This is a genomic window from Acidovorax sp. GW821-FHT09B03, assembly GCF_059418305.1.
The window spans coordinates 55330-113000 of sequence record NZ_JBWKPP010000011.1; the positions used below are offsets into that span (position 1 = coordinate 55330).

Here is a 57671-nt window from a genome sequence, read left to right on the forward strand (position 1 = left end):
AAAACCCCGGCAAGGTAGCCAGGGCTTGTGGAGCGCTGCACTGGGTGCAAGGTGCGCTTGTTTGCCGTGGCTGGACTCGTGAATGCACAGTCCAGCCGGGGCGGTGGACTGTGGTCAGGCAGGAGCGAACAAGGGAACAAACATAGCGGTGACCTCCAGGGCTCTCAGCGGTGGCCGACATGGCCATGCGTTGCTGAAAGAAGGCGCCATTGTGGCGAGCCGCGCAGCGCGTGGCAAGCGGGTGCCGTGGCGAAAGCGGCTGACTGTCGCGTGAAAGGAACAGTGGCCGCGCGTGCCAGGTCAATCGCCCTGGCGGTAGACCCAGCCCGCCGCGTGCAGCCATTCCTGCTGGTCCTGCGTGCGCACGACCAGCTCGACCAGGTCGCGGCCTTCGTGCAGGGGCACCCGCACCGCCATGCCGGCACGGTCCGCCGACAGGGGGAGCAGGAACTGGCGGTCGTCCCAGAACAGGTAGCCGCGCAGCTCGGGCAGCTCCCGCAGGGTGGCGGTGGCCATGGCGCCGGCGGCCAGCAGGATCGATTCCGGCGCTTCGTTGGCCTGGATCCAGGTGCTGTCCAGGCGGTCGGCCCAGGCGGCGGGCAGCGGGGCGGCCGCGCGCGGCATCTGCTGTGCCATGGGCGTGGTGACCCAGTAGTGGCCGGCACGGGCCGGCTCGCGCGACAGCAGGTAGCGCCGGCCATCGGCCTCTTCCCAGCGGTAGTGCGTGCCGGGCCTGGCATCGGACCACCACCAGCCATCGCTGCGCAGGCGCAGGCCCTCGCACAGCGGTTCCCAGTCCTTGAGCGCGGCGGACCACACAAAGAGGTCGATCTGCTGGCTGTCGGGCGAGGCCACCTTCAGCGGCTTGGACGCACGCCCGTAGATGCCGAGCACGGCATCGACATCGGTGGTGGATGAGGTGGCCAGCGAAGGGGCGACGGCATTCACCTTGGAGGGCAGGGCCTGCAGCTGGCCGGTTTCCTGCAAGGCCCGCAGCAGGATGCCTTCGGCGATGGGGCCGGGGCGAAAGCCCGGCGCGTTGCCCGTGAGCAGCAGCGCCATGCCGGCCTGGGGCAGCACATAGAAGTCGCTCGCGCAGAACACCGTGCTGCCGCTCTTTTGCCAGGCCCGCACGCCGGCGGCGTCCAGGCCCGGCTGCTGCGTGCTGTCCCAGCCCAGGCCCCAGTGCCAGTCGGGGGCGAGGTCGATGCGCATGCCCCGGTTCTGGTCGCGGCCCATCTCCAGCACGCCGGCTTTGGAGACCACGCGCTGGCCATCCTGCTCCCCACCCTGGATCAGCAGGGCGGCCAGCCGCATCATGTCGCCGGGCGTGGTGCACAGCCCGCTTGTGGCATAGCCCATCACGAACTCCTGGCCTTGCCGGGCCTGGCCGATGTACCCCGGCGCGAAGCTGCCTTCGGGCAGGGGCTGCAGCGTGAAGCCCGAGCGGCCCATGCTGAGCGGGGTGAGGATGGCGGCCTGCACGAATGCGGGGTAGCTCTGGCCCGTGACGGCCTGCACGATGCGCTCGATGAGGGTGAAGCCATCGTTGCAGTAGACCGCCATGGCCCCGGGGGCGTGCTTGAGGTGCATGTCGGCCAGCGCGGCTTCGAGCCCGGCCGCATAGCCTGGCAGCGGGGCAAAGGCGAACATGTTGCGCAGGTAGGTGCCGGGCAGCCCCGAGGCGTGGCTCAGCAAATGCCGCACCGTGATGTCGCGGTAGCCGGGCGAGAGCATGCTGAACTGCGGCAGGTAGCGCACCACCGGCGCATCGAGCTGCACCAGCTGGCGGTCGACGAGGATCATGACGGCCAGCGCCGCGAGCACCTTGCTGACCGAGCCGACGTTGAACCGCGTTTCCGGCGTGGCGGGGGCGGCCGGGGTGGCAGGGTTGGCAGAGGTATCGCGCAGCACCCCGAAGGCCTCCTGCCAGACGATGCGGTCGCCGTACATCATGGCGATCGAGGCGGCCCGTGCCTCGCTGGCCTGCATGGCCTGGCGGATCTGGCGGCGCCCCCAGGCCATGGTGGCCTCCAGGTTGGGCGCGGGGGCGCTGCTGCCGCCGCAACCGGGCAACCAGGGGGCAAGTGCCGCGGTGCCGGTCCATGCCAGCCATTCGCGGCGCGATGGCGTGGGCAGGCGTTCGTCCAGGGAGGGCGGGGAGGCAGATGTCTGCGGAGGCATTCTGGATAGGGAAGGGGGCGCGCGGCGGGACGACAGGGCCGGTGGGTGATGGGGTGATTACATCCTGAAAATCGCCCGGTCCGGCGGTCGTTTCACACAGAAATAGCGACCCGACGGGGTGGCCGCGTACCCCCTGGCCGCTTGCGCATGGCCGGTGTTGCACAAGGCCAACGCCCAGCCTCGGATAATGCGGGCTTCATGACCGACTCCACGCCTCCCCTTTCCCAGCCCGTCCCTCCCGCCAGGCTCCCTGCCAAGCTGCACATCGAGTTCCCCGAATCCCTGCCCGTCTCGGGCAAGCGCGACGAGATCATGGAGGCCATCCGCAAACACCAGGTCGTCATCGTCTGCGGCGAAACCGGCTCGGGCAAGACCACGCAGCTGCCCAAGATCGCGCTGGCCCTGGGCCGGGGCAAGTGCAATGCGCCCGCAGGCCAGAAGGGCCAGCTGATCGGCCACACCCAGCCGCGCCGCATCGCGGCCAGCAGCGTGGCCAAGCGCATCGCCGAGGAGCTCAAGACGCCGCTGGGCGACGTGGTCGGCTTCAAGGTGCGTTTCCAGGACCGGCTGTCGCGCGATGCGTCCGTCAAGCTCATGACCGACGGCATCCTGCTGGCTGAGACGCAGACCGACCCGCTGCTCAAGGCCTACGACACCATCATCATCGACGAGGCGCACGAGCGCAGCCTGAACATCGACTTCCTGCTGGGCTACATCCGCCAGATCCTGCCGCGCCGGCCGGACCTCAAGGTGGTGGTGACCTCGGCGACCATCGATGCGGACCGCTTTGCCAAGCACTTCGAGTCGGCCAAGGGGCCGGCGCCGATCATCTATGTCTCCGGCCGTACCTTTCCGGTGGAGCAGCGCTGGCGGCCGTTCGAGGACACGCGCGACTACGGCCTCAACGAAGCCATTGCCGATGGTGTGGACGAACTCTGGCAGGGCAATGCGGCGGGCGACATCCTGATCTTTCTGCCCGGCGAGCGCGAGATCCGCGAGGCCGCGGATCACCTGCGCAAGCACCTGGCGCACCAGCCCGTGATGCGCAATGCCGAGGTGCTGCCCCTGTTCGCGCGCCTGTCGCAGGCCGAGCAGGACCGCATCTTCGACGGCCACACCGGCCGCCGCCTGGTGCTGGCCACCAACGTGGCCGAGACCTCGCTCACAGTGCCGGGCATCCGCTACGTGATCGACGCGGGCACGGCCCGCGTCAAGCGCTACAGCTTTCGCAGCAAGGTGGAGCAGCTGCTGGTGGAGCCCATCAGCCAGGCCGCCGCCAACCAGCGCGCGGGCCGCTGCGGCCGGGTGGCCAATGGCATCTGCATTCGCCTGTACGACGAGGCCGACTTCAACGGCCGCCCGCGCTTCACCGACCCGGAAATCCTGCGCAGCTCGCTGGCCGGCGTCATCCTGCGCATGAAGTCGCTGCACCTCGGTGACGTGGTGCAGTTCCCCTTCATCGAGGCGCCCTCGGGCCGCGCGATTGCCGACGGCTACCAGCTGCTGGGCGAGCTGGGCGCGGTGGACGAGGCCAACGAGCTCACGCCCATGGGCGTGGAGCTGTCGCGCCTGCCGCTCGACCCGCGCGTGGGCCGCATGATCCTGGAGGCGCGCGACCGCAAGGCACTGGACGAGGTGCTCATCATCGCCAGTGCGCTCAGCGTGCAGGACGTGCGCGACCGCCCGCTGGAAGCCCAGCAACAGGCCGACCAGGCGCACGCCAAGTTCGACGACGAGAAAAGCGAGTTCAGCGGCTACCTCAAGCTGTGGAAGTGGATCAACGAGGCCCGAGGCGGTGCGCCCTCGCTGCCATCGGCCCGCGCGCAGAAGGCCATGGCGAACCAGCGCGCACCCTCGCAGGCCTTCCTGCCCGTGGCACAGCGCTCGGTGGCGGCGGTCGCCCCCGCGCCCGCCGTGGTGGATGCGCAGGCACATGCGCCCACGCACAAGCTGAGCAATCGCCAGTACGAGCAACTGCTGCGCCAGAACTTCATCAGCATCCGCCGGCTGCGCGAGTGGCGCGACATCCATACCCAGCTGCTCACCGTGGTGACCGAGCACAAGTGGGCCATCAACAGCCAGCCCGCGAGCTATGAGCAGCTGCACCTGTCCATGCTGGCAGGCCTGCTGGGCAACATCGGCGCCAAGGGCGAAGAGGAGGACTGGTACCTGGGCGCACGCGGCATCAAGTTCTACAAGCACCCCGGTGCCCACCTGTCCAAGAAGCCGGGCCGCTGGATCGTGGCGGCCGAGCTGGTGGAGACCACGCGCCTGTTCGGCCGCGGCATCGCCGCCATCGAGCCGCAGTGGCTCGAGCAGGTGGGCGGCCACCTGCTGCGCAAGCAACTGCTTGACCCGCACTGGGAGAAGAAGTCGGCCGAGGTCACGGCGCTGGAGCGTGCCACGCTCTATGGCATCGTGATTTACAGCGGCCGGCGCATCAACTTCGGCAAGATCGACCCGCATGCCGCGCGCGAGATCTTCATCCGCGAGGCGCTGGTGGGCGGCAACTGGGAGAGCAAGCTGCCCTTCCTGGCCGCCAACCAGAAGCTGATCGCCAAGGTCGAAGAGCTGGAACACAAGTCGCGCCGCCAGGACGTGCTGGTGGACGACGAACTGATCTATGCCTTCTACGACCAGCAGCTGCCGCCCGACGTGTGCAGCGGCCATGGCTTCGAGGCCTGGTACCGCGAGGCATCGCGCCAGCAGCCCGAGCTGCTCAAGCTCACGCGCGAAGAGCTCATGCGCCACGAGGCGGCGGGCATCACCAGCAACGCCTTTCCCAAGACGGTGCGCCTGGGCGGGGTGGATTGCGCCGCTACCTACCTGCACGAGCCCGGCGATGCGCGCGACGGCATCACCGTGACCATTCCGCTGTTCGTGCTCAACCAGGTGAACGACGAGCGCTGTGAGTGGCTGGTGCCCGGCATGCTCAAGGACAAGATCCAGGCCCTGCTCAAGAGCCTGCACCAGCGCCCGCGCAGCCGCTTCGTGCCGCTGCCCGAGAACGCCACCCGCCTGGCGGGCCTGCTGGGCACACCCGAGCGCTTCGGCCTGGGCAGCCTGACCGAGGTGCTGCTCAAGCAGGTGCGCGACGAGACCTCGCTGGACGTGAAGCGCGCCGACTTCAAGCTCGACATGCTCAGCCCGCACCTGTTCATGAACTTCCGCGTGGTGGACGAGCATGGCCGCCAGCTCGGCCATGGCCGCAACCTTGGGGCGCTGAAGGCCGAGTGGGGCGCCAAGGCGCGCGGCGCCTTCCAGGCGCTGGCCGGGCTCAAGCTGGCGGCCGGCAGTGGCGCTGCACCGCCAGCCGAGGCGCCCGCGCCCGCTGCTGCCCCCGCCGCTGGCAAACCCGGTGCCGCCAAGGGGACGGTGCCCGCACCATCGAACCAGCCCGCCGCCAAGCCTGCCGCTCCGGCCGGCCAGCGCTATACCGCCTGGACCTTTGGCGAGCTGCCCGAGCTGATGGAGATCAGGAAGGCCGGGCAGACGCTGATCGGTTTTCCGGCGCTGATCGACGGTGGCGACGCCGTCAGCATCGAGGTCTTCGACGAGCCCGAGGTGGCGGCCGCCAAGCACCGTGCCGGCCTGCGCCGCCTGTTTGCGCTGCAGATCAAGGACGCGCTCAAGTACCTCGAAAAGAACATCCCCGACCTGCAGAAGATGGCCGTGGCCTATATGCAGGTGGGGCGCAACGCCGACGGCACGGGCGGCGGCACGCAGGAGGAACTGCGCAACCAGGTCATCGACGTGGCGCTGGACCGCGCCTTTCTGCTCGACCCGCTGCCCACCGACGAGTTCGCCTTCAAGCGCCGGCTGGAGGAGGGCAGGGGCCGCCTGACCCTGATCGCCAACGAGGTCGCGCGGCTGGCGGGCACCATTCTCATCGAGTTCGCGGCCGCCGCGCGCAAGATCAAGGACACCAAGAACGCCCCCGAGGCCACGCAGGACGCCCAGCAGCAACTGGCCCGGCTGATGCCCAAGAACTTCATCGCCATCGCCCCCTGGACGCAGCTGGCCCACTACGCGCGCTACCTCAAGGCCATTACCCTGCGCCTGGACAAGTACCGGGCCGACCCCGCGCGCGACGCCGCCAAGCTGGCCGAGCTGCGCCCGCAGGAGCAGCGCTACTGGCGCCTGGTGGCCGAGCGCAAGGGCCAGGTCGACAGCCGCATGCAGGAGCTGCGCTGGCTGCTGGAGGAGCTGCGCGTGAGCTTCTTTGCGCAGGAGCTGCGCACGCCGCAGCCGGTGAGCGTCAAGCGCCTGGAGAAGCTGTGGGCGCAGGTCAATAGCTGAAGCGGGAGGACATGCCGGCCCGGTCTGTCGGGCCGGCAAGCTTCCAGTGCATGGCGATGCGCTATACTAAACATTCCATCCAGATGGTTTGTTTTGCCATGACCGAAGCCCACCGCCGCCAGAAGCACCCCGAACTGGTTCGCGGCCAGTTGCTGGCGGTCGTGCGCGGGCTGCTCGTCAGCGAGGGGACCCATGCCGTCACGCTTGACGCCGTGTCGGCCCGGGCCGGCGTGACCAAGGGCGGGCTGCAGCACCACTTTCGCAGCAAGCAGGCGCTGCTCGATGCCTTGAGCGACCAGTTGTTCGAGGAGTTCCAGCAGGGCTATGCCCAGACATTGGCGCAGGAAGAGGAGGGCAGGCCGGGCCGGCATGCCCGCGCCTACATCCGCACGGCGTTCGACGAGGGCACCGATTGCAACCGGGTGGAGGCCCAGCGCGCCATCGGCCTGCTGGCGCTGACCATGCCCCATTGCCGTGCGCAGTGGAGCGCCACGATGCAGGCCGCCCTGGCGCATGATGGCGACGACCCTCGAACAGCCGACCGCCTGCTGGCCTGCCGCATGGCGGCCGACGGCTACTGGTTCAGCCAGATGCTCGATGTGTACCCAATGGACGAGGCGCGCAAGGCCCGCATCCTCAAGACCCTGCTGGACCTGTGCCACTGACTCCCGTGTTCAAAAGCGAGTACCCATGAATCTCACCACCGCCTACCTGTTGCTCGGCATTGCCATCGTCTCCGAAGTCATCGGCACCTCGGCGCTCAAGGCTTCCGAGGGTTTCACGCGCCTCGGGCCCTGCGCCATCACGGTCGTCACCTACAGCCTGTCGTTCTACCTGCTGTCGCTCACGCTCAAGACCCTGCCGGTCGGCATTGCCTATGCCATCTGGTCGGGCGTGGGCATCGTGCTGATCTCGGCCGTGGGCTGGGTGGTCTATGGGCAAAAGCTCGACCTGCCGGCCGTGATCGGCCTGGGCCTGATCATTGCGGGCGTGCTGGTCGTGAACCTGTTTTCCAAGAGCGTTGGCCACTGAGCCCGCTCCCTCTCTCCCTCGCTGATTTTCTGGTGCCGCCATGACCGCTTCCTACGCCTGCTCTTCGTCCGCTGCCGCCGCGCCTGCGGTGGTGCCCATCACCGGCCAAACCCTGTCACGGGCCGATGTGCTGGCGCTGCTGGAGCGGGGCACTGGCCCGCTGCACTTCGAGCAATGCGATTTCGAGGGGGTGGACCTGTCGCGGCTGGAGCTGCGCGGGGCGCAGTTCACCGAGTGCACGCTGGCCGAGGCCTCGTTCGAGAAATCCAACCTTGCCGACAGCCGCTGGCTGGGTTGCCGGGCGGGGCTGGCCAACTTCCAGCTGGCAGACCTGACCGACGCGCGCTGGTACCGCTGCGACCTGAACAACACCAGCTGGGTGCGCAGCAAGCTGGGCTCCACGGTGTTCGCCGAGGTCAAGCTCACCGGCGCGAGCTTTCGCGAGGCCCACACGCTGGGCCTGAGTTTTCACGACTCGCTGCTGGTGGGCGCGGACCTGCGCGGCATGTCGTTCAGGAAGCAGACCATCGGCCAGCTGGACATGGGTGATGCCGACCTGGGCGGCTGCGATTTTCGCGATGCCGTCTTCGAGGGCGGCAGCCTGCGCGATGCCAACCTCAAGAACGCCCGTTTCGACGGCGCCGACCTGCGCGCGGTGGACCTGGCGGGGCTGCGCATCGCCAATGTGGCGCAGTTCTTCAAGGGTGCCGTGATCTCGCAGGACCAGGCGGCGGCGCTGGTGAGCGAGCTGGGGGTGCGGGTGATGTGAACCTGGTGGGCCCCGCCCAGCGGTCCGGCACGGGCTTCAGGGGATGGAGCCTACTGCGTATTTGAGGCAAAGCATTGGATTTTTCGCCAATGTTTTGAGCGAGCCGCAACTGCTCTGGATCAGGGCCGATGCGGCCATGAAGTTGTCTTCCGGGCTCAGCTCGAGGAATGTGGCGAGCTGCTCCTTCATGAACTCGGAGAGGCTTTTCGCCCCTGCGCGCCTGGTGACGATGGCATCGAGCTCCCGCAATTGCGCCGACTCTTCCTTGGACCCGTTGGACAGCACCCGTCCATCGACTGTCAGCGGATAGATCTCGCCGGTCAGGCTGCGCTTCACTGCCAGGGTGGTGACGCCTTCCTTGCAGGGGCGCTGCAACCAGACTTCGACCGAGCCGCCATCTGAATACAGTGCACCTCCCTGGTAGGTCGTGTGGCCTTTGCAGGTGGGAGCTTGCGCAAATGCAAGGCCGCCAGCAAACCATGCGCCTGCGATCAGGAAAATTGCGTTGCGAGCGGCTGCCAACGAGTGCTCCCGGATGAGGTGCAGGCTTCGATCAGCTCGGATCGTGGTGAATCTGAGCCGGCTCGGGCGAGAACAGATCCCAGGTCGCCATGAACAGTGCCGCGATCACCGGCCCGATGACGAAACCGGTCAGGCCGAACAGCCCCAACCCGCCCAGGGTGGAGATCAGCACCACGTAGTCGGGCATCTTCGTGTCCTTGCCGACCAGGATGGGGCGCAGGATGTTGTCCACCAGGCCGATGACGCCGATGCCGTAGGCGATCAGCACGACACCCTGCCACACGGCGCCCGTGGCCAGGAAGTAGATGGCCACGGGCAGCCAGATGAGGCCAGCGCCCACGGCGGGCAGCAGCGACAGAAAAGCCATGAGCACGCCCCAGAGCACGGGGCCCTGGATGCCCAGGATCCAGAAGATCAACCCGCCCAGGGCGCCCTGCGAGGCGGCGACCACGATGTTGCCCTTGACGGTGGCGCGGATCACGGTGGTGAACTTGGTGACCAGCTGGCGCTTGTGCTCGGTCTCGAGCGGAATGGCGCGGCCGATGCGTGCGCCCAGCGCGGCGCCGTCGCGCAGCAAGAAGAACAGCAGGTACAGCATGATGCCGAAGCCCACGAGGAACTCGAGCGTGTTCTGGCCGATGTTGACCGCCTGGGTGGCGATGAACTGGCTGGCCTGTACGGCCACGGACGACAGCCGCTCCTGGAGCTGCGCCACCGAGGTCAGGTTGAAGCGGTCGAGCAGGTTCACGGCCCACTGGGGCAGGGCGGCGATGACCTGCTGGAAGTACAGGCCGAAATTGAGCTGCCCCGAGCGCGTGCGCTCGTAGATGGCCGTGGCCTCCTGGACCAGCGAGACGGTGAGGAAGGCTACCGGCAGGATCACGATCACCAGGCACAGCCCCAGCGTGATCAGGGCTGCCAGGTTGGTGCGCGGGCGCAGGCGCCGCAGCACCTTGCGGTGCAGCGGGGCGAACAGGATGGCCAGCACCATGCCCCAGAACACCGCACCGTGGAACTGCCAGAGGATGGCGCCAAAAGCCACGGTGACCAGCACCAGTAGCAGCAGGAAAGTCTTGTCTTGGAGTGTGTTGGGGCTCATTGGAACCTGTTGAGAACGTATACCCGCCCTATCGCGTGTACCCGCAATGTACGCGAGGTGCTGCGGCGCCCTGCATTTCCATGGGGCCCGGATACATATGGCTCGTGCTTTTGGGCCTTGATGCAGATCAGTGGCACAATGCAGCCCGTACCAAGGCCCTTCCCCAGCCACAGTCGCATCCGCCAACCGGTTCAGCCGTGTCGCGGAAGGTTTCTCAACCAGCTAATGCTTCCCTCAGGGAAGCGGAGGTCAGCGGAATATGAGCGATACGACGTCCGTCTATCAAGCCTACCAAGGCAACACCTACCTCTTCGGCGGCAATGCGCCCTATGTCGAAGAGATGTACGAGAACTACCTCGCCAACCCCGGCAGCGTGCCTGACACTTGGCGCGAGTACTTCGACGCACTGCAGCACGTGCCTGCCGTCGATGGCTCCAATGCCAAGGACGTACCCCACCTTCCCGTCGTCAATGCCTTCGCCGAGCGCGCAAAGCAGGGCGGCACCAAGGTCGTCGTCGCCACCGGTGCCGATTCGGAACTGGGCCGCAAGCGCACCGCCGTACAGCAGCTAATCGCTGCCTACCGCAACGTGGGCCAGCGCTGGGCCGACCTCGATCCCCTCAAGCGCACCGAGCGCCCTGCGATCCCCGAACTCGAAGCCTCGTTCTACGGCTTCAGCGACGCGGACCAGGAAACCGTCTTCAACATCAGCAACACGTTCTTCGGCAAGGAATCCCTGCCGCTGCGCGAGCTGATCAATGCCCTGCGCGAAACCTACTGCGGCTCCATCGGTGCCGAGTACATGTACGCCACCGACCAGAACCAGAAGCGCTGGTGGCAGGAAAAGCTGGAAACCATCCGCAGCAAGCCCAGCTTCGGTGCCGAGAAGAAAAAGCAGATCCTCGACCGCCTGACGGCCGCCGAAGGCCTGGAGCGCTTCCTGCACACCAAGTACGTCGGCCAGAAGCGTTTCTCCCTGGAAGGGGGCGAAAGCTTCATCGCCGCCATGGACGAGCTGATCCAGTCCGCCGGCGCCAAGGGCGTGCAGGAAATCGTGATCGGCATGGCCCACCGCGGCCGCCTGAACGTGCTCGTCAACTCCCTGGGCAAGATGCCTGCGGACCTGTTTGCCGAGTTCGATCACACCGCACCCGAAGACCTTCCCTCGGGTGACGTGAAGTACCACCAGGGCTTCAGCTCCGATGTGACCACCCCCGGCGGCCCGGTCCACCTGTCGCTGGCGTTCAACCCCTCGCACCTGGAAATCGTGAACCCCGTGGTCGAAGGCTCGGTGCGCGCCCGCATGGACCGCCGCGCGGATCCCCTGGGCAAGCAGGTGCTGCCCGTGCTGGTGCATGGCGACGCGGCCTTTGCCGGCCAGGGCGTGAACCAGGAAACCCTGGCGCTGGCCCAGACCCGTGGCTACTCCACGGGCGGCACGGTACACATCATCATCAACAACCAGATCGGTTTCACCACCTCCGATCCGCGCGACGCACGCTCGACGCTGTACTGCACCGACATCGTGAAGATGATCGAGTCGCCCGTGCTGCACGTGAATGGCGACGATCCCGAAGCCGTGGTGCTGGCCACCCAGCTGGCCCTCGAATTCCGCATGGAATTCCAGAAGGACGTGGTCGTGGACATCATCTGCTTCCGCAAGCTGGGCCACAACGAGCAGGACACGCCTGCACTGACCCAGCCGCTGATGTACAAGAAGATCGGCCAGCACCCCGGCACGCGCAAGCTGTACGCCGACAAGCTGGCCGCACAAGGCCTGGGCGAGACCCTGGGCGACGACATGGTCAAGGCCTACCGCGCTGCCATGGACGCCGGCAAGCACACGGTCGATCCGGTGCTGACCAACTTCAAGAGCAAGTACGCCGTGGACTGGAGCCCGTTCCTGGGCAAGAAGTGGACCGACGCGGGCGACACCGCCATCCCTCTGGCCGAGTGGAAGCGCCTGTCCGAAAAGATCACCACGATCCCCGAAGGCGTGACGCCGCACCAGCTGGTCAAGAAGGTGTACGACGACCGCGCCGCCATGGGCCGTGGCGACATCCCCGTGGACTGGGGCATGGGCGAGCACATGGCGTTTGCCTCCCTGGTGGCCAGCGGCTTCCCGGTGCGCCTGTCGGGCGAGGACTGCGGCCGCGGCACGTTCACGCACCGCCACTCGGTCATCCATGACCAGAAGCGCGAGAAGTGGGACATCGGCACCTACGTGCCGCTGCAGAACGTGAGCGAGAACCAGGCTCCGTTCGTCGTGATCGACTCCATCCTGTCCGAAGAGGCGGTGCTGGGCTTCGAATACGGCTACGCATCGAACGACCCGAACACCCTGGTGATCTGGGAAGCCCAGTTCGGCGACTTCGCCAACGGCGCGCAGGTCGTTATCGACCAGTTCATCGCCTCCGGCGAAGTCAAATGGGGCCGTGTCAACGGCATCACGCTGATGCTGCCGCACGGCTACGAAGGCCAGGGCCCCGAGCACAGCTCGGCCCGCCTGGAGCGCTTCATGCAGCTGTCGGCCGATGCCAACATGCAGGTGGTGCAACCCACCACGGCCAGCCAGATCTTCCACATCCTGCGCCGCCAGATGGTGCGTGATCTGCGCAAGCCGCTGATCATCATGACGCCCAAGTCGCTGCTGCGCAACAAGGACGCCACCTCGCCGCTGTCCGAGTTCACCAAGGGCAGCTTCCAGACGGTGATCCCGGAGCAGGACGAAGCCATCGTGAAGAAGGCCGCCAAGGTCAAGCGCGTGATCGCCTGCTCGGGCAAGGTCTACTACGACCTGGTCAAGAAGCGCACCGAGCGCGAAGACGACGACGTGGCCATCATCCGCGTCGAGCAGCTCTACCCCTTCCCGCACAAGGCGTTCGCCAACGAACTCAAGCGCTTCCCCAACGCCACGGACGTGGTGTGGTGCCAGGACGAGCCACAGAACCAGGGTGCCTGGTTCTTCGTGCAGCACTACATCCACGAGAACATGCTCGATGGCCAGAAGCTGGGTTACTCCGGCCGTGCAGCCTCCGCATCGCCTGCCGTCGGCTACTCGCACCTGCACCAGGAACAGCAAAAGGCGCTGGTGGACGGCGCGTTTGGCAAGCTCAAGGGTTTTGTCCTGACCAAGTAAGGCCGGCAACCCCCGATTACACAGAACAAAACCCCATTCCGAAAGAATTGATATGGCTATCGTAGAAGTCAAAGTCCCCCAGCTGTCCGAGTCCGTGGCAGAAGCCACCATGCTCACCTGGAAGAAAAAGGCCGGTGAAGCGGTCGCAGTGGACGAGATCCTGATCGAGATCGAAACCGACAAGGTCGTGCTCGAAGTGCCCGCCCCCTCGGCTGGCGTGCTGGTTGAAATCGTGCAGGGCGACGGTGCCACCGTCGTGGCCGAGCAGCTCATCGCCAAGATCGACACCGAAGGCAAGGCTGGCGCAGCTGCTCCCGCCGCTGCCGCTGCAGCAGCACCCGCTGCCGCCACGGCCTCGGCCCCTGCTGCCGCACCCGCGGCTGCCGGTGGTTCCAAGGGCGACGTCGCCATGCCTGCGGCTGCCAAGCTGCTGGCCGAGAACAACCTGTCCGCATCGGCCGTGGCCGGCACGGGCAAGGATGGCCGCGTGACCAAGGGCGACGTGCTGTCTGCCGTGGCCGGTGGTGCCAAGGCGGCCGTGGCTGCCCCGAGCAGCATCCCCACGGGCGTGCCGACCAAGGCGCTGCCCCAGGTGTCGGCTCCGGCTGCCAAGGAAGACCTGAGCGGTCGCCCCGAGCAGCGCGTGCCCATGAGCCGCCTGCGCGCCCGCGTGGCCGAGCGCCTGCTGCAGTCGCAATCGACTAACGCCATCCTGACCACGTTCAACGAAGTGAACATGGCCCCGGTGATGGACATGCGCAAGAAGTTCCAGGACGCGTTCACCAAGGAACACGGCGTGAAGATCGGTTTCATGAGTTTCTTCGTGAAGGCGGCCGTGCATGCCTTGAAGAAGTACCCCGTGCTCAACGCTTCGGTCGATGGCAACGACATCGTCTACCACGGCTTCTTCGACATCGGTATCGCCGTGGGTTCGCCCCGTGGCCTGGTGGTGCCGATCCTGCGCAACGCAGACCAGATGAGCTTTGCCGACATCGAGAAGAAGATCGCCGAGTTTGGCCAGAAGGCCAAGGACGGCAAGCTGGGCATCGAAGAGATGACCGGCGGCACGTTCTCGATCAGCAACGGCGGCACCTTCGGCTCCATGCTGTCCACGCCCATCATCAACCCGCCCCAATCGGCCATCCTGGGCGTGCACGCCACCAAGGACCGCGCCGTGGTGGAGAACGGCCAGATCGTGATCCGCCCGATGAACTACCTGGCCATGTCCTATGACCACCGCATCATCGACGGCCGCGAAGCCGTGCTGGGCCTGGTGGCCATGAAGGAAGCGCTGGAAGACCCATCGCGCCTGCTGTTCGACATCTGATAGCACCCGAATCGACCCACCCGCGTGGCCGGCCCCTGGCCGCGCCCGCCGGTGGGTCTTTTTTCCAATGAACGAGTGAGTGAGACCGACATGAGCAAACAATTCGACGTGATCGTCATCGGTGGCGGCCCCGGCGGCTACGTGGCCGCCATCCGCGCAGCGCAGCTGGGCTTCAACGTGGCCTGCATCGACGAGTGGAAGAACGAGAAGGGCGGCCCCGCACCCGGCGGCACCTGCACCAACGTGGGCTGCATCCCCTCCAAGGCGCTGCTGCAATCGTCCGAGCATTTCGAGCACGCCAACAAGCACTTTGCCGAGCACGGCATCTCGGCTTCCGACGTCAAGATCGACGTGGCCAAGATGCTTGCCCGCAAGGACACCGTCGTCAAGCAGAACAACGACGGCATCCTGTACCTGTTCAAGAAGAACAAGATCAGCTTCTTCCACGGCCGCGGTTCGTTCGTGAAGGCGGCCGAAGGCGGCTATGAGATCAAGGTGGCCGGCGCCGCCGAAGAGTCGATCACCGGCAAGCAGATCATCATCGCCACCGGCTCCAACGCCCGTGCGCTGCCCGGCACGCCATTCGACGAAGAGTTCGTGCTGTCCAACGACGGCGCGCTGCGCGTAGGCGCCGTGCCCAAGAAGCTCGGCCTCATCGGTTCGGGCGTGATCGGCCTGGAAATGGGCTCGGTGTGGCGCCGCCTGGGCGCCGAAGTCACCATCCTCGAAGGTCTGCCGACCTTCCTGGGCGCGGTGGACGAGCAGATCGCCAAGGAAGCCAAGAAGGCCTTCGACAAGCAAGGCCTGAAGATCGAACTGGGCGTGAAGGTCGGCGAGATCAAGACCGTCAAGAAGGGCGTGAGCATCGCCTACACCAATGCCAAGGGCGAAGCCCAGGCGCTGGAAGTGGACAAGCTCATCGTCTCCATCGGCCGCGTGCCCAACACCATCGGCCTGAACACCGAAGCCGTGGGCCTGGCCCTGGACGAGCGCGGCGCCATCGTCGTCGATGCCGACTGCAAGACCAACCTGCCCGGCGTGTGGGCGGTGGGTGACGTGGTGCGCGGCCCGATGCTGGCGCACAAGGCCGAGGAAGAAGGCGTTGCCGTGGCCGAGCGCATTGCCGGCCAGCATGGCCACGTGAACTTCAACACCGTGCCCTGGGTCATCTACACCAGCCCCGAGATCGCCTGGGTCGGCCGCACCGAGCAGCAGCTCAAGGCCGACGGCGTCAAGTACAAGGCCGGCAGCTTCCCGTTCCTGGCCAACGGCCGCGCACGTGCGCTGGGTGACACCACCGGCATGGTGAAGATGCTGGCCGATGCCGACACCGACGAGATCCTGGGCGTGCACATCGTGGGCCCGCAGGCCAGCGAGCTGATCTCCGAAGCCGTGGTCGCCATGGAGTTCAAGGCCAGCAGCGAAGACATCGCGCGCATCTGCCACGCCCACCCCAGCCTGAGCGAAGCCACCAAGGAAGCGGCCCTGGCCGTGGACAAGCGAACGCTGAACTTCTGATCTCCGCCTGCCGGAGAATGATGGCGCCGTCGCCCTGCACAGGGCGTCGGCGCCTTGTGCCTTATTCATACCTAGTACTGGCGAGCGCACCGTGACTGTCAAACAGGCCTACCTGGCCGAACTCGAAGCCAAGGGCTTCAAGAGCGACCCCGCGCAGCTGCGGGCCGTGGATGCGCTGCAGCGCTGCGCCGATGAGTGGGCCACCTACAAGGAGCGGCGCTCCAACGCGTTCAAGAAGCTCATCAACCACCCGGACATCCCGCGCGGCGTCTACATGTACGGCGGGGTGGGGCGCGGCAAGAGCTTCCTCATGGAATGCTTCTTCAACGCCGTGCCCTTGAAGCGCAAGGTGCGCCTGCACTTCCACGAGTTCATGCGCGAGGTGCACCGCGAGCTGGCGGCCCTGCAGGGCACGCAGAACCCGCTCGACGTGCTGGGCGAGCGCATCTCCAAGCGCTACAAGCTCATCTGCTTCGACGAGTTCCACGTCGCCGACATCACCGATGCGATGATCCTGCACCGCCTCCTGGTGTCGCTGTTCGAGAACGGCGTGGGCTTTGTCACCACGTCCAACTTCATGCCCGACGAGCTGTACCCGGGCGGCCTGCACCGCGACCGCATCCTGCCCGCGATCGCGCTGCTCAACCAGCGCCTGGAGGTGGTGAACGTGGACAACGGCACCGACTACCGGCGCCGCACCATGGAGAAGGTCAGGCTCTACCACACGCCCCTGGGCCCCGAGGCCGATGCCGAGATGAACGAGGCCTTCAACCAGCTGGCCGAGGTGCACGACGAAGACCCGGTGCTGCACATCGAGGCGCGCGAGATCCGCGCCAAGCGCAAGGCCGGCGGGGTGGTATGGTTCGATTTCCGTGAACTCTGCGGCGGACCGCGTTCGCAGAACGACTACCTGGAGATCGCCACGCAGTTCCACACGGTGCTGTTGTCCGATGTGCCCTACCTGCCGGTGGCCATGGCCTCGCCCGCGCGGCGCTTCACCTGGCTGGTGGACGTGCTCTACGACCGCCGCGTGAAGCTCATCATGTCGGCGGCCGTGCCGCCCGAGGCGTTGTACACGGAAGGTCCCCTGGCACACGAGTTCCCGCGCACGGTGTCGCGCCTGAACGAGATGCAGTCCAAGGAGTTTCTGGCGCTCGAGCGCCGTGTGGTGGATACAGGCTTGACATGAATACCAGGACAATGCGGCAGATCACCCTTCATGTGCTGTGCCTGCTTGCGCAGGCGGGCATGGCCTCGCAGGCCCTTGCCCAGAATGCCGCGGCAGATTCTGCTGCATCGGCGGATCGCAAGGCCGTCCATGCCCAGCGCAGCGCCGAGCGCGCCCACATCGCCGACGAGCGTAAGGCCGTTGCCTCCCGGCGCCTGGCTGCCGAGACCGAGTGCTACAAGCTGTTTGCCGTGGAGGACTGCCTGCGCGTGGAACGCAACCGGGCGCGCGAAGCCGAAGCCGGCCTGCGCACGCGCGAGATGCAGATCAACGATGCCGAGCGCAAGGAAAAAGCCACCGAGCGGCGGCGCAGCATTGCCGAAAAGCAGAATGCCCAGCCCGGGCCGCCGGGTGAAACCCCGGAAGTCGGGATCGGCGTGCGCGGCCAGCCGCATGTGCAGGCCCCGCGCACGCCGCGCACGCCCAGGACCCCCGTGGCGCCCACTCCGCGCGCCCAGGACCTGCAGCAGCGCGAGGCCGAGCAGGCCCAGCGTGCTGGCGAAGCCGCCCAGCGTGCAGGCCGCGCCCGCGAGCGCCATGCCGAGGAGCTGAAGGCCGCCGAAACGCGCCGTGCCCGCGTGGCGCGCGAGCAGGCCGCGGCCGCAGCATCGGGCCGCAAACCAGCCGCGCCGCTGCCGGTTCCCGCGTCGGAGGCTGCCCGCTAGGAGCAAGTAAGTATTTTCGGCCCCCGCGCCGCAGTGCGGGCGGCGGGGCGGCGCGGCCCGCTGTGCGTGCGGGCACTGCGCGGGCGCCGTCAGGCCTTGCTGGTCGTCGTGCCTGCAGCGGCCGCCGCCGTGCCGGGGGCGGGGCGCGCACCCATGCCCATGCCCTGGATGGGCTTCTTCTCTTCGACCAGGGCTTCGATCTTCACGATGACCAGCGACAGGTTGTCGCCGCCTCCGCGCGCCCGGGTGCGGGCCTTTTCGATCAGGAACTCCGTCGCCTCGCGCGGCGAGAGCGATTCGACCACCGAGGCCAGCTCGGTGGGCGAAAAGTAGTGCCACACGCCGTCGCTGCAAGCCATGAGCGTGTCGCCCGGATGCAGCTGGGGGATCATGTGGGTGGTGATGGGCGGGTCGCTCTCGGTGCCCAGGCAGCCCACCAGGATGTTCGAGTGCGGGTGGTTGTTGGCCTCGGCCTCGGTCAGCTCGCCGCGGTCCACCAGGGCCTGCACGTAGGAGTGGTCGCTGGTGCGGTGTGCCAGGCGCCCGCCCTGGAAGTGGTAGATGCGCGAGTCACCGGCATGCACCCAGTGGCAGTCGCCGCGCGGGTTGATCAGGAAGGCGGCGATGGTGCTGTGCGGTTCCTGCTCGGCCGAGATGGCCGTGAGGCGGATGACGATGTGCGCCTCTTCGACCATGCTCTTGAGCATGGCGGCGGGGTCGTCGGTCTCGGGGGAGTAGCGCTCGAACAGCTGGCGCGCCGTCATCATGACCTGGTCGGACGCCTTGCGGCCGCCGCTGCGGCCCCCCATGCCGTCGGCCACGACGCCCAGCACACAACCGTTGTGCCGTTCGTGGGCGATCAAGGCCACCTGGTCTTGCTGGTACTCGCGGTCACCCTTGTGGATGCCGGTGGAAGCGATAAGGCGAAACGCTTTGGTGGTCATGCTGGTGATTGTGGTGTGCCGACGGGCCTGTCTGTCGTTTGGATGCTCCGAAGCGCGTATTATCCGCCCGCCTGTGGCATTTTTGCCATGACTGCCACGCGGCCCCTCTTGAAATCCACGCACCTTCTGCCCCTGCGGCAACCGATCATGCGGCGCATGGAGCGCTTGCTACACCGCCGGGGGCCTGCCTGATGCCGCTGGCCGCGATGGTGCAGGAGGTGTTTGCGCCCGGCGGCCTGTTGGCGCGCGCCGATGCCCAGTTTCGCCCGCGCGAGGGCCAGACCCGCATGGCCGCCGCCGTGGCCCGCACCATGGAAGAGGGCGGCAAGCTGGTGGTGGAAGCCGGCACCGGCGTGGGCAAGACCTTCTCCTACCTGGTCCCGGCACTGCTCAGCGGCGAGCGCGTGCTGCTCTCCACGGCCACCAAGGCGCTGCAGGACCAGCTGTTCGCACGCGACCTGCCGCTCCTGGCCGAGGTGCTGGGCGTGCCGGTTCGGGCTGCCTTGCTCAAGGGCCGGGCCAGCTACCTGTGCCTGCACCGCATGGTGCAGGCTCGCCAGGACAGCGCGGTAACAGATCGTAATGTCGTGCGCGTGCTGGCCAAGGTGGAAGACTGGTCGCGCAGCACCCCAAGCGGCGACCTGGCGGAACTCACGGGCCTGGACGAGCGCTCGCCGGTGATTCCCCTGGTCACCTCCACGCGCGAGAACTGCCTGGGCGCCAGCTGCCCGCGGGCGCGCGAATGCCATGTGAACATCGCGCGGCGCGAGGCGCTGGCGGCCGACATCGTGGTGATCAACCACCACCTCTTCTTTGCCGACATGGCCGTGCGCGAATCCGGTGTGGCCGAACTGCTGCCCACCGTGCGCGTGGTGGTGTTCGACGAAGCCCACCAGATCAGCGAGACCGGCGTGCAGTTCCTGGGCCTGCAGCTGTCCTCGGGCCAGTTGCTCGACTTTGCGCGCGACCTGCTGGCCGCCGGCCTGCACCACGCGCGCGGCCTGGCCGATTGGGTGGCCCTGGCCAGCCGGGTGGAGCAGGCCGTGGCGGACCTGCGCACAGCCGGCGGCAGTACCAGCGCGCAGGGCAAGCGCGGCTGGACCGGGGCGGCACCCGAGGGCGCCGAAGCCCAGGCCTGGGATGGCGCACTGCGCCGGCTGGCGACCGCCTGCGCCCAGGCCCAGGAGGCGCTGGACCAGCTCAGCGAGACCGCCCCGGACCTCGAGCGGCTCTACGAGCGCGCCACCGAACTGCTGGCCCGCCTGGCCCGCTTCGCCGGCACCTGCGGCCAGGATGCGGTGCGCTGGATCGACTTGGGGCATACCCAGGTGCGGCTGGTCGAATCGCCGCTGGACATTGCGCACGCCATGCGCACCCGGCTGCTGACCCAGCCCGCCCAGAGCGCGCAGGGCGATGAATGGCCCGACCCCGAGGGCGAGCGCGAGCGTGCCTGGATCTTCACCTCGGCGACGCTGGGCGCCGACGAGGGGCTGACCTGGTTCGTGGAGCGCTGCGGCCTGGAGGGCGCCGAGATACTGCGCGTGGACAGCCCCTTCGACTACGCCACGCAGGCCGCGCTGTACGTGCCGCGCCACCTGCCCAAGCCGGCGGACCCGGCCCACAGCACGGCCATTGCCCGCCTGGCCGGCGACGCCGCCGAGCGCATCGGCGGACGCACCCTGGTGCTGACCACCACGCTCAAGGCCCTGGCCACGATCGGCGATGCCCTGCACCGCCGGTTTGGCGACGGGCAGTCGCTGTCGGTGCTGGTGCAGGGCGAGTGGCCCAAGCGCCGCCTGATGGAGCGTTTTCGCGAAGGCAGCACGCATGGCGCGCCCGGGTGCATCCTGGTGGCCTCGGCCACGTTCTGGGAGGGGTTCGACGTGCCGGGCGATGCGTTGCAGCTGGTCATCATCGACAAGCTGCCGTTCCCGCCGCCGGGCGATCCATTGGTCGAGGCGCGCAGCCAGCGCATCGAGGAGGCGGGGGGCAGCTCGTTCCAGCAGTATTCGGTGCCCGAGGCAGCGGTGGCGCTCAAGCAGGGCGCCGGCCGGCTGATACGGCGCGAGTCCGACCGGGGGGTGCTGGTGGTCGGCGACACGCGCCTGGCCACCATGGGCTATGGCAAGCGGTTGTTGCGGGCCTTGCCCCCCATGCGGCGCCTGGAATCCCCGGAGGATTTCGACGCTGCGCTGGACGATCTGGTAGGCACCCGCTCAGGTGCGGGCTGAGCAGGCCGCGCTTACCAGAACTTCCACCACGGATCCGACTTGCCCTTGAAGCCCGTGCGCACGTACTGGCTTTGCGGGTACGAGGCGTCCATCACGCGGCGGGTGTCGTCGCGCAGCTGGGTCATGCCCAGGGCATCGTAGGACTGCATCAGGATGTAGAGCGCTTCTTCGACGGCGGGCACGCCCTGGTAGTCGGCCACGGCCACCTGGGCGCGGCTGATGGCGGCCACGTAGGCGCCGCGCTGGTAGTAATAGCGTGCCACGTGCACTTCATACTGGGCCAGCGAGTTGACGATGTAGGTCATGCGCTGGCGCGCGTCCTGGGCATAGCGCGAGTCGGGGAAGCGCGTGGTCAGCTCGCTGAAGGACTCGAAGGAATCCTTGGCGGCCTTCTGGTCGCGCTCGGACAGGTCCTGGCGCGACAGCCACGAGAACAGGCCCAGGTTGTCGTTGAAGTTGACCAGGCCCTTGAGGTACAGCGCGTAGTCGAGGGCGGGGCTGGCAGGGTGCAGCTTCATGAAACGGTCGAGCGTGGCCACGGCCTGCGCCTTTTCACCCGCCTTGTAGTGGGCATAGGCCTTGTCCAGCTGGGCCTGCTGGGCCAGCGGGGTGCCGGCGGCACGGCCTTCGAGCTTTTCGAACAGCGGCACGGCCTTGTCGTAGCCGCCGGAGTTCATTTCGTCCTTGGCTTCGGAGTAGATGCGGTTCGGGCTCCAGTTGGCGGTCTTGTCTTCCGTGGTGGTCGAGCACCCGGCAAGGACGCCTGCAGCCAGCAGGGCGGAGATAAACGGCAGTGGGGCACGAAGCATCGCAGGCAGCTTTCAGGCAAAAAAAGGAAACGGGATGTTCCAGGGCCGGGCGGTAAGCACTGGCGCCCCCGGGGACGTGCATCACCACGGATGCCCGGCCCGACCCGACGGCGCATTGTACCGGCCGCATTTGCCCCTTGAATCGCCCTGTCGCAAAGGTTTCGGTTACGAGGTGCAGTGGGCTTTCTACAATGGAGCCCATGTTTGTCCACCTGCGCCTGCACACCGAATATTCCGTCGTCGACGGCACCAACCGCATCGACGAGGTGGCCAAGGCCGCCGCGGTCGATGGCCAGCCCGCCCTGGCCATCACCGACCTCAACAACCTCTTCGGCGCCATCAAGTTCTACAAGGAAGCCCGGGGCAAGGGCGTCAAGCCCCTGCTGGGCGCCGAGATCTTCCTGGAGGGGGAGGGCACGGCCCCGCCCTCGCGCATGATCGTGCTGGTGCAGAACCGCCAGGGCTACCTGAGCCTGTCGGAACTGCTGGCCCGCGCCTGGACGCGCAACATCGTCAAGAACCTCGCCGTCTGCACCTGGGAATGGCTGCAGGAGCTGTCCGAAGGGCTGATCGTGCTCTCCGGTGCCCAGGCCGGCCCCGTAGGCCAGGCCCTGCTCAAGGGCGACGACGCCGGCGCCGCCGACCTGGCGCTGCGCCTGGCAGGCATCTTCCCGCACCGCTTCTACATCGAGCTGCAGCGCGCCGGCCGGCCCGACGACGAGGCCCACGTGGTGGCCGCCGCGCAGCTGGCTGCACGCCTGCACCTGCCGGTGGTGGCCACCCACCCGGTGCAGTTCGCCGATGCCGAGGGCTACGAGGCCCACGAGGCACGGGTGTGCATCGCCGAGGGCGAGATCCTGGCCAACCCGCGCCGCGTGCGCCGCTTCACGCGCGAGCAGTATTTCAAGTCCTCGGCGCAGATGCAGGCGCTGTTCGCCGACATTCCCTCGGCGATCGCCAACACCGTGGAGATCGCCCAGCGCTGCAACCTGACGCTGGTGCTGGGCAAGCCGCAGCTGCCGGACTTCCCGACGCCCAACGGCATGCCGATCGACGAGTACTTCCGCTTTGCGTCTTTCGCGGGGCTGGAAGAGCGGCTGAAGATGCTCTTCAAGAAAGAGGCCGACCGCGACTTGCAACGCCCGCGCTACGTGGAGCGGCTGGAGTTCGAGATCGGCACCATCCTCAAGATGGGTTTCCCGGGCTACTTCCTCATCGTGGGGGACTTCATCCAGTGGGCCAAGGACAACGGCTGCCCGGTGGGGCCGGGACGGGGGTCGGGCGCCGGCTCGCTGGTGGCCTATGCGCTGAAGATCACCGACCTCGACCCGCTCGAATACAACCTGCTGTTCGAGCGCTTCCTGAACCCCGAGCGGGTGTCCATGCCCGACTTCGACATCGACTTCTGCCAGTCCAACCGCGACCGGGTGATCGACTACGTGAAGGACAAGTACGGCAAGAACGCGGTGAGCCAGATCGCCACCTTCGGAACGCTGGCCGCCAAGGCCGCCATCCGCGACGTGGGCCGCGTGATGGACATGAGCTACATGTTCTGCGACGGCATCTCCAAGCTCGTGCCGGGCAAGCCCGGCATGTCCTACACGCTGCAGTACCCGCCCGCCGTCAAGAAGGAGGGCGACAAGAACAACTACGCGCTGGAGCTCGAACCCCTGCTGGCCGAGCGCGTGGCCAAGGAAGAAGACGTCCGGACCGTCATCGAGATGGCGCAGAAGCTCGAGGGCATGACGCGCAACATCGGCATGCACGCCGGGGGCGTGCTGATCGCGCCGGGCAAGCTCACCGACTTCTGCCCGCTGTACCAGCAGCCGGGCAGCGAATCGGCCGTGAGCCAGTACGACAAGGACGACGTGGAGGCCATCGGCCTGGTGAAGTTCGACTTTCTGGGCCTGGCGACGCTGACCATCCTGGAGATTGCGCGCGAGTTCATCATGAAGCGCCACAAGGGCCAGGAGAACTTCACCTTCGAGGCCATCCCGCTCGACGACGGGCCCACCTACACCCTGTTCTCGGACGGCAAGACCGAAGCCGTGTTCCAGTTTGAAAGCCGCGGCATGCAGGGCATGCTGCGCGAGGCGCGCCCGAGCCGCCTGGAAGACCTGATCGCGCTCAACGCGCTGTACCGCCCTGGTCCCATGGACCTGATCCCGAGCTTCGTGAACCGCAAGCACGGCAAGGAAGTGGTCGAGTACCCGCACCCGCTGGTCGAGAAGGTGCTGGCCGAAACCTACGGCATCATGGTCTACCAGGAGCAGGTGATGCAGACCGCCCAGGTGCTGGGCGGCTACAGCCTGGGTGGCGCCGACATGCTGCGCCGGGCCATGGGCAAGAAGAAGGCCGAGGAGATGGCCGAGCACCGCCTGATCTTCCGCGCCGGCGCCGCCAAGCAGGACATCAGCGAGGAAAAGGCCGACGAGGTGTTCGACCTGATGGAGAAGTTCGCGGGCTACGGCTTCAACAAGTCGCACGCTGCTGCCTACTCGCTGCTGGCCTACCACACGGGCTGGCTCAAGGTGCACTACACGGCCGAGTTCTTCTGCGCCAACATGACGGTGGAAATGGACGACACCGACAAGCTCAAGGTGCTGTTCGAGGACGCGCGCAAGAACTTCGGCATGAACTTCGAGCTGCCCGACGTGAACCGCGGCATGTACCGCTTCGAGCCGGTGACGGACAAGGTCATCCGCTACGGCCTGGGCGCCGTCAAGGGCGGGGGGCAGGCGGCCATCGAGGCCATCGTGGCGGCGCGCGAAGGTCGCGGCGAGGGGCCCAACGGCTCCACCAAGGGCCCCTTCAAGAGCCTCTTCGACTTCTGCCTGCGCGTGGACCGCGCGCGCATGAACAAGCGCACAGTGGAGGCATTGATCAAGGCCGGTGCCTTCGATTCGCTCAACCTCAACCGCGCCTCGCTGCTGGCCTCCATCGACCGGGCCTTCGATTTCGCCGCCGCCAGCCTGTCCAACATCAACCAGGGCGGCCTGTTCGACATGATGGGCGACGACGCCCATGGATCGAGCACGCAGGAGCCCGAACTGGTGGACGTGACGCCCTGGGGCATCAAGGAGCGGCTGACGCTGGAGAAGACGGCGGTGGGCTTCTACCTCTCGGGCCACCTGTTCGACGAAGTGGCCACCGAAGTGCGCCGCTTCGTGCGCACGCAGATCGACGAGCTGCTGGACAGCCGCGAGCCGCAGATCCTGGCCGGCATCATCAGCGATTTCCGGGTCATCAACGGACAGCGCGGCAAGCTGGCGCTGTTCAAGCTCGACGACAAGTCGGCGGTGATCGAGGCCTCGGCCGACGAGGCCCTGATCAACACCTACAAGAACCAGCTCAAGGAAGACGAGTTCGTGGTGATGATGGGCCGCCTGCAACTGGACCGCTTCAGCGGCGGCCTGCGCGTGAAGGTGCAGCAGGTCTGGGACCTGGCCGGTGCGCGTGCGCGCTTTGGCAAATACCTGCACGTGGTGGTCAGCGACAAGGCGCCCGAGGTGCAGAAACTGCTGCGCGAGTTCCCGCCCCGCCGGGAGGAGGCGCCCGAGGGCGACCTGCTGCACGGCCTGCGGGTGCGCATGGGGCTGCGCTGCACGGGAACCGCCCAGGGGGCGGCCCGCAGCGCCACGGCCGTCGCCGAGATCCAGTTGTCCGACAGCAGCCGCTTTTACCCCAGCGATGCCGCCCTGGCCGCCTGGAGCGCGCAGGTCGGTGCCGGGTCGGCCACCGTGGTCTACGAGTAGGCCGTGGCGGGAGGTGGGGCCGCAATGCGCGCGGAAACAACAGGCCGGCATCTGGCGACGCGTTTGTCGCTGCCTTTTTCCGACCGTTTCATATGCCCCCACAGGGCGTTTGGCGCGGCCGGTTATGGCCTGGCAAGAATATTGCTCAGGCCAGCCTTGAAAAAAAACGGATGAACATCAGATTTCTCCTGCGGCAGCGGTAGGCGCGGGTCGCTAGAATGAAATTCATGGCAACAAAACCACCTTCTCCCAAAGCCGCGCCGCCTGTTACCAGGCCTGCGCGGGATGACGGCGGTTCGGTCGTGCTGGAAAGACGCACGCAAAAGACCCAGCCCCCCCAGATGTACCAGGTGGTCATGCTCAATGACGACTACACCCCCATGGAGTTCGTGATCGTGGTGCTGCAGGAGTTTTTCAGCAAGGACCGGGAGCAGGCGACCCAGATCATGCTCAAGATCCACCTCGACGGCAAAGGCGTCTGCGGCGTGTATTCGCGCGACGTGGCCGCCACCAAGGTCGAGCAGGTGCTGGATGCGGCCCTCAAGGCGGGGCACCCGCTGCAATGTGTCAGTGAACCTGTTGAATAACAGGTTTTTCGTCCCGATCTACAGTTATCCATTCCACGCAAGCACAAAGGAGTTCACATGATTGCCCAAGAACTGGAAGTCAGCTTGCACATGGCCTTTGTTGAGGCCCGCCAGCAGCGCCACGAATTCATCACCGTGGAGCATCTGCTGCTTGCACTGCTCGATAACCCCAGCGCAGCGGAAGTGCTGCGCGCCTGTTCGGCCAACATCGACGATCTGCGTTCGTCGCTGTCGAACTTCATCAAGGACAACACGCCTCAGGTGGCAGGCACCGACGAGGTGGACACGCAACCCACGCTGGGTTTCCAGCGTGTGATCCAGCGCGCCATCATGCACGTGCAGTCCACCGGCAACGGCAAGAAGGAAGTCACCGGCGCCAACGTGCTTGTGGCCATCTTCGGCGAGAAGGATTCGCACGCCGTGTACTACCTGCACCAGCAGGGCGTGACGCGCCTGGACGTGGTCAACTTCATTGCCCACGGCATCAAGAAGGGCGAGCCACCGGAACCCGCCAAGGCCGAGAACCAGGCCGAGGGCGAGGAGGGCGGGTCTGCCGAACGCAACGAGAAGGCCTCGCCGCTCGAGCAGTTCACGCAGAACCTGAACCAGGCCGCCAAGGATGGCAAGATCGATCCGCTGATCGGCCGCCACTACGAGGTGGAGCGCACCATCCAGATCCTGTGCCGCCGCCGCAAGAACAACCCGCTGCTGGTGGGCGAGGCGGGCGTGGGCAAGACCGCGATTGCCGAAGGCCTGGCCTGGCGCATCACGCAGAACGACGTGCCCGAGATCCTGGCCGAGGCCGTGGTGTACTCGCTCGACATGGGCGCGCTGCTGGCCGGCACCAAGTACCGCGGTGACTTCGAGCAGCGCCTGAAGGGCGTGCTCAAGTCGCTCAAGGACAAGCCCAACGCCATCCTGTTCATCGACGAGATCCACACCCTGATCGGTGCGGGCGCGGCCTCGGGCGGCACGCTCGATGCCTCCAACCTCTTGAAACCGGCGCTCTCCAGCGGCCAGCTCAAGTGCATCGGCGCGACCACCTTCACCGAGTACCGTGGCATCTTCGAAAAGGACGCCGCGCTCTCGCGCCGCTTCCAGAAGGTGGACGTGGTCGAGCCCACGGTGGCCGAAACCATCGACATCCTCAAGGGCCTGAAGTCGCGCTTCGAGGAGCACCACAGCGTGAAGTACGCTGCCGCTGCCCTGCAGGCCGCGGCCGAGCTCAGCGCCAAGTACATCAATGACCGCCATCTGCCCGACAAGGCGATCGACGTCATCGATGAAGCCGGTGCTGCCCAGCGCATCATGGTGCCGAGCAAGCGCAAGAAGACCATCGGCAAGGCCGAGATCGAGGAGATCGTGGCCAAGATCGCGCGCATTCCGCCGGCCAACGTCTCCAACGACGACCGCGGCAAGCTGCAGACCCTGGAGCGTGACTTGAAGAGCGTGGTGTTCGGCCAGGACAAGGCCCTGGAAGTGCTCGCCAGCTCGGTGAAGATGGCACGCTCGGGCCTGGGCAAGGGCGACAAGCCGATCGGCTCGTTCCTGTTCAGCGGCCCCACGGGCGTGGGCAAGACCGAGGCCGCCAAGCAGCTGGCCTACATCATGGGCATCGAGCTCCTGCGCTTCGACATGTCGGAGTACATGGAGCGCCATGCCGTGAGCCGCCTGATCGGTGCGCCTCCAGGCTATGTCGGGTTCGACCAGGGTGGCCTGCTGACCGAAGCCATCACCAAGAAGCCGCACGCGGTGCTGCTGCTCGACGAGATCGAGAAGGCGCACCCGGATATCTTCAACGTGCTGCTGCAGGTCATGGACCATGGCACGCTGACGGACAACAACGGCCGCAAGGCCGACTTCCGCAACGTCCTGATCATCATGACGACGAACGCCGGCGCCGAGACCATGAACAAGGCGACGATCGGCTTCACCAACCCGCGCCAGGCGGGCGACGAGATGGGCGACATCAAGCGCCTGTTCACGCCCGAGTTCCGCAACCGGCTGGATGCCATCGTCAACTTCAAGGCGCTCGACGAGCAGATCATCCTGCGCGTGGTGGACAAGTTCCTGCTGCAGCTCGAAACCCAACTGGCCGAGAAGAAGGTGGAAGTCACCTTTACCGACACGCTGCGCAAGCACCTGGCCAAGAAGGGCTTCGATCCGCTGATGGGCGCCCGCCCGATGCAGCGCCTGATCCAGGACACCATCCGCCGCGCGCTGGCCGACGAACTGCTGTTCGGCCGCCTGACCGAAGGTGGTCGCCTCACGGTGGACATCGAGATGAAGGCCGACGACAAGGGTGTGGAGCAGCCGGAAGTGCTGCTCGACATCCAGCCCCTTCCCAAGAAGGAGCGCTCGGCCAAATCGGAGCCCACCGAGCCCGAAGAAGCCACGGCGGATTGACCCACCACCGGCCCCCGCCTGACCGAAGCCCGCAGCACCCGCTGCGGGCTTTTTTCATGGCGCTTGCGAGCGGGCAAGGCGGCGACCAGCGCACCCGGCGCGGAGCCAGGCCGCGCCCGGTTTGCGGGGCATCGGCGCGCCCGCAACAGCACAGGCTATCACACGCTTTGTTGCATCAAAAAGAAAGGCCGATCAGTGTTTTCCTTCAGGATTGCGCCATGTTTCTTGGGTAGAGTGGCATGGAGCGCATCACATTAATCAAGGAGAAATTACATGAGCCAGAAAGTCGCGTACGTCACCGGGGGCATGGGGGGCATCGGAACGGCTATCTGCCAGCGCCTGCACAAGGAAGGCTTCAAGGTCATCGCCGGCTGCGGCCCGACCCGCGACCATGCCAAGTGGCTGGCCGAGCAAAAGGCGCTGGGCTATACGTTCCATGCGTCCGTGGGCAATGTGGGCGACTGGGACTCCACGGTCGAAGCCTTCACGAAATCCAAGGCCGAGCACGGCAGCATCGACGTGCTGGTGAACAATGCCGGCATCACGCGCGACCGCATGTTCCTCAAGATGTCCCGCGAGGACTGGGACGCCGTGATCGAGACCAACCTCAACAGCATGTTCAACGTCACCAAGCAGGTGGTGGCCGACATGGTGGAAAAGGGCTGGGGCCGCATCGTCAACATCAGCAGCGTGAACGGTGAAAAGGGCCAGGCCGGCCAGACCAACTACTCGGCCGCCAAGGCCGGCATGCACGGCTTCTCGATGGCCCTGGCACAGGAGCTGGCCACCAAGGGCGTGACGGTGAACACCGTGAGCCCGGGCTACATCGGCACCGACATGGTCAAGGCCATCCGACCCGACGTGCTCGAAAAGATCGTCGCCACCGTCCCCGTCAAGCGCCTGGGCGAACCCAGCGAGATCGCCTCGATCATCGCCTGGCTGGCCTCGGAAGAAGGCGGCTACGCCACCGGCGCCGACTTCTCGGTCAACGGCGGCCTGCACATGGGCTGATCCATCCGCCAGCGACCGCGTTGTCGCCCGGAACGCAAAAACCCGCCTCGGCGGGTTTTTGTTTTTGCTTTCAGCGCAGCGGTTCTGGCCAGGCGCAGCAACGGCGCCAGAACCGCTTTGTTCAGGCCTTAGCCCACAAAACGCCCATTCGATCCCATGATGCCCAGATCGATGAACTTCGAACCCACAAACGGCGTACCGCCCGCGAAGTCGACCAGGAAGCCACCCATGTCGTTGTTGCGCATGCCGGCCAGTGCCGAGCGCAGCTTGGCGCGCGAGAGGTCGCGCCCGGCACGGTCCAGGCCGTCGACCAGCACACGCGCGTTGACATAGCCCTCGAAGCTGCGCGAGGAGAATTCCAGCTGGTTCACGGCGCGCATGGCGCGCTGGTAGTCGCGCACCAGGGCCACGCTGGTGCGCGTGGCATCGGGCATCACCATCGAGACGGCCAGGCCGCCGGCCTTGGCGCCCAGCTGGCGGATGTTCTCGCCGCTGAAGGCCACGCTGGTAGCGGCCAGCGGCGTGCTGGCCGAGACCTTGCGGAACTCGTTGACCAGCGCGGCGCTCACGTCGCCGGCCGTGCCCAGCAGCACGGTCATCGGCTTGGCGCCGACGGCCTGCTGCACCACCTGGGCCACCTGCTCGCCCTTGGCGTCGAGCTTGAAGGCCTTGGGCGCGGGCTGGTTGACGGCCTTGAGGGCGCTGTTCACGTCGGCCAGGAATTCACGGCCGAACACTGTGTCCTGGTAGACCACGGCCAGGTCGGTGATGCCCATCGCCACGAGCTTCTTGGCCAGGCGCTGGGCTTCGTCCGAGTAGCCGGCACGCACGTGGAAGACCGAGCGGTACTCGGCCTTGCGCAGCGAGGAGGCGCCGCTCTGGGGGGCCACATAGGGGATCTGCGCTTCGTCGACCAGCGGCATGATGCGCTGGTTGTTGGGCGTGCCCATGCACGACAGGAGCGCGGCCACATTGCCGTCGGCAATCAGCTTGCGCACGTTGTCTTCCGAGCGCGCGGGCTCGTAGCCGTCGTCCAGCGCCAGCAGGCGCAGCTCCCGGCCATGCGTGCCACCGCTGCGTGCATTCGCCTGGGCGATGCCAGCGTCCAGGCCCTGCTTGAGTTCCTTGCCCAGGCTGGCCAGGGGGCCCGTCAGGCCCAGCGAGCAACCGATGGTGACCGCCTTGGAGTCGATGGCGTCCTGGGGGCCCGCCCATGCCGAGGGATGGGCGAGCGAGAGGCCGGTGGCGGTGGCAAGAAGGGACTGGGTGAACTGGCGACGTTGCATGGAAGGAGCGATGGATCGAAGAAGTGGGAGGGCGCTGCCACGGGATACCGTGGTGGCCAGGGGTCCTCGGTCGCACGGATAGCGCAACCATAGGGAAAACCCTGATTCTACCGATCAATCGTGACAAACGTCAAAAAGCGTTTCCTGGCAAGGGACAAGCGGCGGGTGCAGAGCGATGGGCGCGCATCGCCTGCTCGCAGGTCCGCCGGGCCTGCTCAGCGCGCGCAACGCGCCAGGTAGGCATCCTCGAAGCGCTTGAGGTCGCTGCGCTCGCCCTCCGTCAGGTCCGTGCGCGCCTTCTTGAGGTTCAGGATCCGGCGCGATTCGGCGCATTGCTGGCCACGGCGGGCCTCGTCGGCCTCCGAGGCCTGCTGGGCCACCTGCTGCTGGCGGTCCTCCTCGCGCCGTTGCCGGCGGGCATCGCGCTGCTCCCGGTGGTACCGGGAGGAGGCCTCGCTTTCCTCCTCACGGCAGTCGCGCTCGAATTCGCGGCGCATGCCCTCCTGCACGTCCGCCTTGATTCCCCGGGAGTAGGCCGACCGCAGGGTGTCGGTCAAGCTACGGCAGCGTTCGCTCATGTACTGCTGGTGGTCCGGGGCGGGCGAGGAAGGTACCGAGCGGCTGGGCGTGCGCTCGCTGCTGCGGTATTCGCTCGCCGTGGGGCCGGTCGATACCGAGGTGGTCTTCATGCCCTGGGGGCAGGCGCGCCACGAGGTGTAGTTGTTGCCGTTGTCGTCGCGGCAGGTGTAGCGCGTCTGGGCGCCGGCTTCGGACGGCGCCAGGCCGCCCACGGCCGCCAGCACCAGGCCGGCACATGCGAGGCGCAGGGAGTGCAGGGTCCGCGCCGTGTTGTTTCCCGGATGGTGGTGGTGCATCCGCATTGCTGGTCTTCCTTTCCATGGATTGAATCCCGGTTGCCGGCGAGCGATTCGCCGTCCCACCGGGGGTGGGCAATGCATGGATTGTTGTGTGCCCAGGTCGTGCAGGCGTTCTCCGCCTTGTCCACCGGGGCACCCAGGCGCTTGACAAGGTGTCCACTGTGGTGACGGGTGACGGCGGCTCCGTTGGGGGCGCGATCACGCTGCCGGTGGCATGGGCCGGCGCAAGCGGGGAAGGGAGAGGGGGAAGGGGAACCCGCCCAAGGGGGCGAATGGGGGTGGTGCGAGCGGGCTATGAAGCCGCTGCGCAGAGGCCATCGCACTCAAGGCGACGGCGCTCTGCGCTGAACGCAAAAAAACCCCGCTGTGGCGGGGCTTTCCTGCTGGAGTGGGTTGAACAGTAAAAAGAAGGGGCGGCCCGGGGGAAATCCCGGGGGCTGCCACACCCTCAGAAGCGGGCCGGGGCGCGCTTGCGGTCGCGTTCGTCTTCGGGCCAGGCGGACAAGATTGCGGTGGTGTTCATGTTGGAAAACTCCTGTGATGTACCAACAACGCACCCGCTTGCCACCCGGTTGACAGCCTTCCGCAAAAAAATGCAACCCAAAATCAAAAAATTTCCAGGACCAGAATGCTTCAAAAAATGTAGCATTCAATTCAAGCCAGCCAATATGTAAGTCCTGGAAACAGGGGCAATGTATTACAGGGTTTTACAACTTAGGCGCCGGCGACCATCGAAATTTCTTCGAGCGCCGATGAAATTTCCAGCCAGCGTTCTTCGAGCTGCGCGGTCTCGTCGTGACCGGCCTTGAGCCGGCGGCCGCATTCGGCGATCTCGGCGGGGGGCAGGGCTTCGGTGAGCTGCTGCTCCAGACCTGCCCGCTCGAACGCCAGGGCGGCAAGCCGCTTGTCGATCTGTTCGAGCTCTTTTTTCAGCGGACGGGTCTTTTCGGCCAACTGCTGGCGGCTCTGGGCATCGAGCTTGCGTTGGTCGCGGGCACCGGCGGTCGGTGCCGCTGCCTTGGCGGGGCTGGGTGCTGCGGCCGCAGGTGCCGGCGCTGGTGCAGCAGCCACTGCTGTCGGGGTGACCGCGGTCGCTGCCGCTGCCGCCTTCATGGCGGCCGCCTCGGCCTGGCGCGAGAACTCGCGCAGGCGCTTGGCCTCGTCGAGCAGGTAGCGCTGGTAGTCGTCCAGGTCGCCGTCGAACGGGCCGACGACGCCGCGGCCCACGAGCCAGAACTCGTCGCAGACCGCGCGCAGCAGGGCCCGGTCGTGGCTGACCAGCATCACGGTGCCCTCGAACTCGTTGAGCGCCATGGACAGCGCCTCGCGCGTGGCCAGGTCCAGGTGGTTCGTGGGTTCGTCCAGCAACAGCAGGTTGGGGCGCTGCCAGACCATCATGGCCAGCACCAGGCGGGCTTTTTCGCCACCGCTCATGGTGCCCACGGCCTGCTTGACCATGTCGCCGCTGAAGTTGAAGCTGCCCAGGAAGCTGCGCAGGTCCTGCTCGCGCGTGGACTCGCGGGCGTTGGCGCCCATCTCCCGGGCCAGGCGGATCATGTGCTCCAGCGGGTTCTCGCCGGGGCGCAGCACGTCCAGCTCCTGCTGGGCGAAGTAGCCGATGGACAGGCCCTTGCCCTCGGTCACGGTGCCCGCAATGGGCGCCATCTCGCGGGCGATGGTCTTGACCAGTGTGGACTTGCCCTGGCCGTTGGCGCCCAGGATACCGATGCGCTGGCCGGCCAGCACCGACTTGCTCACGCCGGTGAGGATGGTCTTGACCTCGTCGTCGGTGGTGTAGCCGAAGGCTGCGTCGCTGATCGCCAGCATCGGGTTGGGCAGGTTGACCGGTTCCTTGAACTCGAAGGTGAAATCGGCCTCGGCCAGCAGTGGCGCAACCTTTTCCATGCGCTCCAGGGCCTTGACGCGGCTTTGCGCCTGCTTGGCCTTGCTGGCCTTGGCCTTGAAGCGGTCGATGAACTTCTGCAGGTGGGCGATCTTGTCCTGCTGCTTGGAGAACGCGGCCTGCTGCAATTCCATCTGCTGCGCGCGCAGTTCCTCGAACTTGCTGTAGTTGCCGCCAAAGCGGTTGAGCTTGGCGCTGTCGATCTGCAGGGTGACGTTGGTGACGGCGTCCAGGAATTCGCGGTCATGGCTGATCACGATCATGGTGCCGGCGTACTTCTTGAGCCAGGCTTCGAGCCAGACCAGGGCGTCCAGGTCCAAGTGGTTGGTGGGTTCGTCGAGCAGCAGCAGGTCCGACGGGCACATCAGCGCGCGCGCCAGCTGCAGGCGCATGCGCCAGCCGCCCGAGAAGCTGTTGACCGGGCGCTCAAGTTCGTGCGACTGGAACCCCAGGCCCAGGATCAGCGCCTGTGCGCGTGGCACAGCGTCGTGGTCGCCGGCGTCGGCCAGGTCGGTGTAGACCTGGGCAATGGCCATGCCGTGGTCGGCATCGTCGTGCGCGGCGTCGCTCTGGTCGAGCTGCGCCAGCTGGGTGTGCAGCTCGGCCAGGCGCGTGTCGCCGGCCAGCACGAAGGCAGTGGCCGTCTCGTCGGTCTCGGGCATGTTCTGCGCGACCTGTGCCATGCGCCACTGGCGCGGGATGGAAAAGTCGCCACCATCCTCGTGCAGGCTGCCGTTGAGCAGCGCGAACAGCGTGGACTTGCCGGCGCCGTTGCGGCCCACGAGGCCGACCTTCTCGCCCGGGTTCAGGGTCACGGAAACGCTGTCCAGCAGCACCTTGGCGCCGCGCCGCAGCACGATGTTCTTCAGGTTGATCATTCAGTACTCAATCACGGCGCCCCGGCTGCATCGTGCAGCGCGAGGCCCAGGTAAACCAGGTTGGGGATCGGGTGATCCTTGAAAGGGGCAATGGGGCCGAACCCCATCTGCCGGTACAGCGCCAGCGCGCCATGGTTGTGGCTCCAGGTGCTGATGCCGGCGCGGTCGTAACCCGCACCAGCGCATTGCTGCACCAGGGCCCGTGTCAGCTCACGGGCAATGCCCTGGCCGCGTGCGCCTTCGCGCACGTACAGCCGCTTGATCTCGGCCAGGCCCGCCACCTCTGTCGGGGCGAACGCACCGCAGGCCGTGAGCACGCCCTGCCAATAGGCCAGGACCGCGCCACCGGCAGGGTGGGCATACCTGCCCGGCAAGGCCGCCATGTCCGCCCAGATGCTGCTCTGGCCGGCGTTGGCATGGTCGCGCTGCGCATATTCGAGCAGCAGTTCCTTGAAATGCCGCCAACCGTCTTCAGTCTCGACTGCGATGATCTGCAGCATGCTCGGTTTCCAGTGTCTGCGGTGGTGCCTTTTCGGGGCAGCGACACCCCGGGCAACCAGGTATTGTCGCCGATACCGGGGAAACCCTGTAGGTGTGCCTCTACGGAGCGGCCGCTGCCACCTCGTACCAGGCCCAGCCCTCGTGCTTGCCCAGCAGACGCAGGCGGGGGTTCTCGCCCAGCTCGAAGATGCCGGCGTTGCCCACCACCACCTGGGCGCCGGCCTGGGCGAAGTCGAAACGCCGCGGGTCCACCAGCACCCGCACGGTGTCGGGCGTGGGGTTCACCACCCGGTAGGCCGCCGGGGCCGGCATGGTCTCCTGCACGAAGGTCAGGTGCTGGTAGCGGTTCACCGCGTCCTGGTCTCCTGCGGGCAGGTGCATGCCACGCCAGACGCTGGGCTGGGGGTAGTAGAAGACGCCGTTCACCATGGGCACGCCGGCCGCCGCCAGGGCCATGGCGTTGGAGGTGCTGGGCAGCAGGGCCAGCACGCGCCGGGGCGTGGCCTTGCCGTCGGCCCCGGTCGGGCCCGTGACATAGCGCTGCACGGTCTCGTTGAGCGCCACATGGGAGGGTGCCAGGGCCACGGGGTTGAAGTCGACCGTGGCGGCCACGTACACCACGGCGGTGAGGGCGATGGAATGCGCCACCTTGCCCTGCACCAGCCAGTAGGCCATGAGCCCGACGGCCACCGCCATGCTGGCCAGCAGGGTGGCGCTCAGGCCGGGGTGGAAGTCCTCGGGGATGCCCGCCATGGCCAGCGCGGCCACCGCGGCGCTGAGCAGGCCCAGCACCACGGGCGCGGTGCGCCGTGGCGCCGCTGCCGGCGCGGGCAGGCAGGCCACCACCAGCAGGCAGGCCAGGCCCAACGCCAGGTCGATGCGCGACGACGACACGTAGTGCCAGAACATCGCCTTGGACAGGGCCAGCGGTATGCCCCAGACGCCGAACACCACGGTGAACACCGTGAACAGCGCGCAGGCCGCCACCACCCAGCGGTGGGGTCCCCGGCTGCGCGCCTGCTGCAGGCACAGGAACCAGATGGCCAGCAGCAGCAGCAGGTACGAACCGAACTCGCTCTCGTTGAAGACACTGTTTTGCAGGTTGGACAGCGTATCGGCATTGCCGAAGCCGCGCAGCAGCACCAGGACGGACAGGTCGCCGCCGCGCAGCGCAGCGCGCTGGCCCGGATAGACCGTGTTGCGCATGGCCGAGATGGCCTCGCGGGCATCGTGCCACCAGAAGTAGAGCAGGGCCGCCATGACCGCCACGGCCAGTGCAAAGGCCAGCGGCGTGAGGCGTCCCCAGGCGATCTGGCGGCGGTTGTCGGCCAGCCAGGCCGCGAGCACCAGCGCGTACAGCGTGGCCACGGTGATCTGCCAGGGCGGGTAGAGCACCAGCGCGAATCCGGCCAGGAACCAGCCCAGCGCCAGGGCCAGCCCCCACAGGCGGGGGCCCGCCCTGTGGCGCAGCATGAGCAGGGTGGCGGCCAGTGCCCCCGAGGGGAAGAACACCACGTACAGCGGCCAGTGGGACCAGCCGGCCGCATAGGGCGCCACGCAGAACACGGCCGACAGCGCCAGGTTGCGGCCCGGGCGCCCGGGTGCCAGCACCTCGAGCAGCCACCACAGCGCCAGCAGGCAGGCGAAGAACGGGAAGTACCAGTACCAGGCCAGGGCCTTGTCCAGCGGCAGGGCGAAGAAGCCCCAGGTCGCCGGGCGTGCGAGGGCCGAGACATGCCATACGGGCACGCCCGTCATGCCGATGACCATCATGTTCTGGCCATCCAGGCCCAGATGGCGGTTGATGACGGGAAACGGCGGCTCGTGGTTGGCCTGGGCGAGGGCGCTGGCGGTGACCACCATCCAGTCGTCGGAACGCACGCCGCGCGGCTGGCCCGCCACATGGGTCATGGCACTGTCCGGCGACAGGAAGGGGTGCGGGCCCTGGTCCGTGCGGCCCAGCAGCAACTCCAGCGACGAACCCGTGGCCCCGATGCCCACCAGCACCAGGAAGATGCCCGCGATGCCGCCAGCCACCTCCCGGCGGTGGCCGCCGACCCAGGTGCCCAGGCGCGCCTGCAGGCCCCCGGAGCCGGGGAGCAGCAGCAGCGCAATGGCGCCGGCCACGGCGGCGGCGATCACCCAGTGCCGCCCGGGGGTATCGGGGCCCTGGACCTTGCCAGCGGCGGGAGAGGAGGCCTGGACGTCGAAGCGCCCACCATCCTCGAACCGGGCGATCACCGAGACCGGCTGCTCGCCGCCCGCAAGGTAGCGCGGGTAGCGCAGCTCGAGCGTGAATTCGAGAGCGATGCGGTCGCCGTCCTGGAAATGGACCCCGACGGACGGGCGGGTCTTGCGCTCGGGCACGGCGATGCGCTTTTCGGCATCACCGACGCGCACCAGGAAGTCCTTGGGCAGGCGCTGGTTCTGCGAGTCATAGCACCAGCCGGTGATGCGCACCATGCTCTTGGTGGCGTCGTATTCCACCGTGTCGATGAAGCCGTAGGTGCCGGGCGGCAGGGGTTGCTGTGCCCATGCACCCAGCGGCAGCAACAGTGCCAGGGTGACGGCCAGGAGCATGCCCCAGGCGCTCGCCAGCCATCCCCCGGCCCCTGTGGCGCCGGAATTGGGCCGCTGGCGAAGGGCCGCGCTCATCGGGAGGCCGCCACCGTGACCACGATGCCCGACATGATCAGGGCCGTGCCGACGAAATACCCCGGCGCGAAACGTTCGCCAAAGAAGAAGCGGCTGGCCAGCGGCACGACAATGAAGGCCAGCGCCATGAAGGGATAGACCTTGCCCAGCTCGGCCTTGCGAAGGATCAGCACCCAGCCGATGGAGGTGATTCCGTACAGCACCATGGTGGCAAAGAACACGGCCAGGGTCTCGATGGCGAAGAAGCTGCCGGTCTTGTTCATGGAATTGGCGCTGACCTTGAACAGGATCTGGCCGATGGCAATGCCCATCACGCAAAGGATGGTCAGAAAATAGACGTACATGGATCGAGATCTCGGGTGGGGAGGATCGGGCAGGGGCCCGGCGATGTTAAAGGAGGCGCAGGGCGTAGCGCTCGGACAGGGTCGTGGCCATGGTGTAGATCGAGACCAGGGCGAAGGTGGCCGTGAGCACGTTGGCCACGGTCCGGTGGGTGGGCGAGGCCGCCTGGCCCATGGGGCCCAGCGCCGTGGCGGCCAGCACGGCGGGCACGATGAAGTAGCGGCCCTGGACGCCGCTGATGATGGCCACCGGGTGGTCGTTCCAGCTGATGGCCAGGGCCAGGAAGACCAGGACGCCACTGGCCAGCGCCACGAACAGGAGCAGCGCACGGGCAGCTGCATCGCGCCGCAGCCAGCGCGTCGACCCGACGGTCGCGGCCAGCGCAACCGCCAGGCCATACCAGACGGCTTCCATCGCATCCTTGGTGACGGAAGCATCGAGCCAGCCCATCATGCCGACGAAGGAATAAGCGTAGAAGTACCCGGTCTCGCCGTCCAGCAGCGTACCGAGGACGAGGCGGGCGAACCCGAGTGGATCCTGCAGGTAGATCGCCAGGATCTCGAGGGTCGCATGGTTGCGCACCAGGCGGGCGTCCGCCGTGGTGGCAATGCCGTAGAGCGTCCAGCCGCCACAGGCCACGCACAGCGCGATCCAGGCCAGAAGGTGCGCGGCCGAAAACTTGCGCACCAGCAGCCACAGGGGCAGCAGCAGCAAGGGCGCCAGATTGACGCGGGAAGTCACGAGCAGGAAGGTGCAGGCATAGAGCGCACACTCCTGCAGCAGGTTCGCGTCGCTGCGCGGGGCCATGCAGCGCACCGAGAACAGCGCGGCCAGCAGCAGCGCTGCGGCGATGCTCAGCCCGTCGATGGTGGGCGAGATGATCTGGAACATGGCCATGGGCATCAGCACCAGCACCCGCACCAGCAGGTTGGGCGTGAACAGCCGCCAGGCCCAGGCGGTCAGGCCCAGCGCGGTGGCTGCCACCAGCAGGCGCGTCAGCTCGTAGCTTGCGCGCATCGACAGGTCGAGGGCGCGCGCGGCGCGCAGGCCCAGCGCGTGGGGCAGGTAGATGAAGGGCGCGTAGTAGCCGGTGCCCACGGCGTTGACGAACTGGTCCTTGTGCGCCCAGTGCTCGCCGGAGGCCTGGGCCATGAGCGCGCTGGCCGAAGCGGTGGGGTCGCGCTCCGTGCCGGAGATCGTCCGCATGCGCAACGTGAACGCCATGAAGTTGCGGTCCACGTAGCCGCCCTGGTTGCCGGCTTCGTCCGGCTCATCCTTGCGCAGGGTCCACTGGCCGTGGGCGATCATGTCGGCACGCAGCAGGTGCACATTCTCATCGGGCGACTGGAAGGCCGGTACCAGCCGCATCAGGCACCATGCCACCACGAGCGCGAGCAGCAAGCCGCCCGCCAGCACAGGCAGGCCTGCCATGCGCAGGTCGAGGCGGGGTTTCAGGTGGCGCGCCCCGGTGCGCGCGGCGGTCGCTGTAACGCAGGCACCCATCCCTCAGCCGTTCTTGCCGAGATCGATCTTCCTGTGCAGCACCTTGTGCAGCGGCCTTTGGGGCACCGAGGCGATGTCATGGCCGATGAAGGCCAGCAGCAGCTGCAGGCCGGCGATGACGGGCAGGGCCGCCAGCATCACCGTGCCGGCCGACGAGTAGGCCTGGTGGGTGCTGGAGCTGATCCAGTGCAACAGGCCAAAGCAGGTGCCAAAGCCCAGCATCAGCAGCCCCAGCGGCAGCTCGATGGAGGCCAGCGACATGTCGCGCAGGTAGTAGTTGTAGAAGATGCGCTTGCTGAAGTTGCGCAGGTGCTTGACCGTGAACTCGGGCAGGATCTTGCTGATCTTGAGGTTGCTTTCCTCGTCGGCGTAGTGGGCGTTCATGGGCACGTCCACCACCACCGCGCGCAGGGTGTTCAGGCGAAACAGCATGTCCGTCTCGAAGAAGTACCTGCGGCTGATCTTGTCGAACGGCAAATGGCTGGCCACGCGCGCATGGATGGCGGTGTAGCCGTTGGTCGGGTCGAACACCTGCCAGTAGCCCGACGAGATCTTGGTCAAAAAAGACAGGGCCGCATTGCCGAAGATGCGCATGCGCGGCATCTGGTGGATCTCTTCGAGGTCGAAGAAGCGGTTGCCCTTGGTGTAGTCGGCTTCGCCGCTCAGGATGGGGGCGATGAAGCCGGGCAAAAGGCGCGGGTCCATCTGGCCGTCGCCGTCGACCTTGACGATGACGTCGTAGCCGGCCTCGATGGCACGGCGGTAGCCGTGCATCACGGCCCCGCCCACACCCAGGTTCTCGGGGTTGAAGACCACCTGCACACGCGGATCGGTGCAGTGCTGCTGGATGAAGGCGCCGGAGTTGACAGGGCACTTGTCGTCCACCGCGAAGATGCCCTGCACCTCGGGGCCGATGCGCTCGATGACGCCCAGCACATGGGCGGTGACCTTGTAGCAGGGAATGACCACGGCGACACGCGCGGGTGCCGGGGAAACCGAGAGTGCCAGCGGGACCGTGGTCGCCAGGGGGGAAGAGATGCCGTTCATGCCTTGGCCAGTGCCTCCCGCGTGATGAGCAGCACTTGGTCTTCACCGGCGCTGGTATCGATCCAGTACACCGGCAGGCGCGGGAAGGCGGCTTCGAAGTGCGCGCGCTCGTTGCCGATCTCCAGCAGCAGCACGGCGTTCTCGCTCATGCGCGCGGGCGCGTCCTGGAGCAACTGGCGGATGAAGTCCATGCCATCGCTGCCACCGGCCAGGGCCAGTTCGGGCTCGGCCCGGTACTCGGCTGGCAACTGCGCCATGCTGCTGGCGTTGACATAGGGGGGATTGCACAGGATCAGATCCCAGGGGCCGGGCAGGGCCGCGAGGCCGTCCGACAGCTGCAGCGTGATGCGCTCCGAAAGGCCATGGCGATCCACGTTGATGCGGGCCACCTCCAGGGCATCGGGCGAGATGTCGGCGCCGGTCACGGTGATCTCGGGCCAGGCCATGGCTGCCAGCACGGCCAGGCTGCCGTTGCCGGTGCACAGGTCCAGCACCCGCTGCGTGTGTTCGCCCAGGAATTCGTCCACGCTGCCGTCGGCCAGCAGCTCGGCGATGAAGCTGCGCGGCACGATGGCGCGCTCGTCCACATAGAAGGACACACCCTGCAGCCAGGCCTCGCGCGTGAGGTAGGCCGCGGGCTTGCGGGTGTCGACGCGCTCCTGCAGCAGGGCCTGCACCTGTGCCAGCTGCTCGGCCGTGACATCCTGGGCACCCACTGCGTCGGCGTCGTCCGAGAGGTCGCTGTCCAGCGGCAGGCCCAGGCGCCACAGCACCAGCCAGGCGGCTTCGTCGTGCGCGTTGGCGGTACCGTGGCCGAATGAAAGGCCCGCCGAGGCGAGCAGGGCGGCTGCGGACTGCACCACGGCACCCACGGTGCCTCCGGTCAGCGCCGCGCTCATGCGCTCACCGCCGCAGCCGCCAGGGCCTGGGCATGCAGGTTGTCGAGGGTGCGGCGGTAGATGTGGGTGAGCGGCTCGATGTCGGCCACCACGATGTGTTCGTCGATCTTGTGGATGCTGGCGTTCGGTGGCCCCAGTTCGATCACCTGGGGGCAGACCTGGGCGATGAAGCGCCCGTCGCTGGTGCCGCCCGTGGTGGACAGCTCGGTGGTGATGCCGGTTTCGGCCAGGATGGCCTGCTGCACGGCCGTGACCAGTTCGCCCGGCGTGGTCAGGAAGGGCTGGCCGCCCAGGGTCCAGCGCAGTTCATAGTCCAGGCCATGGGCGTCGAGCACCGCATGCACGCGCTGCTTGAGGCCCTCGGCCGTGGATTCGGTGGAGAAGCGGAAGTTGAAGTCCCATACCACCTCGCCGGGGATGATGTTGGTGGCGCCCGTGCCGCCGTGCACGTTGCTGACCTGCCAGCTGGTGGGCGGGAAGAAATCGTTGCCCCGGTCCCATTCGGTCGCGGCCAGTTCGGCCAGCGCCGGCAGGGCCTGGTGGATGGGGTTGCGCGCCAGTTGCGGGTAGGCGATGTGGCCCTGGATGCCGCGCACCGAGAGCTTGCCCGAGAGCGTGCCGCGCCGGCCGTTCTTGATCATGTCGCCGGTGCGCTCGACCGAGGTGGGCTCGCCCACGATGCAGTAGTCCAGGTGCTCGCCGCGCGCGCTGAGCTGCTCGACCACGACCTTGGTGCCATCCACCGACGGACCTTCCTCGTCGCTGGTCAGCAGCAGGGCCAGGGTGACCGCGGGATCGGGGGTCGCGGCCAGGAAGTCCTCCACAGCCACCACGAAAGCGGCGATCGAGGTCTTCATGTCGCTGGCGCCGCGGCCAAAGAGCTTGCCGTCGCGGTGCGTGGGCACGAAGGGGTCGCTGCTCCACTGGTCCAGCGGACCGGTGGGCACCACGTCGGTGTGGCCGGCAAACACCAGGGTCTTGGCCGCTGCACCACCCGCTCCCGGGCGCCGCGCCCACAGGTTGCTCACGCGGAAGTTGTCGGGGCCGCTGTCGATGCGCTCGCACACGAAACCCAGGGGGACGAGCCGTGCTGCCAGCACCTCCAGGCAACCCGCGTCGTCGGGGGTGATGGAGGGCAGGGAGATCAGCTGTTCGGCCAGGTGCAGGGTACGGGACATCGCAGGAAGAAAAAACAAGGACAAAAAAAACAGGGGAAAAGGGGGAGCGCCGCGCGCTCGTGCCTCAGGCGGCCGGCTTCACGTCGAGCACGATCTCGGTGAACGAAGGCATGTCGTCGGGCGTGTCGCGCGACTCCTTCTGCGCCTTGGCGGTGTTGGCGGCCAGGGAGAAGTCGTTCTGCAGGCGCCACATCAGGTTGGTGGGCGAATCGGCGAAGGCCATGCCTTCCTTCTTGTCGATGCGCTTGTCGATGATCAGGCGCGCCAGATCCTCCTCGAAGGTCTGCGAGCCCTCGGCCATGGATTTTTCCATGGCTTCCTTCACGCCACCGAAGTCGCCCTTTTCGATCAGGTCGGACACCAGCTTGGTGTTGAGCATGACCTCCACGGCCGGCACGCGGCCCCCGTCCAGGGTGCGCACCAGGCGCTGCGAGATCACGGCCTTGAGCGCCGAGGCCAGGTCGCCGAGCATGGTCGGGCGCACTTCCACGGGGTAGAAGGACAGGATGCGGTTGAGCGCGTGGTAGCTGTTGTTGCCGTGCAGCGTGGCCAGGCACAAGTGGCCCGACTGCGCATAGGCAATGGCCGCGGACATGGTCTCGCGGTCGCGGATTTCGCCGATCAGGATCACGTCGGGTGCCTGGCGCAGCGCGTTCTTCAGCGCCGTCTGCAGCGACTGGGTGTCGCTGCCGATCTCACGCTGGTTGACGATGGATTTCTTGTTGCGGAACTGGTACTCGACCGGGTCCTCGATGGTGAGGATGTGGCCGGTGAGCACTTCGTTGCGGCTGTCGATCATGGACGCCAGCGAGGTGCTCTTGCCCGAGCCCGTGGCACCCACCATGAGGATCAGACCGCGCTTTTCCATGATCAGCTCGGGCAGCACGGAGGGCAGGCCCAGCGAGTTGATCTCGGGGATCTGCTGCGAGATGAAGCGGATCACCACCGCATAGCTGCCGCGCTGGCGCATGGCGCTGATACGAAAGCGCCCCACGCCCGAGAGCGGCACACCCATGTTGAGTTCGCCGGTTTCCTCCAGCTCCTCGATGCGGTCGGGCGGAACGATCTCGGACAGCAGGTTGCGCGGCGCATCCGGTGGCAGGATCTGGTTGTTGATCGGCACGCACTCGCCGTTGATCTTGATCAGCGCCGGGGCATTGGCCGACAGGTAGACGTCCGATGCCTTCTTTTCGCTCATCAGGCGAAGAATCCGCTCCATCGTGCTCATGGTGTTTCCCCTCTTGTTCGTTGGTGGGCCGGCGCTGGCCGCGTGTGCGTGCTTATCGGTGGCCGCAGGACTCGATCAGTCGCGCAGCAGGTCGTTGATGCTGGTCTTGGAGCGGGTCTGCGCGTCCACCTGCTTGACGATGATGGCAGCATACATGCTGTAGGGCGCGCCATTGGCCGCCGTCTTGGGCAGGTTGCCGCTGACCACCACCGAGCCAGAGGGCACGCGGCCATAGCTGATCTCGCCCGTGGCACGGTTGAAGATGGGGGTGCTCTGGCCCAGGTACACACCCATGCCCAGCACCGAGTGCTCTTCGACGACCACGCCTTCGACCACTTCGGAGCGCGCGCCGATGAAGCAGTTGTCCTCGATGATGGTGGGACCGGCCTGCAGCGGCTCCAGCACGCCGCCGATGCCCACGCCGCCCGACAGGTGCACGTTGGCGCCGATCTGGGCGCACGAACCCACGGTGGCCCAGGTGTCGACCATGGTACCTTCGCCCACGTAGGCGCCGATGTTCACGTACGAGGGCATCAGGATCGCGCCCTTGGCGATGAAGCTGCCGCGGCGGGCCACGGCCGGAGGCACCACGCGCACGCCGGTGGCCTTCATCTCTTCTTCGTTCAGATGGGCGAACTTGGTCTGCACCTTGTCATAGAAGCCCAGGTCGCCGGCTTTGACGACTTCGTTGTCCTTGAGGCGGAACGACAGCAGCACGGCCTTCTTGATCCACTGGTGCACCGTCCACTGGCCCACGCCCTGGCGGGTGGCCACGCGCAGCGTGCCATTGTTGAGTTCGGCGATCACGTGCTCGACGGCATCGGCCACTTCCTTGGGGGCGGCTGCGGGCGAGATGGTGGCGCGGTTTTCCCACGCGGCGTCGATGATGTTCTGGAGTTGTTGGGTCATGGATGTCAGACAGTACGGGATTGGATGAATTGGACGATGCGCATCGCGGCCTCCACGCATTCTTCGGCCTCGGCCACCAGGGCCATGCGCACGCGCTGGGCGCCGGGATTGAAGCCACCGGACTCGCGGGCCAGGTAGCTGCCCGGCAGCACGGTGACATTGTATTGAGCCAGAAGCTCGCGGGCGAACTCGGCGTCCGTCATTCGCAAGGCGTCGGGCACCTTGGCCCACAGGTAGAAGCCCGCGTCGGGCAGCGCCACGTCCATCACGCCCGCCAGCAGCGGCGTGACCTGGGCGAACTTCTTGCGGTAGAGGGCGCGGTTTTCGGTCACATGCTGCTCGTCGCCCCAGGCGGCGATGCTGGCGGCCTGCACCACCGGGCTCATGGCGCTGCCATGGTAGGTGCGGTACAGCAGAAAGGCCTTGATCAGCGCTGCATCGCCGGCCACGAAGCCGCTGCGCAGCCCGGGCACGTTGCTGCGCTTGGACAGGCTGGTGAAGGAGATCAGGTTCTGGAAGTCCTTGCGCCCGGCCTGGATGGCGGCCTGCAGGCCGCTCAGCGGCGGCTCGTCGCGGAAGTAGATCTCGCTGTAGCACTCGTCCGAGGCAATGGTGAAGCCATGGCGGTCGCTCAAGGCGAAGAGCTTTTGCCATTCGTTGAGCGGCATCACGGCGCCCGTGGGGTTGCCCGGCGAGCACACGAAGAGCAGCTGCGTGCGTTTCCAGACCTCCGTCGGCACGCTGTCCCAGTCCACGGCGAAGTTGCGCGCCGGGTCGCTTGGCGCGTAGTAGGGTGTGGCGCCCGAGAGCAGGGCCGCGCCTTCATAGATCTGGTAGAAGGGATTGGGGCAGACCACCACCGGGTCGGGCTGGGTCGGGTCGACGACGGTCTGGGCAAAGGCGAACAGCGCCTCGCGCGAGCCGTTGATGGGCAGCACCTGGCTGCCCGCGTCCAGCGTCAGCGCGTAGCGCTTGTGCAGCCAGGCGGTGAAGGCCTCGCGCAGGCGCGGCTCGCCGGCCGTGGCCGGGTAGCTCGCCAGGCCATTGAGGTTGTTACTGAGTGCGTCCTTGATGAACTGCGGCGTTGGATGGCGCGGCTCCCCCATGCCCAGGCTGATGGGGGAATACTGGGCCGGAGGCACCACTGCGGCAAAGAGCTTTCGCAGCCGCTCGAACGGGTAGGGCTGCAGGTGGGAGAGCAGGGGGTTCATGGGCCATCATTATGGGTGATGCCGTACCCGCCGCCTCACGGGCTGCCGACCGCTCGCACCGCTGATGTGCCCCGGGGCACATCCCCTATCGCAAACCCTTGGGTGGCGCCGCTTGTCAATCCGGCGTAAGGCCCATGCCTAGTATGGTTGCGAAGCCCCGGAGCGCGATCACGGTCCGGGATCACAACGATATCGGAGACAACATGGCAGGATTCCTTCCATTGCGGCCTGGCCTGTGGTGGATGCGCCGGCTGCACCTTCCGGGCAAGCTGGCCACGCTGGCGGTGCTCATCGCCTGCACGCTCGCCGCCGCATTGCTGGGCGCCCCCTGGTGGGTGGACCTGGCGGGCGGCGTGGTGGTGCTGTACGCGCTGCTGGCGCTGTACCTGAGCCTGGTGGACGACATGGCGGCCCTGTCCGCGGCGATGGCGCGCATCACCGATGGCGACCTGTGCGTGCATGCCGCCACGGGCGGCACCGACGAGATGGCGCAGATGGCCCGGGCACTCGACGCCATGGTGCTGCGGCTGTCCGCCATGGTGGCCGACATCCGCAGCAACGCCGCGCTGGTGGCCCATGCCGGCCAGAGCCTGGCCCATGGCAACCGCGAACTGGCCGACCGCACCGAGCAGCAGGCCGCCAACCTCGAGCAGACGGCGGCCAGCGTGGAGCAGCTCTCGTCCACGGTACAGAACAACGCCCAGACGGCGCAGGGCGCGGACCAGCGTGCCGGCCAGATGCGCCAGGCCGCCGACACCGGGGCCGAGGCCATGGGCCGCGCCGTGCAGTCGGTGCAGGCCATCCAGCAGGGCGCGCGCCGCATGACGGAGATCATCGGCACCATCGACGCCATCGCCTTCCAGACCAACATCCTGGCGCTCAACGCGGCGGTGGAGGCGGCCCGCGCGGGTGAGCAGGGCCGTGGTTTTGCCGTGGTGGCCTCCGAAGTGCGCACGCTGGCCCAGCGCTCGGCCACGGCCGCACGCGAGATCCGCGAGCTGATCAACGACTCGGTCACGCAGGTGGAATCGAGCGCCGGCCTGATCCGCACCGCGGGCCAGGGCATCACCGAGATGGCCGGTGGCATGCGCAGCGTGGCGGCCAGCATGTCCGAGATCTCGAGCTCCAGCGCCGAGCAGAGCACGGGCCTGCGCGAGATCAGCAGCGCCGTGCAGCAGCTCGACCAGATCACCCAGCGCAATGCGCAGATGGTCAGCCAGGCCGTGGGCCAGGCCGAGGCGCTGGAGAGCCGCGCCTCCACGCTGTCGCGTGCGGTATCGGCGTTTCGCCTGCAGCAGGGCACGGCCGAGGAGGCCGTGGCCCTGGTCAAGCGTGCGGCCGCCTTGCACAAGGGCAGTTCGCGGGACCAGTTCCTGCCGCGCATCACCGACAAGAGCCAGCCCTTCAACGACCGGGACATGTACGTCTTCGTGCTCGATGCCGGAGGCACCTACCGGGCCTTTGGCGGCAACCCGGCCAAGGTGGGCACCCGGGTGCAGGACATTCCCGGCATTGACGGAAACCGGTTGATGGCGGAAATCTCGGCCCAGGCGGACATCGGGCCCGGCTGGGTGGAGTACGACATCACCAACCCGGCCACCGGCGCGGTGCAGACCAAGATGTCCTTCGTCGAGCGGGTGGGCGACCTGTACCTGGGCTGCGGGGTCTACAAGGCCCTGGCCGCGAAGTGAAGCCGGCCTGAGGGTCTTTGCTCAGCGCTGCGTTCCCGCGCGCTGCTCCCGGGCGCGGGCCATGGCTGCCGCAATGGCCGCCTTGCGGGCATCTGCTCCACTGGAGGAGGGGGGTGCCGCTGGGTCGGCTGTTCCGGCGGGCTCGTCCTCGTCCAGCTCGGGCGAACCCGAGGCCGCCCTTGCCTTGTGGGCTGCATAGCGCTCGCGCGCATGGGCTGCCAGCACCGGGCTCCAGGCGGCCCAGCCCGTGGCCTGGCCACTCACGGTTTCCAGGCGGATGCAGTCCACGGGGCATACGGGAATGCACAGTTCGCAGCCCGTGCAGTGCGGCTCGATGACGGTGTGCATGCGCTTGTTGGCGCCCACGATGGCATCGGTGGGGCAGGCCTTGATGCACAGCGTGCAGCCAATGCACCAGTTCTCGTCGATGACGGCCAGGGTGCGCGGCGCCTCCAGGCCGTGCTCGGCGCTCAGCGGCAGCAGCGGCTGGCCGGTGAGGGCTGCCAGCCGGGCCACCCCTTCGACGCCGCCGGGCGGGCACTGGTTGATGGGAACCGCCTCGAAGGCGATGGCCTGCGCATAGGCCGCACAGTCCGGGTAGCCGCAGCGGGTGCACTGCGTCTGCGGCAGGGCCGCGTCGATGCGGGCCGCCAGCGCATGCGCGGCCGGCCCTGCAGGTGGTGAAGGGGTGGTTGTGCGGGCGTGCGGCTGCGCAGTCAAGCCTTGCGAGCCGCGGTGGTGCGGCGGGTGCGCGAAGCGGGGGCTGCTGTGACCGCTGCCTTGGCCACGGGGGTTTCGGGCTCGGGGGCCGCTGCGGCTCCGGTGGCTGGCCTGGCCTTGGCGGCAGGCTTTGCGGCGGCCTTGGCCGGTGCCTTCTTCGCCACGGCCTTGCGCGGTGGCGCAGGCGGGTTGTCGTCGGGCATCTCGGTCACGGCAGCGGGGCGGGGCGCCTTTTTCTGCGGGACTTCGTGCGAGAGGATGAACTTGCGCACCTCGGGGTACACGATGTCGCGCCAGCGCCGGCCGCTGAAGATGCCGTAGTGCCCGGCGCCCTTGGCTTCCAGGTGGCGCTGCTCCTTGCGCACGATGCCGGTGCACAGGTCGTGGGCGGCTTCGGTCTGGCCCGAGCCGGAGATGTCGTCCAGCTCGCCTTCCACCGTGAACAGGGCGGTGGTGGTGATGTCCTGCGGGCGCACGCGCTCGACCTTGCCTTCTGGCGAACGCACGTCCCAGGTGCCGTTCACCAGCTTGTATTCCTGGAACACGGTCTCGATGGTTTCGAGGTAGTAGTCGGCGTCCATGTCGAGTACGGCGTTGTACTCGTCGTAGAACTTGCGGTGCGCTTCGGCACTGGCGTCGTCGCCCTTGATCAGGTCCTTGAAGTAGTCGTAGTGGCTGGACGCATGGCGGTCGGGGTTCATGGCCACGAAGCCCGTGTACTGCAGGAAGCCCGGGTAGACGCGGCGACCGGCGCCGGGGAAGTTGTCGGGCACGCGGTAGATCACGTTGTTCTCGAACCACTCGTAGCTGCGGTTCGTGGCCAGGTTGTTCACCGCCGTGGGCGACTTGCGCGCATCGATGGGGCCGCCCATCATGGTCATGGTCAACGGCGTCTTCTCGCCGCGGCTGGCCATCAGCGACACGGCCGCCAGCACTGGCACCGTGGGCTGGCAGACGCTGATGACGTGGCAGTTGCCGTAGGTGGCCTGCAGGTGGCGGATGAACTCCTGCACGTAGTTCACGTAGTCGTCCAGGTGGAACTCACCCTCGGACAGGGGCACCAGGCGTGCGTTCTTCCAGTCGGTGATGTAGACCTTGTGGTCCTTGAGCAGGGTGCGCACCGTGTCGCGCAGCAGGGTGGCGTAGTGGCCCGACAGCGGGGCGACCACCAGCACCACGGGCTGGGCCTTGATGCGCACCAGGGTGTCGGTGTCGTCCGAAAAGCGCTTGAAGCGGCGCAGCTCGCAAAACGGCTTGTCCAGTTCCACGTTTTCGTGCACCGCCACGCCCACGCCATCCACATCCACGGTGTGGATGTCGAACACCGGCTTTTCATAGTCCTTGCCCAGGCGGTACAGCAGATCGTAGCCCGCCGACATGCGCTGCGCGAACGCCGTCTGGCTCAGGGGAGACATGGGGTTGCTGAAGAGCTTGGCCGCCGCTTGCGCAAAGTCGGTGACCGGCTCCATCAGGGAGCGCTGGGTTTCGTAGATCTGGTAGAGCATGGGGGGCGAAACTCCGTTATGTTGCAGTGCAATATAGCAGCACTTGGTTACCTCTGCATGCGGGAAAACCACCTAGGCCCAGTCGCCTTGGTGACAGCGCTGTCCGTGCCGGTGAAAACGGCTACGGATGCCTTGCGGTGAAAAGCATCGCTGCTATGATTTTTTTCAGCAAAACCCTGCTGGCAGCCGGGCGCGCTGGCGGGGCCGCCGGTCAGCCGTTGTCCGCCAGCCAGGCCTCGAACGCCTCGCGCGCCACGTTGCGCAGCGCGGGGCGGAACTGGGTGCGGTTGGAAAGGTACAGGCAGTGCCGTATCACGGTGTAGGGGTTGAAGCTGCCCTGCGGGTTCTGCTCCTCGAAGTGCTGCTTGTAGCGCTTGACGGTGCCCACCGTCTCCCGCATCAGGGTGTTGAAGCGCGCGCGCGTGATGCCAGGCGACCAGGCCTGGATGTCGTCCACGAAGCCGTCCACCTTGGAGGGATCGAACTCGAAGTCCTTGAAGAAGTGCGTGGCGATCTTGAGGAAGGTGAAGGCGTTGAGCTCGCTGCCCAGGGCGGAGGGCTTGGGCGTTGCCAAGGCGCCATCCTGCTCCTCCACGTCGGCCTCCGCCGTCTCGTCGGGGGCCTGCAGCAGTGCGGCGGCCGTCTCGTCGCGGATCTGGCGGAACTCGCGGTCGGCCAGCTCGAACAGGGCCGACAGCACGTTGATGCGCCGCTTGAGCTGGCCGGGAATCGACTTCTTGTACTTGATCTTGTGGTCCAGCACGCTCCAGGAGTCCTGGATGATGGTGCGCACCTGCAGCTCGAAGGGCTGGTCGGCGTGCGCGACAAGCGCCGGCAGGGCGCGCGGGCCGGCCCGCAGGTCCAGGTGCAGGCCCTTGTAGCCGAAGGAGGCCTCGGTGCTTTCCACCGCCGAGGCCTTGTCGGTCACGTCGATCACCGCAAAGTGCTGGCGCACGATCTGCGCCACCTTTTCCAGCTCGTCCTCGTACAGGCAGACCACGCGCACACCGACCAGGTCGGTGATCCAATTCTGGATCTCATAGGGCGTGTTGCTCTCTTCCAGGCCGGGCCGGTACTTGCGCGCGAACTTGCGGATGCACTCGTCCGCGTCCTTCACGCGCCCCTCCACCTTGGAGACATCGACGCTGCGGGCGTCGTCCACCACGGCGGCAATGGCGGCCGTGAAGGCCGCACAGGCATCCTCCAGTGCGGGGCGTTGGGATGCGTAGAACGCGCGGAACCGGGACTCTTCCCGTTCAAAATCAAGCGATGCCATGGATGGGTCTGCAAAGGGACGGGTCGCGGCGGATGGCCGCGGCCAGGAACAGCCGGAAGTGCGAAAGATTTGCCATGCGAACGATACCCCCATTCTGGGCGCCCGGCATGTCAGCGGATGCCGCGCAGGCGGAACAAATTCACACGGATCCTGCCGGCGCTGCGCATCGGGTGACCTCGCTTGGCAGGTCCCCCTGAAACCTGATAATGGGCAGGCACGTCACCTGTGTCCCGCTGGGGCACAGCCGCTGCTGCCTGTCCCATGCGATGACACCAGAACAACACCAGGTCCCCGCATTCACGGAGTCCGAGACTCTCCAGGACGCACCATCCAGCCAGCGCTGGCTGGTGGCGGTGGTGCCGCCGCTGATGGCCCTGATGATGCTCGGGGTGACGGGCCTGTACTGGTACCGGGCCCAGAGCGAGTCGGTCGACAAGCAACTGCGCAATTTCCATGCGGCGGCCGAGCAGATCGCCTACAACCTGCGTGACCGCATGTCCACCTACGAGGTCATGCTGCGGGGCGTGCAGGGCTACGTGGATGGGTCCGAGCGCATCGAGCGGGGTGAGTTCCAGGCGTACGTCGATGCGCTGCAGATGCAGCAGACGCGGCCCGGCCTGCAGGGCATCTCGCTGGTCATGTTCGTGCAGGCCAGCGGCCTGCCGGCCCACCTGGCGGACATGCGGGGCCGCGGCTTCTCCGGCTACACCGTGCACCCGCCGGGCGAGCGCGACCAGTACGCCCCCATCACCCATATCGAACCCCTGGAGGGCCGCAACCTCGAGGCGCTGGGCCTGGACGCGCTCACACTGCCGGTGGCGCGCGAAGCCCTGGAGCGGGCCCGCGACTCCGGCCGGCTGGCCCTGTCCGGCCTGCTCGGTCCGCTGCCGCCCGGGACCCCGGCGCAGGGCGAGGTGGGGCTGTTCCTGCCGGTGTACTCCACGCAGCTGGAGGCCGAATCGCTGTCCGGCCGCCGCCGCGCCATCCGCGGCTGGGTGGCGGCGCCGTTCCGGGTGGGCGACGTGGTGCGGGGCCTGTCCCGGGAGTTCGATCCCGACATCGCCCTGGCCATCTACGACGGCGAGGAGGCGCTTGCCGGTGCCCTGCTGCATGGCGACCCCGGGCTGCAGACACGGGCCCTGGCGCGCGGGGCCCTGCAGGTCAGCCATCGCCTGGAAATGGGTGGCCGGGCCTGGACCCTGCTGATGACGCCACTGCCGGCATTCGACCTGCGCCACGAGGACGAGGGCCACCACATGGTGGCGGTGATGGGGCTGTTCCTGAGCCTGCTGCTGGGCTGGTTCGCCTGGGTGCTGGCCACCGGGCGCGAGCGTGCCGTGGCGCTGGCACGCCGCATGACGGCCGAGCTGCGGGGCGCGCGCGATGACCTGGAGAGCACGCTCAGCGCCATCCCGGACCTGCTGTTCGAGCTCGATGCCGAGGGCCGCATCCACCACTGCCGCTCCGCGCGCCTTCCGCAGTCTGCCCTGGCGCCGGCGCAGTTCGTGGGGCAGCGGCTGCAGGACATCGTGCCCCCCGAGGAGGCTGCCGGCTGCATGCAGGCCGTGCAGGCGGCGCTCGCGGGTGGGCACGCCGCGGGCCAGCAGTACCACCTGGAGGTCGACGGCCAGACCCGCTGGTACGAACTGTCCATCGCACGCAAGGAAAGCACCCACCCGGGCGAGGGGCCGCGCTTCGTGGCGCTGGCCCGCGACATCACCGAGCGCCAGCAGGCCGAGGCCCGCACCCACCAGCTGGCCTATTTCGATGCCCTCACCGGCCTGCCCAACCGCCGCATGCTGCTCGACCGGTTGGGCCTGGCCCTGGCCGCCGCGCGCCGCAGTGGCCAGGTCGGGGCGCTGCTGTTCGTGGACCTGGACAACTTCAAGCAGATCAACGATGCGCGCGGCCACACCCTGGGGGACCAGTTGCTGACCGAGGTTGCCCGGCGCCTCACACGGCTGCTGCGCCCGGGCGATACCGTGGCGCGCCTGGGCGGCGACGAATTCGTGCTGCTGCTGCAGGGTATCGCCACCGACATGGCCACCGCAGGGCGCCAGGCCCTGGCCGTCGCCGAGCGCGTGCGCGAGGCGCTGGAACTGCCCTATGCCATCGACACCCACCTCTACAGCAGCACCGGCAGCCTGGGGATCACCCTGTTCCCCAAGCGCGCGGAGGAAGTGGAAGACCTGCTGCGCGAGGCCGACACGGCCATGTACCGCGCCAAGGACCTGGGGCGCAACCGCATCCGCTTCTATGAAGCCGCCATGCAGGCCGATGTGCAGGAGCGCCTGGCGCTGGAGCAGGACCTCAAGAAGGCCATGGGCGAGGGGCAACTGGCCGCGTACATACAGCCCCAGGTGGATGTGCAGGGTGCGGTGGTGGGCGGCGAACTGCTCATGCGCTGGAGCCACCCGGTGCGCGGCAGCGTGCCGCCTTCGCGCTTCATCCCGATCGCCGAGGCCTCGGCCCTGATCCTGCCCATGGGCGCCTGGATGATCGAAAAGGCCTGCGACGCCATCGCCCGGCTGGAGGCCGCGCGGGCGGCCGGGGAAGAGGGCGGGGAGCCGCTGTCGATCTCGGTGAACGTGAGCCAGCGCCAGTTCCGGCAAGAGGATTTCGTCGAGCGCGTGCGCAATGTGCTGGTCCAGACCGGCGCCACGCCATCCTGCCTGATCCTGGAGGTCACCGAGAGCCTGCTCATCGAGAACCTGGAAGACACCATCGCCCGCATGACGGAGCTGGTGCAGCTCGGGGTGCGATTTTCCATCGACGACTTCGGCACCGGCTACTCGAGCCTGGCCTACCTCAAGCGCCTGCCGCTGTACGAGCTCAAGATCGACAAGAGCTTCGTGCAGGACACGCCCGATGACCCGAGCGACACGGCCATCGTGCAGTCCATCATCTCGGTGGCGCGCCACCTGGGCCTGCGCGTGGTGGCAGAAGGGGTGGAAACCCGTGCCCAGGCCGACTTCCTCGTGGCCAGCCACTGCGAATGCCTGCAGGGCTACCTGTTCTATCGGCCGGAGCCACTGGACGGCTGGCTTACACGGGTTCTGGCACCAGCGTAGTCGCCAGTGCCAGGGCGTGCACCTCGCGTGCCGGCCGGTCCTTGAGCAGGTGGTTGCTCCAGACCTGCCGCCACAGGCGCGCGCCGCGCAGGCCATGGCGCAGGCCCAGCATGTGGCGCGCGATGTGGGGCCAGGGCGTGCCGTGCAGGGCGGCCTCGCGCTCCATGTAGTCCACCATGGCCAGCTCGACCTCCTCGCGCGTCAGCGCGCAGGGCTCGCCGCCATAGTAGATCTGGTCCCAGCGGGCCAGCCACCAGGGGTTGTGGTAGGCCTCGCGGCCGATCATCACGCCGTCCAGGTGCTGCAATTGCTCCAGCACCACCTCGTCGGCCTGGATGCCACCGTTGATGGCGATGGTCAGCTGCGGAAATTCCTGCTTGAGCCGGTGCACCACCTCGTAGCGCAGCGGCGGGATGTCACGGTTCTCCTTGGGCGAGAGGCCCTGCAGCCATGCGTTGCGTGCATGCACGATGAACACCGTGCAGCCGGCATCGGCCACGGTGCCCACGAAATCGCGCACGAAGCCGTAGTCCTCGACCTTGTCGATGCCGATGCGGTGCTTGACCGTCACGGGCACATCGACCACGTCCTTCATGGCCTTCACGCCATCGGCCACCAGCTGGGGGGCCTTCATCAGGCTGGCGCCAAAGGCACCGCGCTGCACCCGATCGCTCGGGCAGCCGCAGTTCAGGTTGATCTCGCCATATCCCCACTGCGCTCCCAGCCGCGCAGCCTGCGCCAGCAGTTCGGGCTCGTTGCCGCCCAGCTGCAGCGCCACGGGGTGCTCCTCGGCATTGAAGCGCAGGTGCCGCTCGGTGCCGCCATGGATGATGGCGCCCGCGTTCACCATCTCCGTGTACAGCAGGGTCTGGCGTGTCAGCAGGCGGTGGAAATAGCGGCAGTGGCGGTCCGTCCAGTCCATCATGGGCGCAACGGACATGCGCCAGGGGCTGAAGGTGGCGGGCTGGGCGGCGGCGGGGGAGGCAGGGCTGTTGTCCAAGGCGAGAAACCGGTGTTGCAGGGGGCGAAGGGCCCCAAAGAGGTGCCGAACCGCATTTTCTCAGGTCTTGGGGCAGCATATGGGTTCAGGGGCTTCAGCGGCTGGAAACTGGCGCTCCTGTGCGCGGATTCGCACCGTGTTGCCGCGCTGGCGGCGCATTGTCTTTGGCGCCTGTCAGCACCCTTTTGGCGATCCCTGAAAATAGTGTTGACAGGCCCTAGTATCAGGGGCCGTACTTGGTGGCTCGAACGCCGCCAGGGAACGAAATTGCCATTCCTTTCTTTGAAGCACCTGCATGTGGAAGAACCCCGGGAGCGCTGTTGCGATCCGTCCGTCCCAGCTCACTGTCGGCCTGTATGTCTGGCTGGAGATGCGCTGGGACGAGCATCCCTTCATCGCCAACCGCTTCATGGTCCGCACCGCCAAGGATGTGGCGGTGATCCAGTCGCTGGGCCTTGAAGGCCACCTGTACTATCACCCCGACCGAAGCACGGCCGAGCCGCTGCCCCTGGCGCCCGCGGCGGGGCCGCGAACCGAGCCAGAAGCCGCGCAGCCCGATGGGCAGGCCGCCCTGGCCGCCGAGGTGCGCCAGCGCGACCGGGCCAAGAAGGAAAAGCGCCTGCGCCAGCGCGATGCCGCCGCCCGCGCCGACCGGGCCTGGGAAGACGCCGCACGCCAGACCCGGGAGGCACTGCTGACGCTCACGCGCTCGCCCAAGGCCGCAGGCAAGATCCTGGCCGACCTGTCGGCCGAGACGGCGGCCCGCATTGCCCAGAGCAAGGAGGTGCTGCTGCACCTGCTGGGCGACAAGAAGGACCAGGGACCGCAGTTCCATGCGCTCAACGTGCTCACCCTCAGCATGCTGGTGGGCAAGAAGGCCGGCCTGTCCGAGCGTGAACTGGCCGACCTGGCCATGGCGGCGCTGGCGCACGACGTGGGCAAGTCCAAGGTGCCGCCGCAGCTGTTCAAGACCTCGCGGCGCAAACGGCACGAGGAGGAGTTCGTGCGCCAGCACGTGATGTACAGCACCCAGCTGGCCTCGGACTCCGGCGCCTTCAGCAAGGAGGCGCTGGCCTGCATCGCCGGCCACCACGAGGCGGCCGACGGCTCGGGCTGGCCGCGCGGCCAGCGCGAGACCCACCGCCTGGCGCTGATCCTGGCGCTCGTCAACCGCTACGACAACCTGTGTTCGCCGGAGGCCCGCGACGTGGAGCCACTGATGCCGGCCGAGGCCCTGGCGCACATGTTCAAGAACGAGTCGGGCCAGCACGACCCGGCGCTGCTCAGCTCGCTCATCAAGCTGCTGGGCGTGTACCCGCCGGGCACCGTGGTCCAGCTCACCGATGGCGCGCTGGCGCTGGTGGTGGCCCCTGGGCCCGAGGCGCTGCGCCCCCAGGTACTGGTCTACACGCCCGAGATCCCCAAGGACGAGGCCCCCCTGGTGGAGCTGCACACCGAGCCGGACATCCGCGTGGCCGAGGCGATCCGGCCGTCCACGCTGCCTGCCGACGTGCTCGACTGGCTCAATCCGCAGCAGCGGCTGTCGTACTTCTACTCGGTCGAGGACTGAAGGCCGGGTTCAGCGCGCCCCCGGCTTTTGCTGGTACAGCCCCTCGATGGCCTGGGCGAAGTGGGCCATGAGCGGCGCGCGCTTGAGCTTGAGCGTGGGCGTCATGAAGCCGTTCTCGATGCTCCAGGGCGCCAGCGTGAGGTGCACGGCACGCGGCACCGCGTAGCGCGCAAAGCTGGCCGTGCTCTTTTCGATGCGCGCCAGCACGGCGCGGTGCACGGCCGGGTGGTTCAGGCTGTCGGGGTCCTGGGCGGCCAGGCCCAGGTCGCCGGCCAGGCGCTGCCACTCGTCGGCGCGCAGCACGGCCACGGCGGCGATGAAGGGGCGGTTCTCGCCCACCACGAAGGCCTGCTCCAGCAGCGGGTCGGCCAGCAGGGCCAGCTCCAGGTCGCCCGGGGGCACCTTCTCGCCGGTCGAGGTGACGATGATCTCCTTGATGCGGCCACGGATGTAGATGCGCCCGTCCACGATGTCGGCCTGGTCGCCCGTGCCCAGCCAACCGTCGGCCGCGAGGATGCGCGCCGTGTCCTCGGGCCGCTTCCAGTAGCCTTTCATCACGATGGGGCCGCGCACCTGCAGCTCGCGGTTCTCGCCGATGCGCACCTCCACGCCGGGCAGCGCCCGGCCCACGCAGGCCGGGTCGTTGTCCAGCAGCGAGTTCACCGAGACCACGGGCGCCGTCTCGGTCATGCCATAGCCCTGCACCAGCGGCAGGCCCAGCCCGAGGAAGCATTTGGCGATGGTGGGCGACAGGGGCGCGCCACCGCTCACGGCCACGCGCACGCGGCCGCCGAACTGGGCCAGCAGCGGCTTGGCCACCAGGGCCTGCAGCAGGCCCCAGGGCAGGGCGTTCATCCAGCCCCCGGCCTGGTCGGCCTCGGGCACCGGCAGGCCC

40 protein-coding genes (1 of these 40 running past the window's edge) are annotated in these 57671 nt (G+C 67.4%); 17 read left to right on the forward strand and 23 right to left on the reverse strand.

The window, feature by feature from the left end; translation table 11 throughout:
• Positions 1-300 precede the first annotated feature (300 nt).
• Positions 301-2184 carry a serine hydrolase domain-containing protein gene (locus tag AC07PA_RS19605; RefSeq protein WP_494607188.1) on the reverse strand — a complete coding sequence of 628 codons (1884 nt, stop codon included), beginning with the start codon at positions 2182-2184 and terminating at the stop codon, positions 301-303.
• Positions 2185-2382: 198 nt separating this feature from the next.
• On the opposite strand from AC07PA_RS19605, the gene hrpA reads away from it, so the two are divergent.
• The 4 genes from hrpA to AC07PA_RS19625 all read left to right on the forward strand — a co-directional run bounded on the left by hrpA (position 2383) and on the right by AC07PA_RS19625 (position 8284).
• A complete protein-coding gene (hrpA, locus tag AC07PA_RS19610; RefSeq protein WP_494607186.1) occupies positions 2383-6483 on the forward strand; it encodes an ATP-dependent RNA helicase HrpA in 4101 nt (1366 codons plus the stop codon).
• Between the two features lie 98 nt (positions 6484-6581).
• Positions 6582-7148, forward strand: coding sequence for a TetR/AcrR family transcriptional regulator (locus AC07PA_RS19615; protein WP_494607185.1), 567 nt, complete (start codon positions 6582-6584; stop codon positions 7146-7148).
• A gap of 25 nt (positions 7149-7173) precedes the next feature.
• A complete protein-coding gene (locus AC07PA_RS19620; protein ID WP_494607183.1) occupies positions 7174-7515 on the forward strand; it encodes an SMR family transporter in 342 nt (113 codons plus the stop codon).
• Between the two features lie 40 nt (positions 7516-7555).
• Positions 7556-8284, forward strand: coding sequence for a pentapeptide repeat-containing protein (locus AC07PA_RS19625; RefSeq protein ID WP_007855140.1), 729 nt, complete (start codon positions 7556-7558; stop codon positions 8282-8284).
• Between the two features lie 36 nt (positions 8285-8320).
• On the opposite strand, the gene AC07PA_RS19630 is transcribed toward AC07PA_RS19625, so the two are convergent.
• Both AC07PA_RS19630 and AC07PA_RS19635 read right to left on the reverse strand, forming a co-directional pair.
• On the reverse strand, positions 8321-8806 hold the full coding sequence (locus tag AC07PA_RS19630) for a hypothetical protein (protein ID WP_494607181.1): 486 nt from the start codon (positions 8804-8806) through the stop codon (positions 8321-8323).
• Positions 8807-8837: 31 nt separating this feature from the next.
• Positions 8838-9905 carry an AI-2E family transporter gene (locus AC07PA_RS19635; protein WP_494607179.1) on the reverse strand — a complete coding sequence of 356 codons (1068 nt, stop codon included), beginning with the start codon at positions 9903-9905 and terminating at the stop codon, positions 8838-8840.
• Between the two features lie 259 nt (positions 9906-10164).
• Between AC07PA_RS19635 and AC07PA_RS19640 the strand changes: the two genes are divergently transcribed.
• From AC07PA_RS19640 to AC07PA_RS19660, 5 genes are all read left to right on the forward strand, one after another.
• The gene (locus AC07PA_RS19640; RefSeq protein WP_494607177.1) at positions 10165-13044 is read left to right on the forward strand and encodes a 2-oxoglutarate dehydrogenase E1 component; all 2880 of its coding nucleotides are present in this window, start codon (positions 10165-10167) and stop codon (positions 13042-13044) included.
• Positions 13045-13096: 52 nt separating this feature from the next.
• The gene (gene odhB / locus AC07PA_RS19645; RefSeq protein ID WP_007855148.1) at positions 13097-14371 is read left to right on the forward strand and encodes a 2-oxoglutarate dehydrogenase complex dihydrolipoyllysine-residue succinyltransferase; all 1275 of its coding nucleotides are present in this window, start codon (positions 13097-13099) and stop codon (positions 14369-14371) included.
• Positions 14372-14461: 90 nt separating this feature from the next.
• Positions 14462-15889 (forward strand): dihydrolipoyl dehydrogenase, encoded by a 1428-nt coding sequence (lpdA, locus tag AC07PA_RS19650; RefSeq protein ID WP_494607175.1) that lies wholly within the window; start codon positions 14462-14464, stop codon positions 15887-15889.
• Positions 15890-15980: 91 nt separating this feature from the next.
• Positions 15981-17078, forward strand: a complete 1098-nt coding sequence (gene zapE / locus AC07PA_RS19655) for a cell division protein ZapE (RefSeq protein ID WP_007855150.1) — start codon at positions 15981-15983, stop codon at positions 17076-17078.
• Positions 17075-17782, forward strand: coding sequence for a hypothetical protein (locus AC07PA_RS19660; RefSeq protein ID WP_494607173.1), 708 nt, complete (start codon positions 17075-17077; stop codon positions 17780-17782). The genes zapE and AC07PA_RS19660 overlap by 4 nt, the downstream gene beginning before the upstream one ends.
• Positions 17783-17871: 89 nt before the next feature.
• On the opposite strand, the gene AC07PA_RS19665 is transcribed toward AC07PA_RS19660, so the two are convergent.
• Positions 17872-18726, reverse strand: a complete 855-nt coding sequence (locus AC07PA_RS19665; protein WP_007855161.1) for a PP2C family protein-serine/threonine phosphatase — start codon at positions 18724-18726, stop codon at positions 17872-17874.
• A gap of 191 nt (positions 18727-18917) precedes the next feature.
• Here AC07PA_RS19665 and yoaA point away from each other — a divergent pair, with 191 nt between their 5' ends.
• Positions 18918-20957 carry a DNA repair helicase YoaA gene (yoaA, locus tag AC07PA_RS19670; protein ID WP_494607170.1) on the forward strand — a complete coding sequence of 680 codons (2040 nt, stop codon included), beginning with the start codon at positions 18918-18920 and terminating at the stop codon, positions 20955-20957.
• Positions 20958-20968: 11 nt separating this feature from the next.
• Here yoaA and AC07PA_RS19675 read toward each other — a convergent pair whose 3' ends face one another.
• A complete protein-coding gene (locus AC07PA_RS19675; protein WP_145696749.1) occupies positions 20969-21766 on the reverse strand; it encodes an outer membrane protein assembly factor BamD in 798 nt (265 codons plus the stop codon).
• 200 nt (positions 21767-21966) lie between these two features.
• On the opposite strand from AC07PA_RS19675, the gene dnaE reads away from it, so the two are divergent.
• From dnaE to phbB, 4 genes are all read left to right on the forward strand, one after another.
• Positions 21967-25521: a DNA polymerase III subunit alpha gene (gene dnaE / locus AC07PA_RS19680; RefSeq protein ID WP_145696748.1), complete on the forward strand. Its 3555-nt coding sequence runs from the start codon at positions 21967-21969 to the stop codon at positions 25519-25521.
• Positions 25522-25739: 218 nt separating this feature from the next.
• Complete coding sequence (gene clpS / locus AC07PA_RS19685; RefSeq protein WP_035203675.1) at positions 25740-26108, forward strand: ATP-dependent Clp protease adapter ClpS; 369 nt, start codon at positions 25740-25742, stop codon at positions 26106-26108.
• Between the two features lie 57 nt (positions 26109-26165).
• Positions 26166-28514: an ATP-dependent Clp protease ATP-binding subunit ClpA gene (gene clpA, locus AC07PA_RS19690; protein WP_007855170.1), complete on the forward strand. Its 2349-nt coding sequence runs from the start codon at positions 26166-26168 to the stop codon at positions 28512-28514.
• A gap of 273 nt (positions 28515-28787) precedes the next feature.
• Positions 28788-29525 carry an acetoacetyl-CoA reductase gene (gene phbB / locus AC07PA_RS19695; protein ID WP_007855172.1) on the forward strand — a complete coding sequence of 246 codons (738 nt, stop codon included), beginning with the start codon at positions 28788-28790 and terminating at the stop codon, positions 29523-29525.
• Between the two features lie 128 nt (positions 29526-29653).
• Here phbB and AC07PA_RS19700 read toward each other — a convergent pair whose 3' ends face one another.
• The 13 genes from AC07PA_RS19700 to dapC form a co-directional block, all read right to left on the reverse strand.
• Positions 29654-30811, reverse strand: a complete 1158-nt coding sequence (locus AC07PA_RS19700; protein WP_007855174.1) for an ABC transporter substrate-binding protein — start codon at positions 30809-30811, stop codon at positions 29654-29656.
• A 215-nt stretch (positions 30812-31026) separates the two neighbouring features.
• A complete protein-coding gene (locus AC07PA_RS19705; RefSeq protein ID WP_494655385.1) occupies positions 31027-31686 on the reverse strand; it encodes a hypothetical protein in 660 nt (219 codons plus the stop codon).
• A gap of 717 nt (positions 31687-32403) precedes the next feature.
• Complete coding sequence (locus tag AC07PA_RS19710; RefSeq protein WP_494607164.1) at positions 32404-34470, reverse strand: ABC-F family ATP-binding cassette domain-containing protein; 2067 nt, start codon at positions 34468-34470, stop codon at positions 32404-32406.
• Between the two features lie 11 nt (positions 34471-34481).
• A complete protein-coding gene (locus tag AC07PA_RS19715) occupies positions 34482-34970 on the reverse strand; it encodes a GNAT family N-acetyltransferase (protein ID WP_494607162.1) in 489 nt (162 codons plus the stop codon).
• Between the two features lie 100 nt (positions 34971-35070).
• On the reverse strand, positions 35071-37626 hold the full coding sequence (locus AC07PA_RS19720) for a DUF7657 domain-containing protein (RefSeq protein WP_494607160.1): 2556 nt from the start codon (positions 37624-37626) through the stop codon (positions 35071-35073).
• The gene (locus AC07PA_RS19725) at positions 37623-37970 is read right to left on the reverse strand and encodes a DMT family transporter (RefSeq protein WP_494607158.1); all 348 of its coding nucleotides are present in this window, start codon (positions 37968-37970) and stop codon (positions 37623-37625) included. Before AC07PA_RS19725 ends, AC07PA_RS19720 begins: the two co-directional genes overlap by 4 nt.
• Before the next feature lie 46 nt (positions 37971-38016).
• Positions 38017-39399, reverse strand: a complete 1383-nt coding sequence (locus AC07PA_RS19730; protein WP_494607156.1) for a DUF2142 domain-containing protein — start codon at positions 39397-39399, stop codon at positions 38017-38019.
• Positions 39400-39474: 75 nt separating this feature from the next.
• The gene (locus tag AC07PA_RS19735; protein ID WP_007855197.1) at positions 39475-40518 is read right to left on the reverse strand and encodes a glycosyltransferase family 2 protein; all 1044 of its coding nucleotides are present in this window, start codon (positions 40516-40518) and stop codon (positions 39475-39477) included.
• Positions 40515-41417 carry a 50S ribosomal protein L3 N(5)-glutamine methyltransferase gene (prmB, locus tag AC07PA_RS19740; RefSeq protein WP_494607154.1) on the reverse strand — a complete coding sequence of 301 codons (903 nt, stop codon included), beginning with the start codon at positions 41415-41417 and terminating at the stop codon, positions 40515-40517. Before prmB ends, AC07PA_RS19735 begins: the two co-directional genes overlap by 4 nt.
• Positions 41414-42595, reverse strand: coding sequence for a succinyl-diaminopimelate desuccinylase (gene dapE, locus AC07PA_RS19745; RefSeq protein WP_494607152.1), 1182 nt, complete (start codon positions 42593-42595; stop codon positions 41414-41416). The genes prmB and dapE overlap by 4 nt, the downstream gene beginning before the upstream one ends.
• Positions 42596-42659: 64 nt before the next feature.
• On the reverse strand, positions 42660-43823 hold the full coding sequence (locus tag AC07PA_RS19750) for a PilT/PilU family type 4a pilus ATPase (RefSeq protein WP_007855201.1): 1164 nt from the start codon (positions 43821-43823) through the stop codon (positions 42660-42662).
• Positions 43824-43898: 75 nt separating this feature from the next.
• Positions 43899-44732, reverse strand: coding sequence for a 2,3,4,5-tetrahydropyridine-2,6-dicarboxylate N-succinyltransferase (gene dapD, locus AC07PA_RS19755; RefSeq protein WP_494607149.1), 834 nt, complete (start codon positions 44730-44732; stop codon positions 43899-43901).
• Between the two features lie 5 nt (positions 44733-44737).
• A complete protein-coding gene (gene dapC / locus AC07PA_RS19760; RefSeq protein WP_494607147.1) occupies positions 44738-45943 on the reverse strand; it encodes a succinyldiaminopimelate transaminase in 1206 nt (401 codons plus the stop codon).
• A 203-nt stretch (positions 45944-46146) separates the two neighbouring features.
• Between dapC and AC07PA_RS19765 the strand changes: the two genes are divergently transcribed.
• Positions 46147-47634 (forward strand): methyl-accepting chemotaxis protein, encoded by a 1488-nt coding sequence (locus AC07PA_RS19765; protein ID WP_494607145.1) that lies wholly within the window; start codon positions 46147-46149, stop codon positions 47632-47634.
• 21 nt (positions 47635-47655) lie between these two features.
• On the opposite strand, the gene AC07PA_RS19770 is transcribed toward AC07PA_RS19765, so the two are convergent.
• The 3 genes from AC07PA_RS19770 to AC07PA_RS19780 form a co-directional block, all read right to left on the reverse strand.
• Positions 47656-48354, reverse strand: coding sequence for an RnfABCDGE type electron transport complex subunit B (locus AC07PA_RS19770; protein WP_494607143.1), 699 nt, complete (start codon positions 48352-48354; stop codon positions 47656-47658).
• Positions 48351-49859 carry a polyhydroxyalkanoate depolymerase gene (locus AC07PA_RS19775; RefSeq protein WP_494607141.1) on the reverse strand — a complete coding sequence of 503 codons (1509 nt, stop codon included), beginning with the start codon at positions 49857-49859 and terminating at the stop codon, positions 48351-48353. The genes AC07PA_RS19770 and AC07PA_RS19775 overlap by 4 nt, the downstream gene beginning before the upstream one ends.
• Positions 49860-50070: 211 nt before the next feature.
• Entirely contained in the window at positions 50071-51135 is a 1065-nt protein-coding gene (locus AC07PA_RS19780) for a GTP pyrophosphokinase (protein ID WP_494607139.1), read from the reverse strand.
• A gap of 266 nt (positions 51136-51401) precedes the next feature.
• Between AC07PA_RS19780 and AC07PA_RS19785 the strand changes: the two genes are divergently transcribed.
• Positions 51402-54206: a bifunctional diguanylate cyclase/phosphodiesterase gene (locus tag AC07PA_RS19785; protein ID WP_494607137.1), complete on the forward strand. Its 2805-nt coding sequence runs from the start codon at positions 51402-51404 to the stop codon at positions 54204-54206.
• Here the strand turns inward: AC07PA_RS19785 and dusA are convergent.
• On the reverse strand, positions 54181-55206 hold the full coding sequence (gene dusA, locus AC07PA_RS19790; protein WP_494607135.1) for a tRNA dihydrouridine(20/20a) synthase DusA: 1026 nt from the start codon (positions 55204-55206) through the stop codon (positions 54181-54183). The genes AC07PA_RS19785 and dusA overlap by 26 nt on opposite strands.
• 295 nt (positions 55207-55501) lie before the next feature.
• Here dusA and AC07PA_RS19795 point away from each other — a divergent pair, with 295 nt between their 5' ends.
• Positions 55502-56776 (forward strand): HD-GYP domain-containing protein, encoded by a 1275-nt coding sequence (locus AC07PA_RS19795; RefSeq protein WP_494607133.1) that lies wholly within the window; start codon positions 55502-55504, stop codon positions 56774-56776.
• Between the two features lie 9 nt (positions 56777-56785).
• Here AC07PA_RS19795 and AC07PA_RS19800 read toward each other — a convergent pair whose 3' ends face one another.
• Positions 56786-57671, reverse strand: partial view of an AMP-dependent synthetase/ligase gene (locus AC07PA_RS19800; RefSeq protein ID WP_494607131.1) — the end only. Its footprint extends 968 nt past the window's final position; the window shows 886 of its 1854 coding nt (coding positions 969-1854); its start codon lies beyond the right edge, outside the window; the stop codon is at positions 56786-56788.

What these genes read in the sequence shown, in the direction of transcription:
- dapD (WP_494607149.1), bottom strand. Translation starts at nt 44,732, where the DNA reads ATGACCCAACAACTCCAGAACATCATCGACGCCGCGTGGGAAAACCGC.
- AC07PA_RS19750 (WP_007855201.1), bottom strand. Translation starts at nt 43,823, where the DNA reads ATGAGCACGATGGAGCGGATTCTTCGCCTGATGAGCGAAAAGAAGGCA.
- AC07PA_RS19780 (WP_494607139.1), bottom strand. Translation starts at nt 51,135, where the DNA reads ATGGCATCGCTTGATTTTGAACGGGAAGAGTCCCGGTTCCGCGCGTTC.
- dapC (WP_494607147.1), bottom strand. Translation starts at nt 45,943, where the DNA reads ATGAACCCCCTGCTCTCCCACCTGCAGCCCTACCCGTTCGAGCGGCTG.
- odhB (WP_007855148.1), top strand. Translation starts at nt 13,097, where the DNA reads ATGGCTATCGTAGAAGTCAAAGTCCCCCAGCTGTCCGAGTCCGTGGCA.
- AC07PA_RS19775 (WP_494607141.1), bottom strand. Translation starts at nt 49,859, where the DNA reads ATGCTCTACCAGATCTACGAAACCCAGCGCTCCCTGATGGAGCCGGTC.
- AC07PA_RS19665 (WP_007855161.1), bottom strand. Translation starts at nt 18,726, where the DNA reads ATGACCACCAAAGCGTTTCGCCTTATCGCTTCCACCGGCATCCACAAG.
- AC07PA_RS19640 (WP_494607177.1), top strand. Translation starts at nt 10,165, where the DNA reads ATGAGCGATACGACGTCCGTCTATCAAGCCTACCAAGGCAACACCTAC.
- phbB (WP_007855172.1), top strand. Translation starts at nt 28,788, where the DNA reads ATGAGCCAGAAAGTCGCGTACGTCACCGGGGGCATGGGGGGCATCGGA.
- AC07PA_RS19625 (WP_007855140.1), top strand. Translation starts at nt 7,556, where the DNA reads ATGACCGCTTCCTACGCCTGCTCTTCGTCCGCTGCCGCCGCGCCTGCG.
- AC07PA_RS19710 (WP_494607164.1), bottom strand. Translation starts at nt 34,470, where the DNA reads ATGATCAACCTGAAGAACATCGTGCTGCGGCGCGGCGCCAAGGTGCTG.
- AC07PA_RS19795 (WP_494607133.1), top strand. Translation starts at nt 55,502, where the DNA reads ATGTGGAAGAACCCCGGGAGCGCTGTTGCGATCCGTCCGTCCCAGCTC.
- AC07PA_RS19635 (WP_494607179.1), bottom strand. Translation starts at nt 9,905, where the DNA reads ATGAGCCCCAACACACTCCAAGACAAGACTTTCCTGCTGCTACTGGTG.
- dnaE (WP_145696748.1), top strand. Translation starts at nt 21,967, where the DNA reads ATGTTTGTCCACCTGCGCCTGCACACCGAATATTCCGTCGTCGACGGC.
- AC07PA_RS19620 (WP_494607183.1), top strand. Translation starts at nt 7,174, where the DNA reads ATGAATCTCACCACCGCCTACCTGTTGCTCGGCATTGCCATCGTCTCC.
- AC07PA_RS19725 (WP_494607158.1), bottom strand. Translation starts at nt 37,970, where the DNA reads ATGTACGTCTATTTTCTGACCATCCTTTGCGTGATGGGCATTGCCATC.
- AC07PA_RS19765 (WP_494607145.1), top strand. Translation starts at nt 46,147, where the DNA reads ATGGCAGGATTCCTTCCATTGCGGCCTGGCCTGTGGTGGATGCGCCGG.
- AC07PA_RS19615 (WP_494607185.1), top strand. Translation starts at nt 6,582, where the DNA reads ATGACCGAAGCCCACCGCCGCCAGAAGCACCCCGAACTGGTTCGCGGC.
- AC07PA_RS19730 (WP_494607156.1), bottom strand. Translation starts at nt 39,399, where the DNA reads ATGGCAGGCCTGCCTGTGCTGGCGGGCGGCTTGCTGCTCGCGCTCGTG.
- AC07PA_RS19715 (WP_494607162.1), bottom strand. Translation starts at nt 34,970, where the DNA reads ATGCTGCAGATCATCGCAGTCGAGACTGAAGACGGTTGGCGGCATTTC.
- hrpA (WP_494607186.1), top strand. Translation starts at nt 2,383, where the DNA reads ATGACCGACTCCACGCCTCCCCTTTCCCAGCCCGTCCCTCCCGCCAGG.
- AC07PA_RS19605 (WP_494607188.1), bottom strand. Translation starts at nt 2,184, where the DNA reads ATGCCTCCGCAGACATCTGCCTCCCCGCCCTCCCTGGACGAACGCCTG.
- AC07PA_RS19735 (WP_007855197.1), bottom strand. Translation starts at nt 40,518, where the DNA reads ATGAACGGCATCTCTTCCCCCCTGGCGACCACGGTCCCGCTGGCACTC.
- AC07PA_RS19720 (WP_494607160.1), bottom strand. Translation starts at nt 37,626, where the DNA reads ATGAGCGCGGCCCTTCGCCAGCGGCCCAATTCCGGCGCCACAGGGGCC.
- clpS (WP_035203675.1), top strand. Translation starts at nt 25,740, where the DNA reads ATGAAATTCATGGCAACAAAACCACCTTCTCCCAAAGCCGCGCCGCCT.
- dapE (WP_494607152.1), bottom strand. Translation starts at nt 42,595, where the DNA reads ATGTCCCGTACCCTGCACCTGGCCGAACAGCTGATCTCCCTGCCCTCC.
- AC07PA_RS19675 (WP_145696749.1), bottom strand. Translation starts at nt 21,766, where the DNA reads ATGCTTCGTGCCCCACTGCCGTTTATCTCCGCCCTGCTGGCTGCAGGC.
- AC07PA_RS19700 (WP_007855174.1), bottom strand. Translation starts at nt 30,811, where the DNA reads ATGCAACGTCGCCAGTTCACCCAGTCCCTTCTTGCCACCGCCACCGGC.
- AC07PA_RS19705 (WP_494655385.1), bottom strand. Translation starts at nt 31,686, where the DNA reads ATGCACCACCACCATCCGGGAAACAACACGGCGCGGACCCTGCACTCC.
- yoaA (WP_494607170.1), top strand. Translation starts at nt 18,918, where the DNA reads ATGCCGCTGGCCGCGATGGTGCAGGAGGTGTTTGCGCCCGGCGGCCTG.
- AC07PA_RS19660 (WP_494607173.1), top strand. Translation starts at nt 17,075, where the DNA reads ATGAATACCAGGACAATGCGGCAGATCACCCTTCATGTGCTGTGCCTG.
- clpA (WP_007855170.1), top strand. Translation starts at nt 26,166, where the DNA reads ATGATTGCCCAAGAACTGGAAGTCAGCTTGCACATGGCCTTTGTTGAG.
- AC07PA_RS19785 (WP_494607137.1), top strand. Translation starts at nt 51,402, where the DNA reads ATGACACCAGAACAACACCAGGTCCCCGCATTCACGGAGTCCGAGACT.
- lpdA (WP_494607175.1), top strand. Translation starts at nt 14,462, where the DNA reads ATGAGCAAACAATTCGACGTGATCGTCATCGGTGGCGGCCCCGGCGGC.
- prmB (WP_494607154.1), bottom strand. Translation starts at nt 41,417, where the DNA reads ATGAGCGCGGCGCTGACCGGAGGCACCGTGGGTGCCGTGGTGCAGTCC.